Source organism: Paraburkholderia sp. BR10923, from assembly GCF_040948765.1.
Taxonomy (GTDB): Bacteria; Pseudomonadota; Gammaproteobacteria; order Burkholderiales; family Burkholderiaceae; genus Paraburkholderia; species Paraburkholderia youngii.
The window spans coordinates 1-55,661 of the sequence record NZ_JBFPKO010000031.1 but is presented as its reverse complement, the minus strand read 5'-3'; the positions used below and the strand labels follow the sequence as shown (position 1 = coordinate 55,661).

Genomic DNA, 55,661 nt, shown 5'->3' with positions numbered 1-55,661 from the left:
CAAAGCCGCCGTCTGACTACAGTTCACAATTGGCGACGTGAGAGTCAAGCCAGCACAGAGTATCTGCTGCGAACGATGATGGCAAATGCGGGAGCCGAGTGCGGAAATGATCGGTCGAACTAAGGCCGCGATGCGACGAACTGGCGTAGCGCGGCAGGGCCGCCTAACGGGTCGATGCGCAATCTTCGAGTATTCAGTGCCGGCGCTGAAATTCCCAATTGTCCGAACCGGACCGACAGAATCGCGGAGTGAGATGCATCGTTTGTCCTCTTGCACTGAGGTCGATTGCCGCGACCCGGCATGTTCGCGCCTCTTCCTTGACCGTGTGTGAGGGTGTGATGGTCGCGTGGACACGAGGCCTGTTGCGCGTAGCGTCGTTCGTCCAGTCGAGTGATTCGCCATCCTGCTTGGTATCGAGCGCCTGATTCACTGCGGACTGGATCGACGCGATGTCCGCTTGCCGCATCAGACTGATCGGCGTATCGCTCAGGAATCCAAGGTTGATGGCCGCGTGAGCGCCCATTGTTCCCAGCACGAGCAAGCTACCAATAACCACTTTGTACAGCCGCGACGGTACTGACATGGGTTGGTTCTCCTGAGAAGAGGTCATGCGCAGATCGATGGCCAGAAGGACAATGAAGGCAATGACAGCCGATAGTACCATTGGAAAAGTCTCGACGAGTACGCTCGTGCAGGGTTTCGTGGACGAAGAGAAGCCCGCCTGACCCGCACGGTTCGGGTCAGGCGGGCTCGTGCGATCACAGCTCGATATAGTCTGATCGTCGGGGATCAGCGTCATCCCGACGGATCGCTTCGTCAGGTCTTCTGCGCGAGCAGCGCCTGAATCCTGGCTTCGGTCTGCGCATAGTCGCCTTCTCCAAAGTGCGAGTAGACGATATGACCTTGCTTGTCGATCAAATAGAAGGCGGGCCAGTACTGGTTGTTATACGCATTCCAGGTCGCGTACTGGTTGTCCTGCGCAACCGGATAGGTGATGCCGAGCCGCTTGAGCGCGGTCTTCACATTGCCGGTGTCGCGTTCGAACGGATATTCGGGCGTATGCACGCCGATCACCGTGAGCCCCTGATCCTTGTACTTCTGGTTCCAGCTTTTCACGTAAGGCAGCGTGTTGGCGCAATTGATGCAGCTATAGGTCCAGAAGTCGACGAGTACTACTTTGCCGCGCAACTGCTGCAATTTGAGCGGCTCGCTATTGAGCCATTGCGTGATGCCTGTGAGCTCGGGTGCGGGCGGCCCGCTTTCCTGCGGCGCGGCGATCGCGGCCGTACTCGCCGTGATCAACGCGCAGGCGGCAAACGCGGTGGACAGTGCGAAGCTTTTCAATCGGGTAGTCATGTCAGAGTCCTTTGAGTGAGGGGAAAAGGCCGGCGAGCCGCGCGTACAGCAGCACGTCGTACTGCAAATAGATGGCGAGTGCGGTCAGCATCACCAGTACGCCGAATACCTGTTGCAGACGCTCTGCGTGACGCGAGACGACACGTACATGACGCGTCACGTAATGTCCGCCATAGATGATCGCGAGCATTGGAATCGCTGCGCCGATCGCATACAGCGTGAGCAGCAGGGCCGACCAACCGAGGTCCTGAGCCTTAACGACGAGCACGAGAATCGACGCGAGCACGGGGCCGGCGCAGGGCGTCCATACCGCGCCGAGGGACATGCCGAGCACGAATCCACCCGCGTTGCCGCTGCCCGGCTGAGTGCCCGGCGCAATGGCCGCGCCGATCCGGTCGAGCGGTCCTTGCAGTTGCGCGACGAGCCAGTCGTAGGGGCGCGGCCAGATACGCAGAAGTCCGGACAGTGCGAGCAACGCGATGCCGGTATTGCGCAGTACCTGTTGCGCGACGTGCACGGTGCTCGACACAGCGCCCAATAGCAGCGCGAAAGACGCGAAGGTCAGAATGAAGCCGGCAACGATGAAGAGTGGCCGCGTACGGCTCGGTTGTTCGACGGAAGTGCCGAGCAGGATCGGCATCACCGGCAGCACGCAGGGAGAGGCAATCGTCAGCAACCCGGCGAGCAGGGCGAGCGGAGTTTCGAGGGTACTGTGCATGATGGGCGTTCCGTTGGCTGGGATGACCGTATTGGAACGCCCACGCGTATCTGGTTTATGTCGGCGATCGGGCGCGGTTGCAATGTTGTGTGTCCGCGCACGGCGTAGATACATTGCGACACAAACCGGCTGACGAGTCGATGCGCGCTGCGGTGGCTGCAGCGCTGGTGGAATGCGTGATCAGCGCGTCCTGCATGTGATTAGTCGACTACGATTGATGCGTTGCCCGTAAAGCAACGATGCGTGAACTTAGTTGCTCTTGGTGACGGCGGCCTGCGCTGTCACCATTCATCTCAAGCGGGGGGCTGCGCGATATCGCACGCGAGCGGACCCGATCAATTCCGTATCCAAGCCTTGCTTGAAGGAGAACAACCATGTCGGATCAGATCAATAGCCGTCGCCGCCGCTTTCTCGGAACGGCGGTTGCGGGTATCAGCCTGCTCGAATTGGGGCTGAGCGGGCTCGCGCATGCGCAATCGGCCGACACGGCCGGCAATGCGAAAGCAGTTGCGCACGTGGCGTCGTTCGAGAACATTCGCTCGATCAATGCGGGCACGCTGAGCATCAGCTATGCGGAAGCGGGCCCGCAGAACGGACCGGTGGTCATTCTCCTGCATGGCTGGCCTTATGACATCTACAGCTTTGCCGAAGTAACGCCGTTGCTGACGGCGGCCGGTTATCGAGTGATCGTGCCTTACCTGCGCGGCTACGGCGGCACGCGTTTTCTGTCGGCGGATACGCCGCGCAACGGCCAACAGGCAGTGGTCGCGGTCGACATCATCAACCTGATGGACGCGCTGAAAATCGACAAGGCCGTGCTCGGCGGCTTCGACTGGGGCGCGCGCACGGTGAACATCGTCGCGGCGCTGTGGCCGCAACGCGTGAAGGCGATGGTGTCGGTGAGTGGATATCTGATCGGCAGCCAGGAGGCTAACCGCGCGCCGTTGCCGCCGAAGGCCGAGCTCGCGTGGTGGTATCAGTTCTATTTCGCCACCGAGCGTGGCCGCGCGGGTTATGAAGCGAACCGTCATGACTTTAACAAGCTGATCTGGCATACGGCCTCACCGAAATGGAATTTCGACGATCCCACGTTCGAGCGCTCCGCCGAATCGTTCAATAACCCGGACCATGTTGCCGTGGTGATTCACAACTACCGCTGGCGTCTTGGACTCGCGCAGGGCGAGCCGCAATACGACGAACTCGAAAAGCGCCTCGCCACCGGACCGACGATCGCGGTGCCGACCATCACGCTCGAAGGCGATGCGAATGGCGCCGCGCATCCCGAGCCCGCTGCATACGCGAAGAAGTTTACCGGCAGGTATCAGCACCGCAACGTCAGCGGCGGCATCGGCCACAACCTGCCGCAGGAAGCGCCGAAAGCTTTTGCGGATGCGATTCTCGACGTCACGCGCCTTTGATCGAGCCGGCGCTCGCCGGCTTCTCTCTTCTGAACGGAACCCCCAGCAGTCGAACGCACGGCTGCCGGGGTTTTTTCATGGGCGGGCCATTTGCAGCACGCGCGCAACTCGCAAGACGCATGCGACGCTGGCACTGCGCCGCATGTTCGGAAGCGGGGTTTTGTATCGCAATGTATCAACGGCGTACGCAGACAAACACGCTTGCAGAAATGGGGGGTGACGAAAACATTGCAGATACGTTGGAGCGTTCTAATGTCTTCACGCAAGGTTGATTCACAACGTTGCGTGTGAATCAGGCGGGGCATGACAGTGTATCTGCATTGATGGCTTTGTGTTCCGCTCAATCCTTATCCCTGATGGTTTGATACCCGGAGAAGACTCATGAAACTCGTTCAATCGCTGCTCGTCGCCGCACTCGTCGCCGCTCCTGCTGTTTCGTTCGCGCAATCGCAACCGCAACAGGCGCTCACTCGCGCTGAAGTTCGCGCGCAGGTGGTCCAGTTGCAGAAGGCCGGCTATAGCCCGGCTAGTGACAACGCGGAATACCCGCAGAACATCGAGGCAGCAGAAGCGCGGGTCAGCGCCAGCAAGGACGCTACCGCTTACGGCGGTGTCGAGAATGGAAGCTCGGCTTCCAGCTCGCATCTGCCGATGAAGCATGCGGCTGCGCATGGAGCCAACGACGGCTCGAACGTTGTCGGCCTTGGCTCGATCTACGCGCACTCCTGATTCGTTGATCGCTGAATGTTCTGATACCCCGGAGAAGACTCATGAAACTCGTCCAATCGCTGATCGTCGCTGCACTCGTCGCTGCTCCCGTTGTTTCGTTCGCGCAATCGCAATCGCAACCGCAACAGGCGCTCACTCGTGCTGAAGTTCGTGCGGAGCTGGTTCAATTGGAAAAGGCCGGCTACAACCCGGCTAGTGACAACGCGCAATACCCGCGGAACATCGAGGCAGCAGAAGCGCGTGTCAGCGCGGGCAAGGACGCTACCGCCTACGGCGGCGTCGCGAACGGCAGTTCGGCTTCGGGCTCGCACGTGCCGATGAAGCATGCGGCGGCGGATCGCGTATATGACGGCTCCAACGTCGTCGGCCTCGGTTCCATCTACGCGCATTCGTGATCGACACAAATGAGCAAGCCGTCCGCGCGCATCGATTCATGTCGACGCGCGGACGCCTTGTTTAACCCACCTGACGAGATAAAAACGATGACCACGTTGCTGAAAAAAATTCTCGGTTCCGTTCTGTTGCTGGGCGGACTGTTCGCATTGCAGGCCCCGGAGTTCGCGCAGGCTGCGCCGCCCGACGACCTGAATGGCAAGAACGTCGTGCTCGTTCATGGCGCCTTCGCTGACGGGTCGAGCTGGGACAAAGTGATCCCGTTGCTCGAAGCGCGCGGCCTGCATGTCGTGGCCGTGCAGAATCCACTGAGTTCGCTCGCCGACGACGTGGCGGCAACCCGGCGCGTGATCGCGCAGCAGAACGGACCTGTGATTCTGGTCGGCCATTCATGGGGCGGCGTGGTGGTTAGCGAAGCGGGCAACGACGACAAGGTGAAGAGCCTCGTATACATCGCGGCATTTGCGCCGGACAACCGCCAGTCCATCGCCGACATCACGAAAGACAAACCCGCTCCGGTCTGGGCTAGCGAGTTGCGCAAGGACTCGGCCGGCTATCTGACGCTATCGACCCACGCGGTGCTCGACGACTTCGCGCAGGATCTGCCGCTGCCGCAGAAACGCCTGATCGCGGCGACGCAGCAGCCGTGGGCCGCTGGCTGTATCGACGACAAGGTGACGAACGCCGCCTGGCATGACAAGCCGTCGTATTTCGTGGTGTCGGGCCGCGACCGCATGATCGATCCGGCCTTGCAACTGGAGATGGCGAAGCACATCGACGCGAAGATCACGCGCGTCGACACGAGCCATGTCGCGATGCTGAGTCAGCCGCAAGCGGTGGCCGACGCGATCATCGCCGCCTCGCGTGCCGCGCATTGAACCGCGCAGTCTGATCACCAATCAGATTGCGATCGATGGAATGCTCTTCATGCAGCGCAGCGCGAACATCGAGCGGCTATGGCGAATGCCTGCGATCTTGTAGAGCTTTTCGCGCAGGAAGCGTTCGTAGCCGGCGGTACCGTCTACCGCGACCTTGACCAGGTAGTCGTAATCGCCGGACACCAGGTACGCTTCCAGTACTTCGCTGAGCGTGGCGAGCTCGGCGCCGAAGCGCGCGAGTGCATCTTCGTCGTGGCGGTCCAGCGTGACCTCGAGCAGCACGACGTCCGCGAAACCGAGCTTCTGCTGATCGAGCAAGGCAACATAGCCGCGGATATACCCTTCGTTTTCGAGCTGCCGCGTGCGATTCCAGCACGCGGTGGTCGACATGCCGACCAGTTCGGCAAGATCCGCATTGCTGAGCCGGGCGTTCTTCTGAAGCTCGCGCATGATCTTGCGATCGAGGGCGTCGAGCGGGCGGTTTCGGGTGTTCATCAACGACGATGGAAGAATATTTTGCGAAACAGCATTGTAGGTGAAGATCGTTCCGAATAGGCGGCATCAGCGGATGCGTTTAAGAAGCCTATCCAGCCGGGCTCCCGGTATATTTTCAACGTGCATTCATGCCCGGGACATCCACCCGGACCGCAGGCCTCGCGCCGGCGATCCTCCGTGGCCAAAAGCCGCTTTTTCGGTGTCTCGCCGCCTTCACGGTAAGGCGGCACGCGGGCGAATTCCGGCGTTACCCACGCAGGAAGGCGCGCTCGCCGGGCATGGACGCATGTCGCCGCATGTGTCTATCGCAACTCTCTTTTGCCTGCTGATTCGCCAATGCCGATCCAGTTGTATGTTTCGTTTCTTCTCGCGTCCGCCGTACTCGTTTATTCGCCCGGTCCGGTCAATGTTCTTACGATGAGTCAGGCGCTAAGCGCTGGATGGCGCGCGGCATTGCCCTGTGTATGGGGTGGCACCTGCGCGGTATTGCTGCAACTCGCATTTACCGCGTTGTGTCTGAACTCGCTATTGCTGATCGATGAGCGCGCGCTAATCGTGTTGCGCTGGGCCGGCGCGATTTATCTGGTTTATCTTGGTTTCAAACAATGGCGAAGCGGCGCATGCGCGGCTTCGCCGCTTCTGGCCCAGAGAGCCGGACAACGCGGTTTGTTTTGGCGCGGCTCCGCGACGTCGGGCCTGAATCCGAAAACGCTATTGTTCTTTCCGTCTTTCTTTCCGCAGTTCATCAGTACTTCGTCGAATGAAGCGCATTGGTCGGCCAATCATCAGTACTTTTTGCTGGCCAGTACTTTTGCGCTGATGTTCGCGTTGGGCGTCGCATCGACGGCAATCTTCTCACACCGTCTGCGCACGGTTCTGCAGCGGCCCGCGCGGCTGCGCGTCGTGAACCGCCTGATGGGTAGCTTGCTGGTTGGAATGGGCGCGCTGATGGCGGCGGTACGCTGACTGCGAAACGAGCCGCATACCGCCGCCGCGGGGACAACGTCACCCTTATCGTCTGTACCGCGCGATATCAATGGAAAATGAGGTACAGGATGATCAGAACGATCAACGGAACGCCGAGTAGCCAGCCAATCAGGTAAGGCATGATGTCATCTCCTTTCGTATTTAAGTTCGGATACGCAGGAGTGTCAGCAGGCCGCGTGCCTGAGTCGAAACGGCACCAGGCTGCGATGCATAGGGGTGTCGTATGTCGTGCCCGTATCGTTCTTTAGCCGTTATTCGAGAAGCCCGGATACAGCGTCATCCCGCCATCGACGAACAGCGTCGTGCCGACGACGTAATCGCTTTCATCGGAAGCAAGCCACACCGCCGCCTTGCCGATATCTTCCACGGTGCCGACGCGTCCATAGGGAATCAACTGCAATAGTTTGTCGAGTGCCGCTTGCGAATCCCACGCGTCCTGATTGATCCGCGTACGGATCGCGCCCGGCGCAATCGAATTGACGCGAATGCGCTCGGGAGCCACTTCCTGCGCCAACGATTTCATGAACATCTGAACGCCGCCTTTCGACGCGGCGTAATTGACGCGCCCCGCCCACGGAATGACCTCGTGAACGGAACTCATGCAAATGATCTTGCCGAGCGCTTTCGATACGGTCGTCGGGCCGCGGCGGCGGAATTCTTTTACTGCGGCCTGGCAGGTCAGAAACTGGCCGGTCAGATTCGTCGACAGCACGAGTTGCCAATCGTCGAGCGTCATGTCGGCGAATGGGCTGTCCTTCTGCAGTCCGGCATTCGCGACCACGATATCGATGCCGCCAAAGCGCGCGCGACTCGCCTCGAAGAGGTTCGCTACCTGAGCGGGATTGGATACGTCTGCCTGGATCGCGATTGCCGATCCACCGGATTCTTCTATTTCGTCGGCGAGCTTTTCATCAGGTTGCGCGTGCGAATGATAATTGAGCACGACCGCCGCGCCAGCATCCGCGAGTGCTTTGGCGACGCCATAGCCGATTCCCGAACTCGCGCCGGTAATCAGCGCGACCTGATTGGCCAGTAACTTTTCCATTTGAGTGCTCCGGCAACGACGAAAGGCGAAGCCGCCACCTACCGGCGCGCGACATCGCGCGGATAGACGGCGGCCCGCCTGGTGTTGCAGTCCACGACGCGTGGCCTATATCACGCCGGCAACCAGCAGAACGATCACCACGATCAATACGATGCCGAGTCCGCCGGTCGGACCATAGCCCCACGCCCGGCTGTGCGGCCACGCCGGAAAAGCGCCGATCAGCAGCAGAATCAGCACGATGAGAAGAATGGTTCCTAGCATGTTATGACCTCCGCCTGGTTGAAGGGGACCTGCTGTACCCAGGTTGCCCACAGGGCCGCAGGGTCATCCCTAGAGAGCAAACCGCGTACCCAGGGCCGATCCTTTAAGAGGATCACAGTGGCAGCGCACGCCGGTGCGGAGATTCGCGAGTCAATTAAAACGGCACCCATTGCGCTCAGAACATGAGCCGGGTGCCGTTTTTCCAATTGTGGACACGTCGCGCGTCCTATAGAAGGTAGGGTCCGTTGATGCGGCCTTCGAAGATCGCGGTGTTGATGTCCCAATCGTCGACGGTGCCCGTGCCGCCACCGTCCACCTTGACGACTACCGATCGGCCGCCGCGCAACGTCTTCATCTTTTCGGCGCTCAGCGTTTTGTCGTCGGATGGCTCGCGCGCGCCGGGTGGCAGGTCTTTGATGATCACAGTGGCTTTCATGGCATTTCTCCTTGACGTGAAAAGGCGAGCACAGTGCGGCGCCCGCCTCGATTTCTGCAAGAGCTATGCCAATGTAGGGGAAGTGAGCCGCAAAATGGAGCGGGGGCCGCGATGCGAAACCTGGCAAGGATCCGCGCGATAGCCGCATTGAATCACGCCGGATACGACCGCGATCTCGAGTCGAAGTGTTTGCGCGCGTCGCACGGGTCGCGTGCGAAAGGTTGGGGCGCAGCGCAGCGTCGCGCGTGGCGAACCGACGCGTGCAACGCTCTATCGCAAGCCCAAACGGAAACGGCACGCGCCCTGTGCGCGTGCCGTGATGCTGAAACGCCCCCGCGAGCAATGCTAGCGGCGTCGCCCTTTGCGCGGCGCAGCGGCTTCCGCGATACGCAGATGCGCGTCCGGAAAGCCCGGCGGGTATTCGACGACGCGCGTCGCGGCCGGCACCAGCGGCGCGGCGAGACTCGACCGCGCGCCGACACGAGCGCCGCCGACGATCGCGGCCATCGCCTCGCGGTCGAGTTCGACGCTTTCGGTCAGATCCTTGATGCTCAGCTTGGCCATGACGGCTCCAGAAAAACGCGCCGGCGGCCAGACCCGTTCGGGTTCCGGCCGCCGGGCTCGGAATGTGTTCAGTGTGCTATTCGTTTTACTGCGGTCTCAACGCACTATCAGTATAGGAAATCCGTTCGCGGCGTGCGCGGTCGTGGTGCTGTCGCGGCAGTGAAGGAACCCCCGGTCCCCCGCTGGTGCCTCGGCTTACACGGCGGAGAGGTTCGCGCCCGCCAGGATCGGATCGACTTTCAGCTTCGGCAGCACGACGTCCGAGCCGATAAAGCCGATGTCATTGAGCGCTGCGACATTGACGATTTGCTGTTGAGCCAGATTCTGAGTGACGTTGACATTGACGTTGACGTTGGCGATGCCGGCAAGGCTGCCGAGACCACCAGGGCCCGAGGGCATGGGCACGTTGCTGCCGGTGCCGCCGGCGATCCCGGACATGGTCCGGCGATCGAGTTCGCGCGCGCCGGGCAGATCGCGAATCATGAGGGATGACATGGCGTTTCTCCTAAAACGTATGGAAGGCGGACATGCATGGCTTGCGGCGAAGCGGCCCGCGACAGCGGACGCCTCGCCGCGCCATGCATTAGTGGCCGTTAGAGTTGCTCGACACGACATACGGGCTGAGCGTCGAGTCGATGCCTTCGGAGAACGCAACGTTGTTGCCGTTGGCGTTCTGGAAGTTCAGTTCGTTGCCGATGAATTGCGAGGTGGTGCTGTTCTTGATGCTCGTCGGCGCATAGACCGGGGCGAAGCTGTAGTACTTGCTGGGGCCATAGCCACCGCGGACGGCTTTCATGGCCTTGCTGTCGAGTTGTTCGGTAACGGACAGGTCTTTGATCATCAGCGTTTTCATGGTGAGTCTCCTGAAGGAAGTTTTCGCAGTGTCGCGAGTGGTTTCGAGCAATTCGTTTGCTCGGGCATCACTAATGCACAGGCTGTGCCAGTGGTGGCCACGTATCCTGAGGAAATCGACGAAGCCTTGTCGTATAAGGGTTTTGCGCGAGGTTCGGCCGCCGTTCCGGTCCGCTCGAACCGCGTTGACGCGCTCCGGGCGGTGGCGGCAGTCCGACATCGTGGCGGACCCTGTTGGCTCGCACACGACATTGCGCGCGACACCATGCGGCGCGGCGCGCGGCTCATGCCTGGTTTGCCTGGTTTGCGAAAGCGCGGACCGGGAGCTAGTATCGAAACGGCACATGTAACTGGATACGACAGCTTCTCTATCGACCCGCGTGGCGTCGGTCGCATGCGACACGGTCCAGCGGCAACGGCGGTGCTTCGCAAAAATGGCTAGCCTTGCGCGTGTGATTCTCGACTTCCAGAGCGGCGAGCTGTCGCGCGACGAGTTCGTCGCGCAGCTCGACAGCGCGTTGGCGACCGAGCAACTCGGTCCGACGCGGCTGCTGGAGACGCTGTACGCCGCGCATCACAAGTCACCGTTGCCCGACGATCTCTATCTGGAAGTGCGGCGGCGCATCGAGCTGCTGCGCGTGTCGAACGTCGCGGCGGGTGGCGAGGAAACCGGCATACAGACCACGGTCGATCTACCGCCGCTGCGTTCGTCGAGCGCGGGCGGCGCTGGCAGCGCTGGCAGCGCTGGCAGCGCGAGTACCACTGGAAGCACCGCGCACGAAACCATCAAAGGCATCGGCGATACCCTGAACAACCGCTTCGTGCTCGAAGAGTGCCTCGGCGTGGGCGGCATGGGCACCGTGTACAAGGCGCTCGATCTGCGCAAGCTCGAAGCGTCGGACCGCAAGCCCTATCTCGCGATCAAGGTTCTGAACGTCCAGTTTCGCGGCAATCCGAATTCGCTGGTCGCGTTGCAGCGCGAAGCACGCAAGGCGCAGGTGCTCGCGCATCGCAACATCATCACCGTGTACGACTTCGACCGCGACGGGCCGATCGTCTATCTGACGATGGAGTATCTGAGCGGTAAGCCGCTCAGCCAGCTGCTGCGCACGCCTGGATATCAGGGGATGCCGGTGCGGGCCGCGCTGCCGATCGTGCGCGGCATGTGCGCGGCGCTCGCGTACGCGCACGAGCGCGGCTTCGTCCATTGCGATTTCAAACCCGCGAACGTGTTTCTGACCACCAATGCCGAAGTGAAAGTGATCGACTTCGGCATCGCGCGCGTATTCCAACGGCCGGAAGAGGAGAGCGACGCGACCGTGTTCGATCCCGGCAGTCTCGGCGCGTTGACGCCGGCCTATGCGAGCCCGGAGATGATCGAGCATCGCGAGCCTGACCCGCGCGACGACATCTACGCGCTTGGCTGCATCACCTACGAGCTGCTGACCGGACATCATCCGTTCGATCGCCTGTCGGCTACCCAGGCGCGCAATGCCGAGTTCAAGCCCCAGCGTCCGCCGAATCTCGATGCGCGCCAATGGCGCGCGTTGCGTGCCGCGTTGTCGTTCGACCGCAATACGCGGATGCCGAGCGTCGTGCGCTTTATCGCCGAGTTCGACAATGAAGCGCGCGCGGAGAAGTCCGGGTCGCTCGCATGGGCCGGGCTCGCTACGCTGGCCGTCGTGTGCGCGGTTACGGTGGGCGTGTTCGCTGTTCGCTCGGGGTCCAACCGGCAGCAGGCCGCGCGTTCCGAGGCGGCGGGACCGCTGGGCGATCAGGTCGATCGGGCGGCTGCGGCGTCCGCTGTCGCGCCTGCAACGAATGCCGCACAGACAGCGCCTTCGGCTGGCGCGAATGAAGGCAGCACTACAACGGGTGGTGCGGCCGCAACCGCGACGCCGGCGCCCGCGCCCAAGCCCGCGTTGACGCTTGCGGCGATCACGCCCACGCTTGCCCGGGTACCGTGTTCGGCTTTATCGGGCGCAGTGCAGGACCACGCACTGACGGTGCGCGGTTTCCTGTCGCAGCGGTACGGCGCCGCGCGTCTCAAGGAGACCTTGGCGGCGCTGCCTGGCGTCGAGACGGTTTCGCTCGACGTGCGGCCGCTCGCCGACGACAAATGCGACTTCGTCAAAACGCTTGCGCCGTTTCTGGTGCGCAACTGGCAGGCGGGACGGGCAGCGTCGCTGCATATGCGACCGCCAAGCGGTTTGCTGACCGAGAACGACTCGCTGGTGGTCGACCTGAAAGCGCCTCCGTTCGATTCCTTCGCGACCGTCGACTACTACCAGTTAGACGGCCACGTCGTGCACATGGTGCCGAGCCGTCTGTGGCCGGACAACCAGATGCAGGCCAACGGCGGTCCGTACACGATCGGCAGCAATGCGGGCGATTGGACCGTATCGAAGCCGTTCGGCTCGGAGATGGTGGTGCTGGTGGTGACCCCGGTGCCGCTGTTCGACAAACTGCGCCCGGAAAGCGAAGCGCGCGCCGATTATCTGCGCGCGCTCGAGACGCGGTTGAAGCAGATCGGCGGCCAATACGGGCAGGATCGTCTATTGGCGGACTTCGCGCCGATTACGACCAAACCCGCCAAGCCATGATCCGTCAGAGAGCCAATCGAAACGGCCCTCAGCGCAAATCCTTGACGACGCGAAAACCGTTCTGCGATTGACGCACGCCCGCGCTGTATTTGAAGCGCGTCGCGCTGAGCATGTAGTCGCCGCCTTCGCGCCATGAGCCGCCGCGAATCGCGCGCATCTCGCAGCCGGGCGTGTCCCATGCGTGGCCGTCGGCGGGTGCGCCCTGATAGGAGTTGTGCCAGCAGTCGGCGGTCCACTCCCAGACGCCGCCGTTCATGTCGTACAGACCCAGCGGATTCGCGGCGAACGTGCCGACGTTTTCCGGTCCTTCCTTGTGCCACGGGTCGCCGCAGTCCTTGCAATTGGCGTTGCCCTTGCGCATCTGATCGCCCCACCAGTACGCGGTCGTGGTGCCGGCGCGATCCGCGTATTCCCATTCGGCTTCGGTCGGCAGACGGTACGGTTTGCCGGTCGTTTTGGCGAGCCATTTGACGTACTGCTGCGCGTCGTCCCAACTCAGATCGCGCGCGGGTGCGGTCTTGATGCTATTGCTCTCCGGGGTCAGTTTCTGGCATGCGCCGGCGGCGACGCACGCATTCCATTGCTCGACCGTCACCGGAAATTTGCCGATCGCGAAGGGTGCGCCGATGCTCACGCGATGCACGGGCTTTTCCGAAGGGTCGTCGGTATTGCTGCCCATTGCGAACGAGCCGGCGGGTACGGCGACCATGATCGGACAGGCGGCGCAGTCGCGGATTTCACCGGCGGTCGGCGGATGGGCGACGGTCTTTTCGGCGAAGGGCGCAGCGGCGGCCGTGGCGGGCGGCGTCGGCGCTGGCGCGGCAGCGGGGCGCGGTGGTGGCGGCGCGGCCGCGCTCGCTTGCGCCGCGGGATGCGCGACCTGGGCAGGCGGTGCGGGTGGCGCGACATGCCCGCTCTGCGCCGCGGGCGCGGCCGGTTGCGCACCACTCACCGCCGGAGTCGATGCCGCCGCGCGCAATCGATCGATACGCGCATGCGCGAGTGTGGCGAAGCGCCCATTCGGATAGGCCTTCAGATAAGCCTCGTAATCGGCTGGGTAGTTGCTGTCCTTGATCGACTCCCAGAACGTGATTTCGTATTGTTCGCCGCTTTCCTTCGGCATGATGCCGCGACTGCGCGCTATTACGGCGCGATCGTCCGACGTTATCGACGACGCAATAGTGCGTTCGCCACTGGTGGGAATGGAAGTACGCGCTACGGAGAGCCACGGCTGCTGCGCTCCGCGAGTGGCGGCGCGCACCTCGGTGGCGACTTGGCGGAACAGCGCGGCGAGCGATTGGGACGATGCGTCGGCATCATCGAGCGCTTGCAGCAACGCACCGGTGTAGACGCCATGCCGCGGACCGTCCGCCGCGAAACCACCCGGCGCGGTTGCGTAGGCAATCACGGTGTTGGCAGCGAGCTTCGGTTGGTCGATCGCAATCTCGGCGGGCCTAAATGGATCGTCGAGGCAGGTATCGAGAATCAGCAGATTGAGCCGGCCGGCGCGAGCGGATTGCATCGCATGCAAGACGGTATTCAGTTCGACGCCGTTATTCAGCAGCGACACCGGTGCTCGGTTATCGGCTCGAGCATCGAGTCCCGCCGGCAACAGCAGCGTTTGTCCGGCTACCTGCATGCCGTGTCCGGCGAAATAGAACAGCCCGATATCGCCTGTCTTCAAACGTCGTTGAAATTCGTCGATCGCCGCGCGCATTTGCGGCGGCGTCGCATTCGTGCGCGTGATGACTTCGAAGCCACGTGCCCGGAGTGCAGAGCCGATCGATTCGGCGTCGCGCGGCGCGTTGGCGCGGATCGGGTTAGTGGCGTCGCCGTATTCGCCATTTCCTATCACGAGCGCGATACGCCGCGAATGGGTGTCCTCGCGTGACGAAGCAAAGGGTGAAAGGAGCAGAGCGGTATCCGCCGGCCGCCCCGGTTCACTCGTCACCGAAGCCGCACTCGGCTCGATGAATTCGCGTTGCGTCGCGGCACCGGCGCTATCCCACTGCGCCTGGATTGCCCCAACCACGCACACCAGCAGGAATCGTCGCCACATCGTTTTATCCTGTTTGTACCGGACAGAATTCAGGCATTCGCGCACCACGATCGCGCTGTCCGCGCTCATTATTAACGATAGCACGCGCTTCGCGTCATAACTGTCCGGGAGTCCTGAACGCGTCATACGGTTAACGAGCATTGCGTATCTTTTTAGCAAGTTAAGTTCTAAGCTGATTCACAAAGTCACCTCACACGGCCGTTTTAACTAGGTGGCTGTCTACCGGTTTCAATCCGCGACAAGCCGCTCGAACACCCGGATGCCCATCGATAGCCGGGCCCAGCCATGACTCCTGTTCGGGAGAGTGCGCTATGCGAAGAACCCGTGTTTCCTCTCTTTTCGGCAGACGTGATCCGGCACAAGCGCATTGCGGCGGATTGCGCGCGGCGGTGTGCGCGACGCTCGTCGCGGTGTGCATCGGCATAGGAACGGGCGGCGTCGCGCGCGCCGAGCAGACGGCGTCACCACCGGGGGCCGAGGAGTACATCATCTGGCCGTCGGATGGCGCGGTGATTCACGGCGGCAAGCTGTGGGTGCGCATGGGGCTGCGCAATATGGGCGTGTGTCCGAAGGGCATCGCGTTTCCGAATACCGGCCACCATCATCTGCTGATCGACACGGATTTGCCCGCGCTCGACCAGGAGATTCCATCGGACCGCCAGCACCTGCATTTCGGCGCGGGCGAAACCGACGCGCGCATCGAGTTGCCTCCCGGCAAGCACACGCTTCAGCTGATTCTTGGCGACCATCATCACGTGCCGCACAACCCGCCGGTGTATTCGAAGAAGATCACCATCACTGTGCTAAAAGACTAACGCGATCCGTTGGTTCGAACTGGTCAAGCCGGAACGGAGAGTCCTGATGAACAAGATCATTGCGGCCGCGGCATTCGTCGCGGCGGCGCTGACGGCATCGACAGCGCCGCAGGGTGGGTGGGCAGCAACGCCGTCGCCGCCCAGCGCCTACGCGTATATCGGCTATCCGAACGATGGCCAGGTGGTGCCCGCCAATAAGCCGTTTCGCGTGTGGTTCGGCCTGCGCTTCATGGGCGTCGCACCGAAAGGCGTGAAGTACCCGAACACCGGCCACCACCATCTTCTGATCGATAGCGAGCTGCCGCCGCTGGATCAGGAGATACCCTCGGATCGCCACCATCTGCATTTCGGCGCGGGCGAAACGGAAACGATGATTTCATTGCCGCCGGGCAGGCATACGTTGCAGCTGTTGATGGGCGACGACATGCATATGCCGCATAACCCGCCGGTGTATTCGAAGAAGATCACGGTGATCGCGCGCTGACTGTCATCATGCAACCAACAATGCCGCGTGCGCTGTTGGCTGCGATCCACCATTCGCGAGCCCCGCTCCGCCGGTTGGTAGCGACGCCACGGCGGGTGCGTTCTTCCAGGCCTTTACTGCAAGGCCGTCATCACCCGGATAACGAAAGCGCAGCACTCCTGGCATAGCCCATGCATCAGTAGCGCCCGAGCAGACAAGTTGCTCGAACCCGACGCACCACGATGCGCTTTCCCTTTCCCAGGAGTTTTGCCATGAACACGCTGATGATCAAGGACCTGTCCAACACCGAACAACTCGACAGCAAGGCGATGAGCGCCGTGCGCGGCGGCAACAGCTACTACTGCCCGATGCCGTCATACCTCAGCTATGCGCCCGTCTATGCGCCGACCAGCATCAAGAACATCTGCACGACGCAGTCGATCAACACGGAAATGAACATCCAGAGCGCGAATGGCAACAACTCGGCGCTGGTCAGCGGTACGACGACCTACATCGAACCGACCGTGTACTCGAGCAACGTCAACAACGTGAAGTGAGCGGCGCTCGCACGCGCGGCCCGAGCGGCCGCGTGGGCGCGCCCGCGTAGCCGCGTCGCTCAAAAAGACCATTCATTCAATCGTCCTTTCCACGCATCCTTCGCGTATCCGCCGCTCCCCGCATCGAGATTTCCGCCGCTTCATCGCTGAAGCCGCGCGGACGCGGCTCGGCCTCCAAAAACCGGCCGTCTCGCGCGAAACAGGCGGGTGCAACTGGAGACAACCGTGTCAGCATCGCCGAATTCATCGTTCGGTTCGTCGTGTGATTCGCCGGACCTTCAGCGGGTTTGCGCCGCAGCCACGGCGCCGCGCCGCATCGGCCGCGTGCTGCGCGGCCTCGGCGCCGCGACGATGTGCGCATTGGCGTTGAGTGCCTGCGTCGACGTCAGGATGCCGGCTTATCAACGCCCGGACACGCCGGCCAAGACATCATGGTCGGATCGCCAGGGCGCGCCGGTATCGGCCGCGGAGACGATCGAGCGCGACTGGTGGAAGGGCTTCCAGGACCCGTATCTGGATACGCTGATCGACAAGGCTATCGACGGCAACTTCGATATCCGGGTGCTAGCCGCGCGTATCGAAGTCGCGCACACGCAGATCAGCGAGACGGGCGCGGCCGCATTACCGACGGCGGACCTCGGTGCGGGCGCCGACTATTCGAAGACGACCGGCCAGCCTTTGACGAGGACCTACAACCTCGCGCTGCAGGTGAACTGGGACATCGACATCTGGGGCAAGGTCGAAAAAGGCGTGCAGGCGCAAAAGGCCGAATTCCACGCGACCGAAGCGGATTGGCGCGCGGGGTATCTCGAACTCGTCGCGAACGTGGCCAGTACCTATTTCCAGATCCTGCAATTCGACGACCAGATCGCCCAGCAGCAAAAGACCATCGCCACCAACAAGCAAATCCTGACGATCTACGAAGGCCAGGCGCGCAACGGGATCGTGCCGCAAACGCAGGTGTTGCGCCAGCAGGCGGAGATCAACCGCCTGACCAACGATCTTTACGATCTGCGCCGCTCGCGGGCAGTCTCGGACAACGCACTGTGCACGTTGCTCGGCGTGCCGGCCGGCGAATTCCATGTGCCGCAGGGCCATTTGCAGGAGCGCGTGAAATTGCCGGGCGTGCCCGATGGTTTGCCCGCGCAATTGCTGTCGCGCCGCCCCGACGTGGTGGCAGCCGAATTCAGGGTGCTCGAAGCCTATGACCTCGTCGGTCAGTCGAAGCTCGCGCAATTGCCGAGCATCGGCCTGACCGCTCAGGGCGGCACGGCAAGCTATGCGCTCAACCAGCTGCTGAAGTCGTTCACGTTCGGCCTGATGCCGAGCATCAACTTTCCGCTGTTCGATCCGGGCGTGCGCGCTCATGTGAAGGTGACCGAGGCGCAATCGAAAGTCGCCGAACAGCAATATCGGGTGGCCGTGATGGGAGCGTTCGAGGAAGTGGAGAACGCGCTCGTCAATCTGAGTGCGCATAAGGCGCAGCATGAGGAATTGCAGCAGCAGGTGGCGCGCTTGCAGATCGTGGCGGATCAGATCCAGTCGCAACTGCACCTTGGCGTCGTGTCGCAACTCGAGGTGTTCGAAGACGAGCGGACCCTGCTGCAGGCGCAACAGGCGTTGCTGGAAAACCACCAATTGATTCTGTCCGATACGGTAACGCTTTATAAGGCGCTCGGCGGTGGATGGCCCGGTGTCGACGTGCAGGCGCAGGCCAAAGAAAAGTAACGAAGCATTGAGCTAATCCACGAGTTGGCGTACCACGCGGGTATTTCGTCGGTTGACGACTGATCCGCTGTCTTCTCATCCGGCGAGATCCAAATTGACACTCTCGATGCGTGACTTAAAATCCTTTAGGGGTCAGCGTTTGCGTGGCTCTTCGCGACAATATCGTTGGGCCGTCGTTCTTTGTCCAGTTCGCCCCGCGTTCCTGCCGCGGCAGGTAAACGCTTAAGCGATCCAGAGAAAATGGCCACCGGCGAAGCTCCGATTGCTGAAATGCGCACGACAGCGGACGCTGCTTTCGACGTGGTGTTGTCGCCGGTTGCGTGCGCGCAGCGCCCCGCGCTCGACGCCATTCGCATCGTCGACAACCTGTTCGCGGTCGGCCGCAGCGAAGCGCCGTTCAACGACTATCCCGCGCAATGGACCGCCGGTCTGTCGCGCCGGCATGCGCGTCTTTTCATCGAGCATGGCGCGATTTACGTCGCCGATCTCGGCAGCAAGAACGGCACGACGGTCAACGGCATCGCGGTGCGGCAAACTCCCGCGCGCGTGCGCGGCGGCGATGAACTCTGCTTTGGCGGTGAACTGTGCTATCGCGTCGGCATCGAGCCGCGCGCGCGCGTCGTCACGGGCGCAAGCGCTTCTCCCCTCACTCATCTATTGCTGGTGCCGCAGCGCGACGATCTGGGTCTGCAACCGGTCGACGTGCTGGCTTTTCCGTTCCTGGTCAGCAAAACGGATGAGATCTTCTCGCGCTACAAAGACCGTTATCCGCACCAGGTCAATTACATTTCGCGGCGCCATGCGCACCTGTTTCTGAAGGGCGGCCAGCTCTATGTCGAGGACCTCGGCAGCACCAACGGCACGTTCGTGAATGGCCAGCGGATCGGCGAATCGGCGCTTGCGCTGGTGGACGGAGATGTCGTTGCATTTGGCGGCGACCACTTCGTCTACAGGGTGTCGCTACAGAACTCCGCCGACACCGAACCCACCGTGACCCAGTTCTCTCTTCGCCCCGCTGCCGACAGTGCCGCCGATGCCGACAAGACGACCTTCGTCGCCGCGGCGCATTCGTTTCTCGACATCTTTTGCGTCGATCCGGCACTGCAACGCGAAGACGAAGTGAACGAGGCGGCGCAATCGGGCTCCGCGCGCGCGAAGCGCGATGGAGCGGGGGCGGCAAGCGGCGCGCAAGCCGCAAAGGGTGCGCAGGCAGTACACCCTGCCGACACGAAAGACGGCGCGAATGAAAGAAGCGGCAAAGGCAAACCCGCGGGACGAAGTAAGCCGCGTCGCTGGAAGATGGTCGCCGGCGAACTCCACAAGGCGTTAGCCGACGGCGAGCGCACCAATGCGCGGCGCGCGGCGGCATGGGGCGGCGCGGGTGTTGCGCTCGTGGTCGCGCTTGGCGTGGGCCTCTATCTGCACGGTTCATCGGAACGCGAGTTGAAGAGCCTGCTCGCGAACGGTGATTACTCGAACGCCCTGACGATGGCGCGCGGCTATCTGGCCACGCACCCGGCGGATACCAGGATCAGCGCGCTCGCCAGCGAGGCGTTGCTGAAAGCGAACTTGCCGGGCTGGATCGAAGCCGTGCAAAAAGCGCAGTTCGACCAGGCCGACGCGCTGCTGAAGAACATGAGGAAGTTGAGCGCGACGGACTCCGATGCCGCGTCGCTGGTCGGCGAATTGCAGTGGGTCGGCGATCTCGAACGCTTCGTCGCGGCGCGCGGCGGCGTGGACGCGCCGATCCGCATGTATGCGGACGAAGCGACGATCAACGGTCTGCTGCACCGCTGGGACGACGACGCGACGAGTCATCAGCGCGCGCTCGACCGGATTGCGAGCTACGTGCCGGCCTTCGCGGAGCCCTACGCGCACACGCTGAGCCATCTGCGCAAGCTCGAAAGCGACGATTCCGTGTACGTCGCCGCGATAGATCGGCTCAATGGCGTGATCCAAACCGAACTCTCGCGCGACAAACCCGACGCGCTGCCGCCGGTATTCGACGATTACGCACAGCGCTACCCACGGCTCGCGGGGCTCGACAGAGTGCGCGACGATTTGCGCCAATACACCGCGTTGCTGAATGCCGCATTGAGCCGCCAATTGACGTCATTGCTCGCGATGATGAAAACGGCGCGCTTCAGCACGCCGCCTTTCCAGGCGCAATTCCAGCAGCTTGCGGCGACGCGTTTGCCGTCGGCGGACATCGTTCAACGTCAGGACGCGGTTGATGCCGCGTGGCAGCGCGGCGACGCGCAGCAGGCGCTCAGCGAATTGCAGTCGATGCCGGCGAGCCCATGGTCCGACGTGCTCGCTGCCGAAGCGGCGCACAAGAAGGCGCTAGCCGATCAATACAACGATCTGCAGAAAACGCGTGGCGGCAAAGACTACGACCAGCGTCTGCTGTCGTTCTACGCGAGCCTCGATCCGCGAACCGACGCGTGGTTCGTGCAGGCGATCCAGAAAGACGTCGCCGCGTTGCATGACAATGCCCTCGCGCGTGCGCAGGATCTGTTGCTGCGCGCGCAAAGCCTGTGGAAAGAGTATCGCGCGAACGGCCCGATCGGCGGCACGCAGCGGCTCGAAGCCGGCATATCGCCGGGCTTTCGCAGCGAGGCGCGCCTGCTTAGCGATGCGCAGACGGCGGCACGGCAGGGCATGCGCATCTATACGCAGCTGAAGGCCGATCATCCCGCCGACTTCGATCGCCTGCTCGCGGATATCGACGCCGAAGCGAGTTTGCAGCGCCGCTCGTTGACCGAGTTGCGCATGGTGCTGGACCCTGGGCTCCTGAAAGCGAAGCTCGCGTTGATTGGAGGCGATCAGAGTGAAACGCGATCCTCACCCTAGACCGTTGTCGGAGGCGCTCGAAGATCATAGTGTCGAAGGCATCGCGATCCTGACGTCCGAGCCGGTGCGGATTGCGCGCGCGCTGATCTGGGCGATGGTTGCGCTCGTCGTGTCGGGCCTGCTGTGGTCGTTCGTCGGCCGCGCGGATGTGATCGTCAGTGCGCCCGGCACGTTGTCGCCGGAATCGGAGGTGCGACGCATCTATACGCCGATCGACGGCGAGCTCGCGGATCTGTATATCGCCGAGGGGCAGCCGGTGTCGAAAGGCGACGTGCTCGCGCGGCTCAATGCGCGCGGCGCGATCGAAGCTGCGAGCAACGCGTTACAGGCGCAGCTGAAACTCGAAGACGCCGAACGCGAATGGAAGCAGTTTCCGGAGAAAAAGGCGTTGATGGAACGCAAGGCTGCGTCGTTGAAGGCGCAACTCGAAGTCGAGGAGCGTCTGCACGAGAATCGCGTTTCGGAAGGCACGACCAAACTTGCCGAAGGGCAGAAGGCCGAACTCGACGAAGCGCGCAGCTCGCTCGATAATGCGCGCCGCGCGCGCGAAGCGGCGAACCAGGAACTCGATCGCTATTCGCGGCTGTTTGCGCAGCCGGGCGGCGGCGGCATCGCCGAATTGCAGGTCGAGCAGAAACGCACGGCCGCGCTCGAAGCGGATAACGCCTTCCGTGTCGCGCAGTCGAAGCTGGCCGAGCTGGACTTTCGCTTGAGCCATGAATACGCGCAGGCGAATGCGCAACTCGCGACGAGCGGGCAGCAAAGCACCGATCTGCAGCTGCAATACGATCAGGCGGTGCGCGACGTCACCGATGCGGAAGACAAACTGCGCGTGCAATTGCAAAGCGCGCGTCTGGAAGCCGAAGCCGCCGCGCGCGTGCGCTTCGAGAACATCGATAAAGACAATTTTCTGCTGATTCTGGCGCCGGTTTCCGGCGTGATTACCGACGTCACGTCGACGCAGCGCGGCGATAAGATTCAGGCGAATGCACCGCTCGGCGGTATTGCGCCAAAAGACGCGCGGCCCGTGCTGAAGATCGAAATCTCCGAACACGACCGCGCCTTTCTGCACGTGGGCCTGCCGGTCAAATTGAAGTTCAACGCGTTTCCTTACCAGCGCTACGGATTGATCAGCGGCACGCTCGCGTATATCTCGCCGGCCACGAAGCCGTCCGCGCAGGACAAGCAACCGGTCTACGAGGGCCGCGTCACGCTCGACAAGGATTACTACCAGGTGGCCGGCACGCGTTACCCACTGCGTTACGGCATGACCGCCAATGCGGAAATCGTCGTGCGGGAGCGGCGCCTGATCGACCTCGGTCTCGATCCGTTCAGAGAGGTGGCGGGTTGAGCGCGCGAATCAAACATCCCAGCAAGGAGCAGAACAAATGACCGCGATAGTGCGTATCGATGATGAAGTCGTGAACGTTGACGAGTTCATTCGTCTTCTGAAACTGACCGGCCAGTTCGAGAGCCTGATCGAGCAGATCGTGCGCGACAAGCTTACCGTCCATGCTGCGAAAAAGCAGGGCATCACTGTCAGTGCCGATGAGATCCAGCAGCGCGCGGACCAGTTTCGCCGCGTGCGCGGGCTGCATCGCGCGGCTGACATGAATCATTATCTCGACGCGCTGCACGTGAGCCTCGACGAATTCGAGGCGTTCATTACCGACGGGCTCTATCAGGAGAAGATGCTCGACGACATCGGTAACGACGCGGCGATCCGTGATTACTTCGCGTTGAATTCACCGAAGTTCGACGCGATCGAAGTCAGCCATATCGTGCTCGATAGCGAAGGCAAGGCGAAGGAAATGATCTCGTACCTGCACGACGACCCCGACGCCTTCGCCGAGATGGCGCGCGAGCATTCGATTGCGGATACGCGCGAGTCCGGCGGCGTGATCGGCAAGGTACTGCGCGGTTCGCTGAAGCCCGATATCGAGGCGAAGATCTTCAATGCGGCGGTCGGCGATCTGCTTGGTCCGTTTCCGTCGGCCGACCGTTCATGTTTCGAGATCTTCGCGGTGACGGCCAAATATCCGGCCACGCTCGATGCCGACGTGGCGACCGAAATCCGCCGTTTGCTGCGCGAAAGCTGGCTGATCGCCCGCGCCCAGGAACACGTGATCGAAGCGCGCTAGTACCCGACTAGCGCCCGATAAAGCGAGGCTCACCGATACATGGACGCTCCTCAGACCGCGCCATCCGCGCCCTCCACCGCCGAATTTCTCGCTTCGGTGGAGATCCTGTCGCCATTCTCGCGCGACGAATTGGAGCGGCTTGCCGAATACGCGCAGGCAAAGTTCTATTCGTTCGGCGAAACGGTGTGCTCGGCTGGCGAAGTGGCCGATGGTCTCTTTGTGATCCGCTCGGGCACGGTGCGTATCTTTACCGAGGAGCACGGCAAGGAAACCAGCATGGGCGTGCGCAAGTCGGGGGAGATCTTTGCCGACATTGCGATGTTGCGCTCGTACGTTCACGAAGCGTCGGTACGTTCGTCCGGCAAGACCGAAGTGCTGTTCATTCCGCGCAGCGCGATCGAACCGGTGATGGCGGCCAACGCCGCCGCGCTGGCGTTCGTCGCCAGCTATGTCGCGATCAATTCGGCCGGCGGCTTCGTCGCGCAACTGTTCGACCTGCGCGGCAAGCTGAACAAGGCGGAACTCGAAGAGTACGTGCGCAGCGTCGGCGCAAAAAGGGTGGCTGCCGGCAAGGAGATTCTGAAACAGGACGGCCGCGAGGACAGGCGGCTCTATGTGGTGCGGCAAGGCCAGGTGCGCATCGTGCGGCACGAGGAGGGTCACGACTACACGCTCGCGACGCTCGGCGAAGGCGAAATCTTCGGCGAGAAGGCGTGCCTGATGCGCCAGGAACAGATGGCATCGGTGGTTGCGACCACCGACACGCGGCTGCTGGTGATCCCCGAGCGTACCGTCCATTTCATTCTCGAACGCAATCCGAAACTGCGCGAAGTACTCGACGAGCGCATCCGCTACGGCGACCGCGAATTGCAGCGCCAAAAGCGGCTCGAACAGCGGCGCAAGCTGCCGTTGATGCTCGACCTGCAGAGCAGGCCGGAACTCGGCGAGAAGATCATCCGGCGTTTCGCGCTCGTCGAGCAGGCCGAGGAAATGGATTGCGGCGCCGCGTGTCTCGCGATGATCTGCCGCCATTACGGCATTCCGATGACGCTCGGCAAACTGCGCGAACTCGCGAACGTGACGACGCAGGGTGCGACGCTCGACAGCCTCGCGCGCGCGGGCGAGTCGCTCGGCTTCACGACGCGCGGGGTGCAATGCACGTTCGATTCGCTGCGCGGCTTCGATCTGCCGTTCATCGTGCATTGGGAGGGCTACCACTATGTGATCGTGTACGGGCTGTCGAAAGAGTATGTCTGGGTGGCGGACCCGGCACTCGGTTTCAGAAAGCTGAGCGTCGAAGATTTCGAACGCGGCTGGAGCGGCACCTGCCTATTGTTTACCGGCGGATCGCAACTGTTGCAGATGTCGGCCGAGCGCTCGCCGTGGATTCGTTTTATCGGATACCTGAAGCCGTACCGCAAGATACTCGGCTATCTGTTCCTGGCGACCTTCGTGATCCAGGTGCTCGGCGTGATTCCACCGCTGATCATTCAGAACATTCTCGACGGCGTGATCGTGCATCAGAACGTCAGTCTGCTGCATATGCTGATCGGCGGGCTCATCATCTCCAACCTCTTTACACAGCTGATGTCGACGATACGCGCGTATCTTGCGAACTTCATGGTCCGCAACATGGATTTCGCGATGATGTCGCAGTTCTTCAAGCATACGTTGTCGCTGCCGTTCTCATTCTTCGCAAAGCGCAAGACCGGCGATATCTTCGCGCGCTTTCAGGAGAACCAGACGATCCGCGCGTTCCTGACCGAATCCACCGTGACGACCGCGCTGAATCTGCTGATGATCTTCATCTACTTCACGATCATGTTCGTGTACAACGTGAAGATGACACTGGTGTTGATCGCTTTCGTGATTCCGATCATGGGACTCACGGTGATCGCGACACCGAAGATCAAGGGCTACGCGCGCGAGGTGTTTACGGCATCGACCGAGGCGAAGTCGTTCCTGATGGAGGCGCTCTCCGGCGTCGAGACGGTCAAGGGCATGGGCATCGAGCGGCCGGTGCGCTTGCGCTGGGAAAAGAAATACGCGAAGGCGCTCGAATTGCAGTATCGCGCGCACGCATTCAATATTCTGGTCAGCTTTGGCAGCCAATTGCTGAATGCGGCCACGACGATTGCGATTCTTTGGGTCGGCGCGAATCTGGTACTCGCACGCGAATTGACGATCGGCCAGTTGATCGCGTTCAATGCATTCATGGGCAGCGTATTGAGTCCGCTGATGGGTCTCGTCGGCTTGTGGAGCATGCTCAACGATGCGGGTGTCGCAATGGAACGGCTCGGCGATGTGCTCGATATCGAGCCCGAACAGAAGCCGCAGGATCTGCCTTCCCGCGTCATGCTGCCGGAACTGCAGGGCGAAATCAGTCTGCAAGACGTCTATTTCCGCTATGGCGAAGAGGATTCCGCTTATGTGCTCGAGAACATCAGCTTCGATATCAAGCCCGGTGAACTGGTCGCGATCGTCGGGCGCAGCGGCTCGGGAAAAACCACGCTCGCGAAGCTGCTGGTCGGGTTCTATCAGCCGAGCGAAGGGAAAATGACGATCGACGGTTACGACTCCGGCGTGATCGACAAGGCTTATTTCCGCGCGCAAATCGGCTACGTGATGCAGAGCAACCTGCTGTTCTCGGGCACGATAGCCGAGAACATCGCGAGCGGCGACGACGCGCCGGACCGCCGGCGCATCGAGGAGGTCGCGAAAATGGCCGACGCGCATGGCTTCATCAGCAAGATGCCGCTCGGTTATGAGCAGGTCGTCGGCGAGCGCGGCATCGGCTTGTCGGGTGGTCAGATCCAGCGGCTGTGCATTGCGCGCGCGTTGTATCACGATCCGCGTCTGCTCGTATTCGACGAGGCGACATCGGCGCTCGACTCGCAATCGGAAAGCAATATTCTCGGCAATATGCACGACATCCTGAAGGGCCGCACGGCGGTGATCATCGCGCATCGGCTCAGCACGATCATGCGCGCGGACAAGATTCTCGTGCTGTATGAAGGCGCGATCGTCGAACAGGGCCGTCACGAGGAGCTGATCCAGCGCGGCGGCATGTACTATCAGCTCGTGCAGAAACAGTTGAGTGCATCATGATGAAGATACTCGACCAGATTGAAGAGGCGAGTCCCGCGATATCGTACGCGGGACTGATCGAGCGGATCGAGATCCTGCGCTCCACGTTGCGCTGGTCGTCGCGGCTCGAACGCGCCGATATCGACAAGCTGCTCAGGCAGGCCACGTCGTTGCGCGACGAAGTGATGCAGCTTTCGCACAAGGAGCGCTTCGTGCAGGCGGCCACCGCGGGCGAGCCGCAGACGAGCGCGGAGCAATCGCGTGGAGCGCGCCGCAAGGCGCTGCTCGAACGGAGCTTTATTTTCGAGGGCACGTTCGGCGACAATCCGCGGCTGCTCGAATCGCTCGAAATCGCGGAAAAAGCCGCGCCGACCGATTTGCCGGTGTTGATCGATGGAGAGAGCGGCACCGGCAAAGAGCTGATGGCGAAAGTGATTCACGCGAATGGCGCGCGTGCGGACAAGCCGTTCATTTCGGTGAACTGCGGCGCGATTCCGGACAATCTGCTGGAATCGGAGCTTTTCGGGCATCGCAAGGGCGCATTTACCGGCGCGTCGAACGACCGCAAGGGCAAATTCGAAAGCGCGCACACGGGCACGATCTTTCTCGACGAAATCGGCGAGTTGCCGCTCGCGGGCCAGGTCAAGCTGCTGCGCGTGCTCGAAGCGCACGAGATTCAACGCGTCGGTTCCGACGAAACGATCGCGGTCGATACGCGCATCGTCGCGGCGACCAATCGCAATCTGCGCAAGCTCAGCGAGGAAGGACGTTTTCGCGAGGATCTGTTCTACCGGCTCAGCGTCATTCATGTGACGCTGCCGCCGCTGCGCGAACGGCGCGACGAAATTCCGTTGCTGATTGCGTGGTTCGGCGACGAAGCGGCGGGCACGCTGAAACGCAGGCCGGTCAGATTGACGCCGCGTTTGCGCGACTTTCTGTTGAGCTACGCGTATCCGGGCAATATCCGCGAATTGCGCAACGTGATGTATCGCATCTCATGTCTGGCTGCTGATATGGCCGACGTCGAGCACTTGCCGCTCGATATGCGACCGGCCGCACCCGGTTCAGCGGCGGCGCAGGCGGAAGGCGGGCAGGCGAGCGGCGAGCAGCCGATCAGCGTCGCGAATCTGATGTCGTTGAGCGACGCGAAGCGGGCGGCCAGCGACGACGCCGAGAAAGCGTTTCTCGAACGCGGACTGCGTGAAGTCGGCGGAACGGTCGCCGAGCTGGCGCGGCGCATCGATATGAATCGCTCGCACTTGCAGATGCTGCTGAAAAAGCATGGCCTGCACTCGAAGGATTTCCGCAATCGCAATGCGCCGCCCACGAAAAACGGCACGAACGAGCGCGATGAGGAAGACGACGAAGGCTGATGGAAGGACCACTGAAGGGACCACTGAAGGAACCACAGAAGGCGCGCTCAAACGCGTGCCTGAAGACCGTCAAGGCGCCGGATTCAGCAAGGTCTTGTCCGCCGCATTCGGGTCTTGCGCTTCGACGACCACGGCCGTGATGTTGTCGCGTCCGCCGCGCGCGAGCGCGAGGTCGACCAGTTCGCAGCATGCGTTTTCACGCTCCGCCGAGGTCAGCACGCCGGCGATTTCGTCGTCGCTCAGTTCGTTGCTCAGACCGTCGCTGCACAACAGGAACACATCGCCGTCGGCGACTTCGATCGCGTCGTCGTCGAGTTCGAGCAGATCCGTTGCGCCGACCGCGCGCGTGATCATGTGTTGCGCCGGATGATTGCGTGCCTCTTCGTCGGTGATGACGCCGAGCGAGCGCAGTTCCTCGACCTGGCTATGATCGCGCGTCAGTTGCCGCAACTGTCCGTCGCGGTATAGGTAGATGCGGCTGTCGCCGGCCCATACGTAGCCGCAGAAGCGATCGCAGGCAAGCAGCACGACCACGGTGCTGCCGATGCGCTGCACCTGGCGGCGCGCGGCTTCATCGCGCAACTGACGGTTCGCGTATTGCAGACGCGCGCGCACATCGGCGATCAGCATTCTGAGGCCGTGCGGCGCTGCCAGTTGAGTCAACGCGTCGATCACGGTGCGGCTCGCAACGTCGCCGACCGCGTGACCGCCCATCCCATCGGCGACAGCCCAGCGTCCCGCCTCGGGCTCGTTGAGGCAGGCATCTTCGTTGATTTCGCGGACCCGTCCCGTGTCGGAACGCGCGGACGACGTCCAGCGAAATTGGCTCTCGCAGGTCACAACGGCTACACCATCTGGTTTCGGTTGCGTGCGTCCGGAGACACGGTGAGGGTCGCGTTCGCGCCGGTGTTGCGTACGTCGACCGACTGGAACTGGTTGATCATCTGGTTAGCATAGAAGTTGTTGGAGACCTCGTACAGATTGACCACCGGCCCAATGCTAGGCGTTTGCGGCACGTACGGCTGAATCCAGCCATAGATCCATGGCGCGCCGCCGCCACCGCGAATCGCCGCCATCGCTTTGCGATCGAGCGCCAGGTTCAGCGAGAGGTCGTTCAATTTGATGCAGGACATATCGTTCTCCGGTTGGCCGCGTGTGCAATGTGCGCGGCTGAATGGACCCTGCGCCCGATGGTGCAAAGGCCATGCCAATCGGGGGCGGATTCGGCGCGAAACCCGCAGCGCTTTGACTGGCGTGCGTTTCGCGGCTTTTACCACGAATCCGGTCGACGCAATCGGTCGGTTCCCTGCCAACAAGCCCGCCCTCCAACAGGTGTAGGACCCAACACATTCAGGCGGGTCCTCTTACGTTTTCCATTCACCTGAAGCAGCGCGCGACACGGCTCGCAAATGAGCGTCGCGCGCCAACAGATCAGCGCGATTTCTGTTGGTCTCGTACTGACATCTACCTCTTCAGAAAACCGCTCGATCGGCCGTCAAGCCTGTAAACACGGGCTTTCCGGCAACTGGCCCGGATGATGCAAAAGCTGTCGCAACAGTGTTGGAAATGCGAACGAGGCCAGCCATGAACACTCAAACGCTCGATACCCGCGACGACGAACCGCAATCCGCAGCCGCTTGCGACACCACATCATCGACGATCGATCTCCCGATCGGCGCGCATCTGGTTACGCAACGCAATGGCTACGAACATCACGGCATCTATGTCGGCAACGGCCGCGTCGTGCACTACTCGGGCTTTGCGGGTTCCGCGCATCGCGGCCCGGTCGAGGAAGTCGAACTGGCGCGCTTCGCCGCTGGCCATTCGATGTCGGTTCGGGCGACGCCGAGCGCGATCTACGTCGGTGCCGAAGCAGTGAGCCGCGCGCGCTCCCGCCTCGGCGAAAACCGCTATCGCCTGCTGACCAACAACTGCGAACACTTCTGCGCGTGGTGCCTGCTCGGCGAAAGCCGCAGCGATCAGGTGGATTGCTGCCTGCGCCATCCGAGCACGGGCGTGCGCGCACTGCTGTGCCTCGTGAAGGCGTTTGTCGAGAGCGGGGCGAGGAACGATCACCGCGCGGCGCAACTCGCGCAATTCGCGTGAACGCGGCGCGCTGGGAACGGGGCGATTCGAGGAGAACATCATGGTTGCCGCGGAAAAGAGCTTGCACTGGGCCGTCGACAAATGGCTCGCGCCCACGCCGTCGATGCCCGCGCGCGTCGTGCGGTTCTGCCATCGCGCGTCACAACAGCAACGCTATGTATGCGTGCAGGCGCTGAAGCCGGAAGGATTGCTGTCGATCTTCTTCTTCCGCCACGGCGACGGTTCGTGGAACGTGTTCCCGCCGCAAGCCGAGCGGCCCGCGATGAACGGGTACGGCCGTACGGCCGCGTAGCAACTCAGGCGTGACCCGCGGTGGCCGCTTCCTTGGCGAGCCACTGACTGAACAGCAACATCGCCGGCGTCATGGGCTTGCCCTTCAGGCAGGTCAGCCAGTAGCTGCCCGCCTTCACCTCGACGTCGAACGGGCGCACCAGACGCCCGGTATTGATCTCCCGTTCGAACATCAACGCAGGCGCGAGCGCGATGCCCGCGCCCTGTATCGCCGCCTCCACCATCAGCCGCGACGAATCGAACACCGGCCCGCGCACCGCCCGCGGCGCGATGCCCGCGGCCGCGAACCAGTTCATCCAGTCGTCCATGCGGTACGAGCGCAGCAGCGTTTCGTTGGCGAGATCGTCGGGCCGCGTGAGGCGCGCGGCGATCTCGGGCGTGCAGAGCAGCGCGAGCGGCGCGTCGAGCAGCTTGGTGGCGAGCGAGCCGGGCCAGGTGCCGTCGCCGAAACGGATCGCGAAATCGAGGCCTTCGGTCGCGAGATCGACGAGGTTGTTATTGGTCAGGAGCCGCAGTTCGACGAACGGATGCGCGTCGCGAAACGACTTCAGGCGCGGCATCAGCCAGCCGACCGCGAACGTGCCGACCACACCGACCGTCAGCACCTCGTGGAAATGCCCGCCGTCGAACTGCTTGAGCACCGCCTCGATACGATCGAACGCGTCGGACAGCACCGGCCGCAGCGCGAGCCCTTCGTCGGTCATCGCGAGGCCGCGCGGCAAACGCTTGAATAGCGCGGTGCCGAGCCGCTCCTCCAGCGAGCGGACCTGCTGGCTGACCGCGGCCTGGGTCACGTTCAGCTCTTGCGCGGCGCGCGTGAAGCTCAGATGCCGCGCGGACGATTCGAACGCGCGCAGTGCGTTCAGCGGGAGATACGGTCTCATGGTGCAGATACAAGATTTTCTTGTGAGTGGGCTAACTTATCACCATCGGCCCGCTTCGCCGACTCCCTGGCTGTTATTCGCCAGTCGAATTGTGCGACACTAGGGCCATATCGACGGGGGCAATCGCAGGCCCGGCGCCGCGCGAGCGCGCGGCGGCGAGTCGGCAATCAAGGGCCGGCAATTGTGAGCAACGGTGAATGGCCGCCGCGGATTGCCTCGATGTAGGTAGTGAGAAGTTGACTGTCCAGATGGAATGCTCGACATGTTCTGCCGACGTTCGTCCAGGTAAACCGTCGGCTCGTGCAACCTTGCATCAGTGCCCTCGATCGGAGTCCGCTATGTCCGTGTATGTTCTGGCCTTGCTCATCGGCGTCGTCGCCGGCCTTCGCGCGATGATCGCCCCCACCGCCGTCAGCTGGGCAACGCGCCTGGGATGGCTGCCGCTGCAAGGCACGTCGCTCGCGTTCCTCGGCGCCGCGGCCACGCCGTATATCTTCACCGTGCTGGCGGTCATCGAACTGATCACGGATCAATTGCCCGAAACGCCGAGCCGCAAGGTGCCGCTGCAGTTCGGCGCGCGCGTCGTGCTCGGTGCGCTGAGCGGCGCTGCGATCAGCGGCGTGCATGGGGGCCTCGCGGGCGGCGCGATTGTCGGGGTGCTGGGCGCGGTGATCGGTGCGGTAGGCGCGGTTATCGGCACGCTCGGCGGCGCGAAAGTGCGCAGTTCGCTCGCGAGCATGTTCGGGCGCGATGCGCCTGCGGCGCTGATCGAGGACGTGGTGGCGATCGTCGCGGCCGCGTTGATCGTCGTGTCGATGCACGGCTTCTGATACGAACGCAAACACAAACGCGAACGCGGCGGCACGCTTTGCGCGTCGCCGCCGCGTTCGGTCGCTGCCTGCCGCTTATTGAACCCGGGCGATTCGCGCGGCCGTCGCGGCTTGCTTGACCGGCGCGGTCGCCGCCGTCGAACCCGCCGCCACCGGCGGGATCAGCTTGCCTTGCACGAGCAGCTGAAGCGTCTTCACCACCAGAATCGCGATGATCGCGTTCGCCACCACGAATAGAACCGGCGCCGCGAATTCGATCGGACCCGTTGCGCCGCGTTCGACGAGACGCAGCGCCATCGTCGGCAATGCCGCTACGCCGAAGCTGAACGCCCAGTAGCCGGGCACGAACGCCTGTTGGCGAATCCATGGCAGCAAACGCAGCAGCATCAGCGCTTGAAACAGGCCGTAGCCGAGCAGCGCGAAGGCGAACAGATCGGGCGTGCCGCTCGTGAGGCTCAGATACGCGACACCCCCGACGACCGGCGGCGCGAGCTGCACGCCGAGGGTCGGGCGCAGCGCTTCGGGCAGCGGTTCATGCACGGCGGCGCGATGCAGGATCATCGATTCGAGCGCGAGCCATGCCAGCACGCCGCCGCCGAAAAACAGCTCGCCCAGTTGATGGAAGCCGAAGGCGGCCGAGCTCGTCGCGGCGACGAAACCCGCTCCGACCGTCGGCAGATAGATCGCCGGCGTGGTCAGTTCGGGCTTGCGGCCGCCTTGCCACAGCCGGCCATGTAGATAGACCCCGAGCCCAAGTTGCGCGAGCGCCGCGATGCCGTATAGCGTCAGCGCGATGGTGTGCGCGTACGGCTGCAGCAGTTGCGCGGCGAGCAGCGTCGAGATCGGCGCGAGCGCGACGAACGACGACTGCACCGGGTGGTCCAGTTCGGCGCGCGCGTCGGCGGTCTGCGCGAACCACTTGTGCGCGTACGCGAACAGAATCACGACCCAGACAGCGAGCGCCGCGACCGTCACTACGCTGCCGGCGACGGCCGGCAAATGCCACAGGCGGATTGCCACGCGCCACAGGTTGGCCAGCGCCAACGAGCCCACCGCGATACTGAAGAAGCCAGCGGGAACCGCACCACGATTGCTGTTCATGACGACCTCCGAAAGTTGCGTCGCGCTGCGGGTTGCTGTCGATGCGCGATCGATGGCGTACTGTAAAAGGCCGCGGAGAATCGCAGAACGCTGCAAACGCTCGACAAATCGCGCGAGCGTCTCAAGCTGTGTTTTTAGCGGGAAAAGAGGCAGAGAAGGCAGGGAGGGAGCCCAGCGTCAACCGCCCATGCGCACCAGCATCGCCAGCAACTGGTCGAACGACAGCGGCTTGCGCGCGTACGCGATGTGCGGATTGGGCTGCACCGGAATGTCCGATGCGGCACTGCACAGGATGATCGGAATATCGCGCAGCTCCGGGTCCTCGTACAGCGCCGCGCACAGCTGGAGGCCCGACATGACCGGCATCATGCAATCGGACACGATGATGCCGGGCCGGCTCGAGCGGACCAGTTCGAGCGCGACGGCGCCGTTCGACGCGGTCCGCACCGCATAGCCGTGTCGTTCCAGCAGCAGCCGCCACACCGTGAGGATGTCGAACTCGTCGTCCACCACCAGAATGGTTTTCATGGCGGCTAGGTTTTTCGCCGCGATTGCAGCGTGGCCGACAGGCCCGGCGTCGGTTGGATGCCGGCGGCGCCGGGCGAGCCCTCGATCACGTCGAGTCCTTGCGACGAAATCGACAGTTCGCGCAGTGACGTGTCGTGCGCGCTTTCGCGTTGCTTGACCACCGAAATCATGCGCCGCAGTCCTCCTTCGGTCTCGGCGTAGCGCAGCAGCACGAGGTTCTCGGTCAGCGCCGACACGCGCACGGCCTTTGCGTGGCCCGGCTCGCTGTACAGCGGCAGCTCTTCGGTGACGAGCGTCGTGACGGCCGCTTCGCGCAACTGATGCAGCAGTGCATTGAGGAACAGGCCGAAGCGCTCGGTGCGCAACGCCGAATCGCGAAAGCCCTCGACGCCGTCGATCACGATGCGCGTCGCGCCGGTCTGCTTGACGGTGGCGAGCGCGTTCGCCGCGATTTCGTCGATGGCGAGTTCGATCGCCGGCTGCCAAAGCACGATCAGACGGCCGTCCCGCCACGCATCGGCAAGCGGAATCGACACCGCTTCGGCTTTGCCGATCAGGCGCTGCGGCCCCTCGTAGAAGCCGAGATACACGCAGCGTTCGCTGCGTGCGAGGCCGGCCGCGAGGAACTGCAGGCACAGCAGCGTCTTGCCGACGCCCGACGGGCCGATCAGCGTGGTCGTCGAGCCTTGCGCGAAGCCGCCGCCGAGCAGATTGTCCAGATGCGGCAAGCCGAAGCCGAGCCGTGCTTTCAGATCGACGGGGCCCGGTTGCGGCGCGCACTGCGCTTCGAGTCGCGGGAACATCAGCAGCCCGCTGCCGGCGATGCGGAAGAAGTGCTTGCCCATCCGATGATCGCGCGCACGCATCTTGTGCACTTCGATCTCGCGCGCGCGGCGCATGCCGTCGTGATAGCGGTTCAGCTCGATCAGACCATCCACCAGCGTGTGCTCGGGATGCGGCTCGTTGCCCGACAGCGGCGCGAGCAGCAGCGTCGTGCAGTCCATCGCGGCGACCAGCGCGTTCAGCTCGTGGATGAACTTCGACAGCGACAGCTCGGTTTCGCTGAATTCGCGCGCGCTGCGAAAGCCGTCGACGATCATCAGGCTCGGCCGGTAGTCGTAGATGCTCGACGCGATCAGCTTGAGGAAACCGTCGAGGCCGTCCTGCATCAGCTCGTGATAGCCGGACACGAACAGCATCTGCTGCGCGACCGCGGTTTCGTCGAAGAAGCTCAGGCCTTTCAGGTGACCGAGCAGCTTGTCGTGCGATTCGGCGATCAGCGTCATATACAGCACTTTCTCGCCTTGCCGGACCCGGTGAAAGCCGATCTGGCTGGACAGGATCGTCTTGCCGGCGCCGGCCATGCCCTCCAGCAGATAGACGCCGCCGCTCACCAGACCGCCACCGAGGATTTCGTCGAAACCAGGCACGCCGGTTTCGATATTGCGTCGCGCCGCGTCAGGCCGAGCCGCGTCAGAAAGACGAGAGGGGTTCGATGCTTCGGTAGTCATTGTCGATGTGTCTTTCAAAGTGCAAGCGACGGCCTGGTCGTGACCGTCCCCTGGTTAACCCCGTCGTGGCAGCAATCCCCGTTCCCGCTCGCGATTAGCGATGTCGCACGGCGCGGGAGCCCGTTGCAGGCGACATGACGGAGAGCGCGTATACAATTCGGCAGCGCCTGATCCCCGCGGGCTTTCACCCGCCTATTTGCCAACCAGTCCAACTCATGCCGAATCCGACCCGGGCCTTTCTTCTCGGTCCGCTCCTGAAAGGCGTTTCACGCTCCTTCTATCTGACGCTGCGCGTGCTGCCCATCGGCATGCGCGATCCGATCGGCCTTGCATATTTGCTCGCGCGCGCCGCCGATACCATTGCCGACACCTCGCTGATCGCGCCGGGCCAACGCCTCGAATTGCTGCTTGCGTTGCGCGATCAGGTCAATGGCGTGGCCGTCGCTAGTGCGCCGTTCCAGCGCATCGCCGCCGAAGTCGCGGGTCAGCAGACGCAGTCGGATGAAAAGCTGCTGCTCGAATCGTTGAACCCCGCGCTCGACGTGCTGGCGCAACTGAGCGAGTCCGACCGCCACGCGGTGCGCGCGATCGTCACGACGCTGACCGAAGGCATGGAATTCGATTTGCGCACGTTTCCCGACGAACGCTCCGGCCAGATCGCGGCGCTGCGCGAATACGGCGAACTCGATCGCTATACGTATCTGGTCGCGGGCTGCGTCGGCGAGTTCTGGACCACGATGACTTATGCGCACATGCCGGGCACGCTGAAGCAGCAGCCCGACACGATGAAGCAGCGCGGCGTGCGTTTCGGCAAGGCATTGCAGATGACCAACGTGCTGCGCGATTGCGGAAAGGACTTGCGCATCGGCCGCTGCTATCTGCCGCAGAGCATGCTCGAGCGCCACGCTCTAAGCGCGCGCGATCTGCTGCAACCGGCCAATTCGATGCACGCGCGGCCGCTGCTCGTCGAACTACTGCGCAAGACGCTCGATCATTTCCGCGCGGCGCTCGACTATACGCTTGCGATTCCGGCGAGCGCGGTGCGCTTGCGGCTCGCCTGCCTGTGGCCGATCCTGATCGGCCTCGACACTTTGCTGCTGCTCGCGGATAACGACGCGTGGCTCGATCCGGCGAAAGTGTCGAAGGTGACGCGCGGTGACGTCTATCGGATCATCGCGTCGTCGCTGCTGCTGGTGCCGTCGAATGCTTTGGTGCGCAATGCGATCAATAGCCGCATCGCGCGGATCGAGGCTCGGCTGTAGGCGCAAACGATTTATTCTGGATCATTGAAACGTCAACAATCGGGAAAGCCCTAGGCCACTGCATTCGCGCTTCGCGTTAGTCTTTTCGAAAAGGAGACGAACCCATGCGACAAGCGTTCAATATTGCGTTGGTGCTTTTGCTTGGCTATTTGATGGCGGATCGGGCGTTGATGCGTGCGCAGGCGGGCGAGGTCGGCACGATTACGTGTCACCAGGGCGCGGCGCTCGTTAAATCGGACGCGTTGAAAAAGGGCTTTGGTGACGCTGGCGCGAGCGCGCAGAGCGAGAGCTTCCTGTCGAGTTGCCTCGTGACCGGGCGTGGCCAGGTCGGCGATCTGATCGCGCGCGAGTGAGCGCCGGCAGTTGAGGATTCGTCACGGCGCACGCATAGCGCCGCGAAAAAGCGCCCAGACCGTGAAGGCCCGGGCGAAGTCATCGGGAACCCGATGACGGAGGTAACACATATGAACTGGCCCGCGCTCGGAGATACCCGAGCAGCGGGCCAGTTCATTTGAATCGGGGTGCGCGTCGCAAGGACGCGCCATCGCTTACTGACCGAAGTAGACCGACTTCGGGCCACTCATCGGAGCCGCACGGCTCGTTTGGGCCGTACCGCTCACCACACCACCGAAGCCGGTAGCGGCTTGGCCGCCGCCGTTTTGCGCGTCGACGCGGGCTTGCGCAGCCTGGATGTCAGCCGGGTAGTGCGGGTCGGCGTGACCAGGTTGATAGCCGGCCTTTTCCAGTTGGACCAGCTCGGCGCGCACTTGAGCGCGGGTCACGGGCTGGTTGGCTTGTGCGAAAGCAGCGGCCGGAGCGGCGACAGCGACGGCGATGACAACAGCTTGAATCAGCGATTTCATGATACTTACCTCCAGTTCAGGATTTTTGTCTTGCTGCGAACGTGCTTGTTCGTAGTCAGTGATTGCATTGTAATTTGGTGAACTTGGCAGAGTAAGTCGTGATGCGGCTAATGTTTGTTGCGAATCTTGATATAAAAGCGCGGAACTTTCAGGGTTAACGCGTAGACGTTCTTTGCGCGGCCGGCAATGCGGAGTGCTACTTCTCCGAGACCGGACTGACGGCCGAGGGTGTTGCCATTGCCGTTGCCGGTGCCGGCGCGTCGTTTCGCGCGATGCCCGGCGTCGCGGCACGCACCGATTGCCGCAAGCGTGTGAACGCCTGACTCGTGCGCGCATCACGCTGGTCGCGTGCGTCGTAGAAGTCCTTGCTGAGCCACTGGCCGAGACTCGTCATCAGCGAGCCCAATGCGCTCTTGAAGCGCACCCACGCATTGCCGGTGCGCGCCAGTTGTGCGGCCCCCTCGACCGCCTCGGCGGCGAGCCGGTCCAGTTCCGCGTGCAGAAAGTCGGCGAAGTGATGCAGGCCTTGCTGATTGCCATTCGACGATTTGCGCTCCAGCTCGACGTGCTCGGCAATCAGCGATTGATTGGGCACGCGAATAAACGCCGGCGTATCGGCGCGCGCGCCGCCGTCACGGCGAATCGCCACGCCGAGGTTCGCCGATGCCGCGGTGCGCTCGCCGAGCGGTGGCATTTGCCACTTGTCGCACAGGTATTTCAACAGGCTGCAATGATCGAATCGTTCGTTGCATACGCCGGCTTCGCACCACGGTGACACGAGGATCGCGGGAACGCGTACGCCGAGTCGTTTGAAATCGAAGCTCGTGGTGTGGCCGTCGGGTGCGACTGCGTCGGCCGGCGGCGATACGTGGTCGTAGAAGCCGCCGTGTTCATCGTAGAGGACCACCAATAAGGTGCGCTCCCACAGCGCCTGATTCGAGCGCAGCGCATTGTAGGTGTCCGCGATCAGCTTCTCCGCCTTCATGATGTTGTGCGGCGGATGATCGTCGTTCTGCGCTTCGCCGAAGTACTTCGGCTCGATCAGCACGAATTGCGGGAATTGGCTGGCGGGTCCCGCTGCGTCCTCGAAGAACTTGTCGAAAGAGCGGTAATTCGCGAGGTTTTCCGCGCGTCGCTGGTTCTTCAGCAGCAGTGACGCGGGGAAGTCATAGAAATAGACGCTCCATGTTTTGCGCGCGGCGTTCAAGCGATCGAAAATCGTGTCCTGATCCTGCTCGGTGTACCAGCGTGGATTGAGTCCGTCGAGCCCCGAAGGCATGTCGATCTCGCCTTTCGACGTACCCGTCAGTGCGAAAAAGCGATTCGGCCACGTCGGCCCCGGCAATGAAGAGAACCACCGGTCACACACGGTGAATTGCGAACCGAGCGTGTGCAGCGCGGGCAGAAAGCCGAGCGGGTAATAGCCCATCACGTCTTGCCGCGCGACGAGGCTGCTCTTCGGGTAGTCGTTGACGAACGAACGCACGAAGCCGCTGTTGTCGGCGGCGATCTGATCCATCACGGCCTTGTGCTCGTGATTCGGATCGTGCTTCATCTGCCGCTCGCGCGTCGCTCGCGGATAGAATGTATTGCCTTGACCGTCGGCGTTCGATTTGCCGGCCGCGTTGCGCACCCCGTCCAGTTTGTCGTGCACGGCGTCGAGGCAGCCGAGCATCTGGTCGAACGAGTGATTCTCCATCAGCAGCAGCACGACGTGTTCGATCGGATCGTTCTGCGCGTTCGGCTTGACCTCACTCATCTTGATCGCTCCACTCGGGACGGGATGGACTTAGCGCTTGCCAACTTAGCGCAAAACGCGTGCTGGCGAAAGAGCTCTGCTTTGAAACGGACCTGCACGCGACGCTCGGCGTATCTCGTCGCGTGCATGATTCGCTCAGCCTGGCATGGATTCAACTGCCGCCAGAGAAGATCGGGCCTTGCCCGCCCGGCGCGAACGACGGGAAGGGGTCGCCGGACGGCGCGACCGCCGCCGGTGCATGCGCTCCCGGCTGCGACGCCGGTTCGCGCAACGTCAACGCGCTATCGGCCGTGATCGGTACACTCGGCTTCGCGAGCAGCTCGGTCTTGCGCATCGAGCCGACCGACGTGCCGAAGTAATAGCCGATGATGCTGATCCACGCGGTTCCCAACGCGCCGACGATCACGTTGACGAGATCCTTGTTGGTGCCCGGCAGAGGCTGAAACGCCATCAGCAGCAGAATGCCGAAGAAGCCGGTGGTGACGGCCATCGCGAGCACCTTCGGGACCCAGTCGCGATTGGCGACACCCATCGCGCGTGCATTCGCGGTGTCGCTCGTGGCGATGCGGGCCATGTCGGCGTCGTGCGCGAGGCTCGACTGCGCGGCCGTCACCATCAACTGCTGCAGTTGCAGCGAGTTAGCGCTCTCGGCCTGGCGAAGTTTTTCGAGTGCGCCGGGGTCGTTCAACGCGGGTTCCACGAAGGCGGGGTCGCTCGGCGTGCCGAGCGCGTGCGAGATGATCGCGGCGGCGGCGGTCACGCCGAGGCCGACCGGACCACCCACGAGCCCGGCGAGAAGCGGGGCGGTGCTGCTGATGTTCGTCGCTACTTTAGACCAGTCCATCATGCTGCTCCCAGGAGAAGATTGGCTGCCATCCGTTCGGTCCAGCCGCGGCTGAAACTCGGCCACGAATGCAGATTGCGCAGGTACCGCAGACGATACGCGGCGAAGCGCATCACGAACTTCATCGGGTCGGCGTTCTTGACCGCATCGAGCGTGTCGGGGCCGAACTTGCCGTCTTCTTTCGCGCCGGACGCTTTCTGCATCCACAGCACGACGAGGCCGCCGTTGTAGTTCGCATCGAAAATCTGAAAGGCCACGCGCGGATCGAGTTCGTCGAGATGCAACGGGTCCCAGTACCTGCGCTTGGCGATCTGATGGGCGGTTTCGAGCGGCAGGTCTTTCATCGCGCCGTTGTAGCCCTCGCTGCGCGCGACGCGCGCCGTCACACCCCACATCGTTTCGCCGCCCGGATCGGCCGGATTGAAGCTGTACCCGCCTTCGTTTCCGATCAAGGCTTTGAATGCATCTTCGAAACTGTCCATCGAACTGTCTCCTGTTCGGCTGTGTTGCCAACTCAAATGGCGATGCGCGCGGCTCAGGCCGCTCGCATCGCCTGTCCTACGGCGTCGCGTAACGTGTCGAGCGAGGCCCGCAGCGGATACGACGTCATCGGATTCGAAACGGGCTTGACGCGCGGGTCAGGCCTCGATGTCTGGGTGTCGGCCTCGTCGGGCGATGCGTCCGTCGAGAGCGCCAGCTCGCGTTCGCGCGCCGACAGCGTGGCGGCGTCGACCTGCAATGCCTGTGCGTACTTGCGCGCGGCCTCGCGCAGAGCGCCTTTGTGTTCCAGCGCGCGGCCCCATTCCGCATAGGACGGCGCGAGATCGGGCCGCAACGCGACGGCGCGCGAGAGCTTTTCGATTGCTTCGTCGTAGTGGCCGGTCTTGACGAGCGCCTCGGCCCAGTCGTGCAGCGTGTCGACGGATTCCGGGTTCATCTCGGCGGCCCGTCTGAATGCGTCGAGCGCTTCGCGGTCGTGCCGGTTCGTATGCAACAGCACATCGCCGAGCAGCCGCAGGTTTTCAGCGGTGCGCGACGTTTCGTTCGCGCCGGTCCGCAGTTCCTCGAGCGCATCGTCGATGCGGTTCTGCTGTTCGAGCGCGATGCCCAGACTCGCGCGCAGCACGGCCGAGTCCTTGTACTGGATCAATGCTTCGCGGATCTGCTGCTCGGCTTCTTTCGAGCGCTGCTGACTGTCGAGCAACCACGCCTTGCCCGCGACCGCCCATTGGGCCTGTTCGGACGAGGGCAGCGCGAGGACTTCGTCGTAGATTCCGACGATCTCGCGATAGTCGCATTGCGCGAGCGAACATTTGGTCTTCTGCACCTGGGTGAACAGATGACTGGCGAGGATGTTGGGTTCGGCGAGGCGCATCGCCGTGGTGGCGATGTCGTGCACGAACTTTTCGAGGTCGCGCCCTTCGAACGGCACAGTGCTTTCGCGGCCGTTGAACGGGCCGTGTTCTATCTGCACATGCGCGACATACGAATCCGCGCTGTTGTTCGTCTTGGTGATGCCGACGTGCACGGCGACATCTTCGCGCTGGAGCAGGCCTTTGATGAAGCGCACCGTCGTCGCATACGACATCTCCTGACCCGGGATCTGGATGTCCTGCTGCGCGTCGTTGCTGGTCATCGTGTCGTGCGGAATCGATTCGGCGTCTCGCCCGATCTCCTTCATCGCCGACATGATCCGCTCGGCGACAAAGTTCGACGTGTAGCCGCGCTCGGTCAACGCTTGCGGCGTCTCCACCGGCGGCACCAGCAATTGACGCGTGAGCACGCCGCGCGCGACGAGGCAGATCGAACCGATCGTCAGCAAGATGACCAGCCACGGCAACACATATGGCCAGAGCCGCTTCGGCCCGCGGCCGATCACACTGGCGGTATGCAAGCCGAACAGCACGAATCCGCTGGAATGATGACGATGGCGGCGATTCACGGCGTTGGCGCGTATGACCGCACCGCTGAACCCGTTCATCGACCGACGTTGACCCTGTGCACTCGACATGACCCACCTCGCTTCGATCGGCGACCGATGTTGGCGACCGCCCGACTTGCGCGGTGAGGATGCATCGAACGTGCCATGCCGCAGGGAATGGGCTAGCGGGCCGCTGTTGGCTTGCGGTGAGGGGATTGAAAGAAAGAAGTGTTGCAGGCCGGCCAACGTATCGGGAAAAACAGTTTGCCGGCGGGAGACAGGATGCGGGTTGGCAAATAAAAATGCCGCTCAGTCCAGAAGACTGAGCGGCATCGGTGAAGCGAACTACTGTTTGAGGACTTGCGCTGCGGCGGCTTAAACCGAACTCGGCCGCCACTTCAACAATCGATGCTCCACCGCGGTCAACAGGTAGTCGGCGGCAAGCGCGACCACCGCCAGCACGATCATCGCCGCGAACACGCCGCTCGCATTGAACGCGCCCTGCGCGGTGGAGATCAGCAAACCGATACCCTGCTTCGAGCCGAGAAATTCGCCGACCACCGCGCCGACCAGCGCGAAGCCGAAGCTCACGTGCAGGCTCGCGAGAATCCAGCTCAGCGCCGACGGAATCACGACCGAGGTCGTCACCTGGCGGCGCGACGCGCCGAGGATCTGCGCATTCGCGATCATGTAGCGGTCCGCTTCGCGCACGCCCTGGAACGCGTTGGCGAACACCACGAAGAACACCATCACGACCGCGAGCGCGACTTTCGATGCCATGCCGAGCCCGAGCGCGATCACGAACACCGAGCCGAGCACGACGCGCGGAATCGAGTTGGCGATCTTGATGTAGAGGCTGAACACGTCGGAGAGCAGCTTGTTGCGGCCGAGCACGATGCCGCAGACGATGCCCGCGACCGAACCGATGATGAAGCCGAGGCCTGTCTCTTCGAGCGTGACCCACACCTGCGTGAGCAGCGGACCTTGCGACGTGCCGTTCACGAACCAGTCGACGATCTGTTCGAAGATCGCGCTCGGCATCGAGAAGAAGAACGGGTCGATCCACTTCAGGCGCGCGGACAGTTCCCAGCCGCCGAGCACGACCACGAGCACCAGAATGCGCAGCGAAATCACCAGAACCTGGCGCTGGCGGATCTTCTTCTGCGCGATACGCTCGACGTGAGCGAGCGACGCGGCGTCGATGCCCGAGGGCATCATCTGTTGAGAGGGTGTAGACATGTTTGCCGTTCCTTGATTAACCGATCTGCACTTCTTCGCGCAGGTCATGCCAGATATCGCGCGAAATTTCGATGAAACGTGAGTCGTAGCGGATCTCCGACGTGACACGCGGTCGCGGCAGATCGATTTCGTAGACCTTCTTCAGCGTGGCGGGGCGCGCGGTCAGCACGAACACGCGGTCGGCGAGCGCAATCGCTTCCTCGAGGTCGTGGGTGACGAACACGACCGAGCCGACGCCGCCCCACAATTGCAGCAGCTCGTCCTGCATCAACGTGCGCGTCTGCATGTCGAGCGCCGAGAACGGCTCGTCCATCAGCAGGATTTCCGGCTTGTTGATGAAGGTCTGCGCAAGCGCGACGCGCTTGCGCATGCCGCCGGACAGTTGATGCGGATAGTGCTTGCCGAACTTGTCGAGGCCCACGCGGCGCAGCCATTCGTTCGCTTCGTCGTAGGCGGCCGATTTCGAACGGCCGCGATAGAGCGGACCCGCCGCGACATTGTCGAGCACCGAGCGCCACGGAAACACCGCATCGGCCTGGAACACGAAGCCGATGCGCGGATCGATGCCGTCCACCGGCGCGCCCATCACGCGCACTTCGCCGGTGGTCGGCTTCAGCAAGCCGGTGATCATGCTGAGCGTGGTGGACTTGCCGCAGCCGGTCGGGCCGACCACCGCGACGAATTCGCCGCGTGCCACCGACATGCTGAAGTCGCGCAGCGCGATCGTGGCCTTGCCGTCCGGGGAAATGAAACGGCACGACACGTTGCGCATTTCGATCGCTGGCGTCTCGCGTGACATAGGTTGATTCATCGGCGGGTGCCTCGCAGTTCTGTGAATATGAAAGAAGCGTTACTTCGACGCGGTCTTGACCGGCGCCGACAGGAAGTCGTTGGTGTAGGTCTTGGCGAGGTCGATATGCTTGCCCTTCACCGACGGATTGAATGCGGACAGCACCTTCAGCACCGTGTCCGGGCCGTCGGCGGGCATCTTGCCGTCCTTCGTGAACATCGGCAGCGACGCCTTCAGTGCGCCCACGTACAGGTCCTTGTTGTTGCCGTAGTAGTCCTTCGGCATCTGCGCGGCGATGTCCTCGGCGCTATGCGTCGCGATGAAGTTCAGCGTCTTCGCGAACGCGTGCGACAGCTTCGCCGCGTCGTCCTTGTGCGATTCGGCCCACGCGCGCTGCACGTAGAAGCTCGACGCGGGGTAGGTGCCGCCGAGCGCGGCGCGCGTGCCTTCCACGGTGCGCATATCGACCAGCACCTTCGCGTCGCCGGTCTTCAGCAGTTGCGAGACGGTCGGCTCCGTGGTCATGCCGGCGTCGATGCGGCTTTGCTTGATGGCGGCGATGAAGCTGTTGTCCGCGCCGACCGGCAACATCGTGTATTGCGTCGACGCCACACCGGCGCGCTGCGCGAGGTACTGCGTGAGGAAGCTCGTCGACGAACCGAGGCCGGTCACGCCGAGCGTCTTGCCTTTGACGTCGGCCATGCTCTTCAGCGAATCGGCCGCCTTCGTCGAGACCATTTCGACTTCGCCCGGCACCTGGCCGAAGACGACGAGCGCCTGCACTTCCTTGCCCTTGCTCTGCAGGTCGATCGTGTGATCGTAGAAGCCGACCACCCCTTGCACCGCGCCCGCGAGCAGTTCGTTCTCCGCATCGACACCGGCCGGCTGCGACAGGATTTCGACGTCGAGGCCTTCGTCCTTGAAGTAGCCGAGCTGCTCGGTGAGCTTGGCCGGCAGATAGATGATCTTGGTGGCGCCGCCGACCATGATCGTGATCTTCTCGGCGTGAGCGGCGGCCGAAGCGGCGGCAAGGGCGAAAGCAACTCCTGACACAACGGCAATCTGGCGCAAGGTACGCATGAAGCAGTCTCCTTAGGTGGGTCGCCGCGATCGAGGCGCGGCGCTTTCTGGGTGAATGGCAGCGATTATAGAAACGCGAAACCTTCTGCCAGCTTTCGGGGTTTGGCGCAAAACATGGGTGTTAACCCGACGATGCGCCGACGATGCGCCGACGATGCGCCGACGACGCGCCGAAATTTCGCGGGAATCGCCGCTGCGCTCGCGGCAGCCACAGGACGTATGCTGTAAACCACACTGCACGCGCGCAGAGCCCTTGTTTTAAGGCACAATCGACGACCTGACTTTTGCCGTTCCCGCCATGAAGCTGCTGCTGATCGAAGACAACCCCACGCTTGCGCACTGGCTCGCGAAGATGCTGGAGCAGGAAGCCTTCGCGCTCGACGCCGTGCAGGACGGCGACGAAGCCGACCGCCTGCTGCGCACCAATCACTACGACGTGATCCTGCTCGACCTGAACCTGCCGAAGCTGTCGGGCAAGAACGTGCTGCGCCGGCTGCGTCAGCGCGGCGACGCGACGCCGGTGCTGATCCTGACCGCGAGCGGCTCGATCGACGAGAAGGTGGAACTGCTCGGCGCCGGCGCCGACGACTACCTGGTGAAGCCGTTCGAAGTGCGTGAGCTGATCGCGCGCATCAAGGTGGCGATCCGGCGGCAGTCGCCGTCCAAAGCGAGCGAGGTGGTGTGCGGCGACCTGTCGTTCGACATCGACACACGCCAGTTCACGCTGAAAGGCGCGCCGCTGAACGTGACGCCGCGCGAGCGTTCGGTGCTCGAAGCGCTGATCCTGCGCCTCGGCAAGACGGTGACGAAGCCCGCGCTGGTCGATGCGATCTTCACGCTCGCGGACGAGCCGAGCGAAGACGCGGTCGAGATCTACATCTCGCGTTTGCGCAAGAAGCTCGATGGCAGCTCGGCCGCGATCGTCACGCTGCGCGGGCTCGGCTATCTGCTGCGCAAGCGGGAAGACGACCAGTAACGATGTCCAATAGCCTGCGCATCCGTCTGCTGTGGTGGCTGCTCGTGCCGCTCGCGCTCTATGTGTTCGTGACCGGCAAGACCGAGTACGACAACGCGCGGCACACCGCGAATCTGGTGCAGGACAACCAGCTGGTCGCGTCGGCGCGGATGATCGCGGGCGAGGTCGAATGGAGCGACGGTTTTCTGCGTGTCGATGTGCCGCCCGCCGCCCTCGAGATTTTCGCGTCGCCATATCGCGACCAGGTGTTCTACAGCGTGCGTGTCGACGATGGGCGGCTGCTCGCGGGTACACCTGATTTCCCGCCGCGTCCGCTGCGCGCGCCCGACGTGCCGGACTCGTACTACACCGAGTTGCACGGCCAGCAGGTGCGCGCGGTCGACATCGTGCGGTTCATGTACGACAACGGCGCGACGCGCCCCGTGCGCGTGACGGTCGGCAAGACCGTGCGCTCGCGCGACGCGATGACTCAACAACTGTGGCGGCCGCAACTCGTGCGCCAGCTCGAAATGATCGCGCTGGCAGTCGCACTCGTTTGCATCGGGCTCACGTTCGAGTTGCGCCCGTTGATGAAGGTGAAAGACGAGGTAGCCGACCGCGATCCGATGCAGCTCGAACCGATCCGCGTCGAGCGTCTGCACTCGGAACTGCGGCCTATCGTCGATGCGATCAATCAGTGCATCGCGCGGCTCGGCGTGCAGGTCGCGGCGCAGCGGCGCTTCATCGCGGATGCCGCGCATCAGTTGCGCACGCCGCTCACGCTGCTCGGCACGCAACTGCAGTTCGCGCGGCAGCAGGAAGGCCTGAATCCCGCGCTCGACGAAGCGCTTGCCGCGATGCATCGAAGCAATCGTTCGATGGTCGGTCTCACCAACAAGCTGCTGCTGCTCGCGCAGGCCGAGGCCGCCGACAACTCGCAACTCGCGATGGAACGTGTCGATCTGGTACCCCTCGCAATGGAAGTCGTCGAAGATCTCGGGCTGCTCGCGCAGGCGCGTGAAATCGATCTGGGCGCGGAATTGCACGGCGCGGCGCCGGTGCTCGGACATCGCGGCATGTTGCAGGCGCTGATCGCGAATCTCGCCGAGAACGCGATTCGCTATACGGGCAGCGGTGGCCACGTGACGGTCGCCGTGAGCGCGGATACCGAGGCCAATACGGTGACGGTCAGCGTAACCGACAACGGCCCCGGCATTCCGGCCGAGGCGCGCAGCCGTGTGTTCGAGCCGTTCTTTCGCGCGTCGACGGATACGGAAGGCACGGGCCTCGGTCTGGCGATCGTGCGCGAAATCGCGGACGCGCATCACGGCGAGATCGTGCTGAAGGCGGGCGAGGGCGGCAAGGGCGTGGATATCGCCGTGACGTTTCCGCGCGCGATGCCGCGGTGATCGGGACAAACCCGAAGTTCGCGCAACAAATGCAGCGCTGAAAGCATAGGGAAGGGTTCGCCCCTTCAGAATCACGGGCACGCGACCCGCGCGGCGCCCAGAGCAAGATAACGGAGACACCCGCAAATGAAGCTTTCCCCGACGCGTTTTTCGCGCGCGGCCTATGCCGCCGTGGCGGCGTCGCTCGCATTGTGCGCGCTCGCGACGGTGGCGACACCTGCGCAAGCGGCCGAGCCGGAGAAACTCGCGATCATGGTGGGCGGCACCAACAAGCTCATCTATCTGCCGGCGCGTCTTGCCGAACAGCTCGGCTATTTCAAGGCGGAAGGGCTCGACGTCGAACTGCTGTCGCAGCCGACTGGAATAGAGGGCGAGAATGAAATGCTCGCCGGCGCGGTGCAGGGCGTGGTCGGCTTTTACGATCACACGATCGATCTGCAGACACGCGGCAAGGAAGTGAAGACGATCGTCGTGTTCAGCCAGGTGCCGGGCGAAGTGCAACTGGTCGCGGCGAAGTCGGCCGCTTCGATCCGCAGCATGGCCGACGTGCGCGGCAAGACGCTGGGCGTGACCGGGCTCGGTTCCTCGACGAGTTTTCTGACGCAATACCTCGCACAGCGCGCGGGCGTGCCGTCCACGCAATACACGCTGCTGCCGGTCGGCGCGGACAGCAGTTTCATCGCGGCGATGCGGGAAGGACGCATTCACGCGGGTATGACGACCGAGCCGACCGTCACTCAACTTTTGAAAGCAGGCGACGCCAAAGTACTCGTCGATATGCGCAACGTCGACGGCACGCGCGCCGCGCTCGGCGGCATGTATCCGGCGTCGAGCCTCTACGTGCAAAGCACGTGGCTCGACGCGCATCACGACGAAGCCGCGAAACTCGCGCGCGCATTCGTGAGGACACTGCGCTATATGCATACCCACAGCGCGGAACAGATCGCCGCGCGGATGCCAAAAGAAGACATCGGCAACGACAAGGCACTGTATGTCAGCGCGTTGCAGGCTTCGCTGCCGATGTACACCGTCGACGGCAAGATGCCCGCCGACGGTCCGCAGACGGTGCTGAAGGTACTGTCGAGTTTCAATCCGGCGGTGAAGGGGCGGTATATCGATCTGTCGCGCACCTTCACCAACCAGTTCGTCTCTGACGTGAAGCCTTGAAAGCGGGCTGACCGCGTGGGTCGCATCGAGCACAAGAGGATCGGCACATCGTGTTTTCAGGCAGTTTGCGCGGACGCTTGTTGTGGTGGCTGCTGTTGCCGCTGGCGGCATTCGTCTCCATTTCAGTCGTCATTTCATACCGGTTCGCGCAGAACACCGCGGACCTGGTGCAGGACAATGCGCTGCTGTCGTCGATGCGGATCATCGGCGAGGATATCGACTGGGACAACGGTTCGGTGTCGATCCAGATTCCGCCGGCCGCGCTGGAACTCTTCGAATCGCCGGAACAGGACACGGTTTTCTATCGCGTCGAGGCGGGCGGCCATCGTTTGCTCGCGGGCATCCCCGAGTTGCCGCTGCCGCCGCATGTGAGCGACAAGCCAACGCTTTATTCCACCCATTTCGCCGACGGCCGCGCGGCGCGCGCGGTCGCCTACGCGCGGCAGCTTTACGACTCGGGACACACCGAGGAAGTGATCGTCGCGGTCGCGAAGACGGAGGGCTCGCGCGACGCGATGGTGTGGCGTCTGCTGCGGCCGCAATTGTCCGGCGAAGTTCTGACGCTGGTGCTGGCGATGGTGTTCGTCTACCTCGGCCTGACCTTCGAACTGCTGCCGCTGATGAAGGTGAAGGACGACGTTGCCGATCGCAATGCGTCGCAACTCGAACCGATTCGCGTCGCGCGTCTGCACGTCGAGCTAAGGCCGATCGTCGAGGCGATCAACCAGTGCATCGCGCGAATGGGCCAGCAGGCCGCGACGCAGCGTCAATTCATCTCCGATGCAGCGCATCAGTTGCGCACGCCGCTCGCGCTGCTGGCCGCGCAGATCCAGTTCGCGCGGCAACGCGATAGCCGCGACGCCCCGCTCGACGAAGCGCTCGCGGGCATGCACAAGAGCAGCCGCAAGCTGACCACGCTGACCAACAAGCTGTTGCTGCTGGCGCAGGCCGAGTCGGCCGCGCCGCTGAACGTGCCGGAGCGGATCGATCTGAGCGCGTTGATCGCGGGCGTGCTCGAGGAGCTGATCGCGTTTGCGCAGTCGCGAGAGATCGATCTGGGCGCGGAGCTGGAAGACGGCCTGTACGTGACCGGTGACGAAGCATTGACCGCGGCCCTCGTGACCAATCTGGTCGACAACGCGCTGCGCTATACGCAGGCGGGCGGGCGCGTCACGGTGCAGACGCAGCGGCGCGAAGGCATGGCGATCGTGCGTGTAATCGACAACGGGCCCGGCATCAAGGCCGATGCGAGCGAGCGAGTGTTCGAGCGCTTCTATCGCGCGTCGAGTCATGCGGAAGGGACTGGTCTCGGCTTGCCGATCGTGCGCGAGATTGCGCATCGCCAGGGCGGCAGCGTGACGCTCGAATCGAACGCGGGCGGCGCGGGCCTCGTTGCGACGGTCGAGATGCGCTTATGGCTCGGCGCAACCTGACGTCGCGCGACTCACCAATGAGAGGACAACGATGAAACTGCTGCTCGTGGAAGACGACGCGGACCTCGCGCGCTGGGTGATGAACCTGATGCAAGTCGAGCAATTCGCGATCGACTGGGCGCAAAACGGCGAATGCGCGGAGACGCTGCTCGGTCTGCAATGCTATGACGCGGTGCTGCTCGATCTGCGCCTGCCCGGCATGAGCGGCAAGGAGGTGCTCGCGAGGTTGCGCCGCAAGCGCGACAACGTGCCGGTGCTGATGCTGACCGCGAATGGCTCGACCGACGACAAGGTGGCCTGCTTTTCGGCCGGTGCGGACGACTATGTGGTCAAGCCCTTCGATGCGCGCGAACTGGTGGCGCGCATCAAGGCGCTGATTCGCCGTCAGGCCGCGGGAGACAGAGGGCAGTCGACCGAATGCGGCAATCTGCGTTATCTGTTCGATTCCCGCGAATTCGTGCTGCGGGACGAACGCCTGCCGTTGCGCCGCCGCGAACACGCGATCCTCGAAGCGCTGATACTGAAGCAGGGCAAGACCGTCTCCAAAGCCACGCTGATGGACAAGATCTTCACGCTCGACGAGGAGCCGAGCGCCGACGCGATCGATATCTATATTCACCGGCTGCGCAAGCATCTCGCGGCATCGACCGCGAAGATCATGACCTTGCGCGGACTCGGCTATATCTTGCGCGAAGAAGAACCGCACGAGGCATTTGCGTCTGCCTGAGATGACCGCACGATGGGAGCGCGTTTGCACGCGGTTCCGAGGTGCCAGGCGGACGATTTTAATAAGGTTTCGAAAGCGGCCTCACGAGTTGCGCTCGCGCCCCGTACGCGTTTTACCCGCTCCGCTGTTCGCGCTGCTCTGCGCCGCGAGTTCCTCGACCATCTCACGCGCAGCCGTCTGCAACTCGGGCACATAACGCCGCTTCGCTTCCGCAAGCGACACCGCGCGCGACAGAAACACCACGTTCAAGCTCGCGAGCACTCGTTCCTCGAACACGATCGCGACGGCGACCGCGCCGATCTTCCCCTGGTCCGCCCAGTCGCCGTGATTCGAACCGAACCCATCCGCGCGCACGCGTCTCACGAGACTGTGGATCAACGCGTCGTTCGACGCGAGCGCCTTCTGCTCCTCGCCGCCCGCGCCCGCGCGCAGCAGATCGAGAATGTCCTCGCGCTCTTCATCGGGGCACATCGCGAAGTACGCGCGGCCCGCCGCGGTCAGCAGCATCGGCAAACGGCGGCCGACCATCGCGCGATGAAACGACAGCGTACTGAAGCGGTGCGTGGTCTCGCGGATGATCATCGCGTCGCCGTCGGGCGTGGTCAGATCGGACGGCCACGCAACACGTTGCAGCAGACGCCCCATGACCGGCGGCGCGATGGTCGCGATGCGTTCGTCATCCGTGAAGCCTTCGCTCAGCGCGCGCACTTTCAGCGTGAGCCGGAAGCTGTCGTCCGACGCGCTGCGCCGCACGAAGCCTTCTTCCATCAACGTCTCCAGAAGCCGCCGCGCGGTGGTGCGATGCAGGCCGGTCAGCTCGCTGATCTGCTGGCTCGTCGCGCGGCCGCTGTCCATCGAGTTGAGTGCTTGCAGCACCTGCAAGCCGCGCGACAGACCTCGCACATTCGTGTATTTGGTCACTTAAAAACCTCAATTAAATCAGCTATGTGCATTCTATGCACATTTTCCAGATTTTGTTGAGCGGGCAGGTGGCCGGTCCTAGACTGCCAACAAATCAACGATTTCATGGAGACGCGAGCGGTTGCCCGCAGGCGATTTTCGCCGTGGCTAGCGCTGGTTCCCGCCGCCGCGCTCCGTGAATAGCTCGACCCGGTCAATCCGGTCGATATACGGAGACAACATGCCCCAACCGCTCGACCCGGTGGCCGCGCAAGGCCACAGCGGAACCGTCACCACCGACGTCGCGATCATCGGCGCCGGCCCGGTCGGTTTGATGATCGCCAACTATCTCGGCCTGCAGGGCGTACGCGTCGTGCTGATCGAAAAGCTCGAGAAGATCATTGACTATCCGCGCGCGATTGGCCTCGATGACGAAGCACTGCGCGTGTTCCAGTCCGTCGGCCTCGCCGATGCGTTGCTGCCGCACACGACTCCCGATCACTGGATGCGCTTCGTCACCCGCAACGGTCACTGCTTCGCATCGATCGAACCGCGCACCGACGAATTCGGCTGGTCGCGCCGCAACGCGTTCATTCAGCCGCTGGCCGATCGCGTGCTGTACGACGGCCTGCAACGCTTTCCGCGCGTCGAGGTACTGTTCGGCCACACCGTCAACTCGTTCACGCAGGACGGCAGCGGCGTGACGATCGAAGCGGAACACGCGCAGAGCGGCCGCCGCACGATCCGCGCGTCGTACATGGTCGGCGCGGACGGCGGCAACAGCTTCGTGCGCCGCACGCTCGACGTGCCGTTCGAGGGCCGCACGAAACCGAATCAGTGGATCGTCGTCGATGTGCGCAACGACCCGATCGGCTCGCCGCACGTGTACATGCACTGCGATCCACGACGCCCGTATGTGTCGGCCGCGCTGCCGCACGGCATTCGTCGCTTCGAATTCATGGTGATGCCCGGTGAGACCGAGGAAGAGCTGTCGAAGCCGGAGAACATGGCCGCGCTGATCCGCAAGGTCGTCGCCGAGCCGGACAAGGTCGACTACATCCGCAAGCGCGTCTATACGCACAACGCGCGCCTTGCGAGCAGCTTTCGCGTGAACCGCGTGCTGCTCGCCGGCGACGCCGCGCACATCATGCCGGTATGGCAGGGCCAGGGCTACAACAGCGGCATTCGCGACGCTAGCAACCTCGGCTGGAAACTCGCGATGGTGGTCAAGGGAGTCGCCGGCGATGCGCTGCTCGATACCTATACCGCCGAGCGCCGTTCGCATGCGCGCTCGATGATCCACCTCTCCGAAGTGGCGGGCGACATTTTCGCGCCGACGAGCCGCTTCGGCATCAAGTTCCGCGACGCGTTCGTGCGTACGTTCAACTGGTTTCCGGCGGTCAAGCGCTACTTCGTCGAAATGCGTTTCAAGCCGATGCCGCGCTATGAAAGCGGCGTCGTGTTGCTCGCGCATACGCCGCGCAAGCGCGGCTGGCTCGCGCGCGTGCTCGAACGCTCGGGCCATTCGGCGCCAGGCCGCCTGCTCGGTCTGATGAGCGAGAAGCGCGAGTCGCGCCTCGGCCGTCTCGTGTATGGACGCGACCCGCATTGTCATTCGCCGGTCGGCCGCATGTTCATTCAGCCGCGCGTGCGTACGGCGAGCGGCGAGGTCGTGCGACTCGACGATGTGCTCGGCAACCGCTTCGCGATCGTCGGCTGGGGCGCGGAACCGACCTTCGGTTTGTCGGCGGAAGCGCGCGCGATCTGGCAGCGGCTCGGCGGCTGCTTCGTGGTCGCCAAGCCGGACACGCAACTGTCTTTTCATGACGACGTGCCAGAAGACGTGATCGCGATCGGCGATGTGAACACGCGGCTCAAGGACTGGTTCACGCGAGTGCCGGAGTCGGTCGTGCTGTTGCGTCCGGATCGTTTCGTCGCGGGCATGGGCTCGCCGCAGCAGGTGTCGCAACTGGTCGTCGAACTCGCGCGGAAGCTGCAACTCGACGCGGCAACGCGTGCGGATGTGGCGAATGCCGGCAACGAAGCAGCGTTCGCGCGCGACGCCGTTGCCACTCTCGCAACCGCTGCAAGCGCCGGAGCCTGATATGCCGATGCTGCTCGAATGCCTATCGCACACGCCGTTGCACGGCTATTACGATCCCGCGCCCGAAGTCGTCGCCGAAGTCGAGCGTGTGCATGCGGCGGCGCGTGCGCGCGTCGTCGAGTTCGATCCCCAACTGGTCGTCGTGTTCGCGCCCGATCATTACAACGGTTTCTTTTATGACGTGATGCCGCCGTTCTGCATCGGCGCATCGGCGAGCGCGATCGGCGACTTCAAGAGCCTCGCCGGTCCGCTGAACGTGCCCGCCGATACGGCGCTCGAACTGGCCGAAGCGGTGCTCGCGAGCGACGTCGACGTCGCGGTCTCCTACCGCATGCAGGTCGATCACGGTTGCGCGCAAGCGCTGGAGATTCTGACCGGCGGACTCGATCGATATCCGGTCGTGCCGGTGTTCATCAATTCGGTGGCCGCGCCGATGGCTTCATGCCGCCGCGCGCGTCTGCTCGGCGATGCGTTGGGACGCGCGCTCGCACGCTCGAATCAGCGCGTGCTCGTGATCGGCTCGGGCGGCATCTCGCATGAGCCGCCGGTGCCGGAACTCGCGGGCGCGAGCGAGGAAGTCGCCGAGCGTCTGATCGCGGGCCGCAATCCGTCGGCCGAGTCGCGCGCGGCGCGGCAGGCACGCACGATTGCGGCGGCGCGCGCGTTCACCGCGGGCGATAGCCATCTGCATCCGCTCAATCCCGAATGGGATCGCGCGTTCCTGAAGCTGCTCGAAGACGGCGAGCTCACCGCGCTCGACGGCCTGACCAACAACGCAATCACGCGCGATGGCGGCAAGTCCGCGCACGAAATCCGCACGTGGATCGCCGCGTTCGGCGCGCTGAACGCGAGCGGCCCGTATCGCGCGTCGCTCGATTACTACCGTCCGATCCCCGAATGGATCGCGGGCTTCGGCGCGATGCACGCGCGGCCCGTGACTGCCCACGTTTAACCGAATCTGGAATCCCGTATGAACACTCAAAGCAACATCGACGCGTCGGCCCTGCGCCTGCGCGAATCGGAACGTACGCGCGTGACCGTCGCGCCGCTGCGCGACGACGCGCGTTTCGTCGAACTGCCGAACCCGGCCGACGCCGAGCAGCTCGCGTACGCGGTGCAGCAGGCCAACGTGGCTGCGCGCGTCGCGGCGGGCGAGCGCATCGTCGGCCGCAAGATCGGACTCACGTCGCCGGCCGTGCAGCGTCAACTCGGTGTCGATCAACCTGACTTCGGCGCGCTGTTCGCATCGATGGCGTATGGCGACAGCCAGCCGATTCCGCTTGGCGAGCTGATCCAGCCGAAGGTCGAGGCGGAGATCGCGCTCGTGCTCGAGCACGATCTGCTGCACGAGCGCCACACGTATGCCGATCTGATGCGCGCAACCGCGTATGCGGTCGCGGCGATCGAAGTGGTGGACAGTCGCATCGAAGGCTGGAACATCCGCTTCGTCGATACGGTCGCGGACAACGCGTCGAGCGCGCGCTTCGTGCTCGGCAGCCGCCCGGTGCTGCTGCGCGATGTCGATCTCGCGGCCTGCGCGATGACGCTGTCGAACGATGCCGAAGTCCTGTCGCGCGGCAATGGCGCTGCGTGTCTCGGCAATCCGCTGAATGCCGCTGCCTGGCTCGCGGATCGGATGGTCCGGCTCGGCACGCCGCTGCGTGCCGGCGACGTGCTGATGACGGGCGCATTGGGCCCGATGGTCGCGGTCAGGCAGCCGGGCACCTTCAGCGCGCAGATCGACGGTCTCGGCAGCGTCCGCGCGACCTTTTCCGCATAAAGCAAGCACTCGCAAGCACTCGATTGGGAACTCATATGGCAAGTGAAAAACTCAAGGCCGCGATCATCGGCTCGGGCAATATCGGCACGGATCTGATGATCAAGATCATGCGCAACAGCCGGCATCTGGAGATGGCGGCAATGGTCGGCATCGATCCGAACTCGGACGGCCTCGCGCGCGCCGCGCGGCTTGGCGTCGCGACCACGCATGAAGGCGTCGAAGGTCTGACGCGTCTGCCCGTGTTCAATGACATCGACTTCGTGTTCGACGCGACCTCGGCCGGCGCGCACGTGAAGAACGATGCGCTGTTGCGAAAGCTGAAGCCTTCGATTCGCGTGATCGATCTGACGCCGGCCGCGATCGGGC

The 55,661-nt window shown here is 63.1% G+C and carries 54 protein-coding genes and 1 pseudogene; 29 read left to right on the top strand and 26 right to left on the bottom strand.

Annotated features, from left to right (window positions below; translation table 11 throughout):
- Positions 1–193: 193 nt before the first annotated feature.
- From AB3X94_RS35665 to AB3X94_RS35655, 3 genes are read right to left on the bottom strand one after another with little or no spacing between them, the layout of a single operon-like run.
- Positions 194–799, bottom strand: a complete 606-nt coding sequence (locus AB3X94_RS35665; RefSeq protein ID WP_368613959.1) for a hypothetical protein — start codon at positions 797–799, stop codon at positions 194–196.
- Between the two features lie 17 nt (positions 800–816).
- A complete protein-coding gene (locus AB3X94_RS35660; protein ID WP_176106821.1) occupies positions 817–1,356 on the bottom strand; it encodes a thioredoxin family protein in 540 nt (179 codons plus the stop codon).
- A 1-nt stretch (position 1,357) separates the two neighbouring features.
- Entirely contained in the window at positions 1,358–2,074 is a 717-nt protein-coding gene (locus tag AB3X94_RS35655; RefSeq protein ID WP_176125871.1) for a cytochrome c biogenesis CcdA family protein, read from the bottom strand.
- A 374-nt stretch (positions 2,075–2,448) separates the two neighbouring features.
- Here AB3X94_RS35655 and AB3X94_RS35650 point away from each other — a divergent pair, with 374 nt between their 5' ends.
- The 4 genes from AB3X94_RS35650 (at position 2,449) to AB3X94_RS35635 (ending at position 5,492) form a co-directional block, all read left to right on the top strand.
- Positions 2,449–3,492, top strand: a complete 1,044-nt coding sequence (locus AB3X94_RS35650; RefSeq protein ID WP_368613958.1) for an alpha/beta fold hydrolase — start codon at positions 2,449–2,451, stop codon at positions 3,490–3,492.
- Between the two features lie 381 nt (positions 3,493–3,873).
- Positions 3,874–4,221: a DUF4148 domain-containing protein gene (locus AB3X94_RS35645; protein ID WP_368613957.1), complete on the top strand. Its 348-nt coding sequence runs from the start codon at positions 3,874–3,876 to the stop codon at positions 4,219–4,221.
- A 41-nt stretch (positions 4,222–4,262) separates the two neighbouring features.
- Positions 4,263–4,616: a DUF4148 domain-containing protein gene (locus tag AB3X94_RS35640; protein WP_176106817.1), complete on the top strand. Its 354-nt coding sequence runs from the start codon at positions 4,263–4,265 to the stop codon at positions 4,614–4,616.
- 87 nt (positions 4,617–4,703) lie between these two features.
- Positions 4,704–5,492 (top strand): alpha/beta fold hydrolase, encoded by a 789-nt coding sequence (locus AB3X94_RS35635; RefSeq protein ID WP_176106816.1) that lies wholly within the window; start codon positions 4,704–4,706, stop codon positions 5,490–5,492.
- Positions 5,493–5,513: 21 nt separating this feature from the next.
- On the opposite strand, the gene AB3X94_RS35630 is transcribed toward AB3X94_RS35635, so the two are convergent.
- Positions 5,514–5,987 carry an Lrp/AsnC family transcriptional regulator gene (locus AB3X94_RS35630; protein WP_013092527.1) on the bottom strand — a complete coding sequence of 158 codons (474 nt, stop codon included), beginning with the start codon at positions 5,985–5,987 and terminating at the stop codon, positions 5,514–5,516.
- A gap of 336 nt (positions 5,988–6,323) precedes the next feature.
- On the opposite strand from AB3X94_RS35630, the gene AB3X94_RS35625 reads away from it, so the two are divergent.
- Complete coding sequence (locus tag AB3X94_RS35625) at positions 6,324–6,953, top strand: LysE family translocator (RefSeq protein WP_368613956.1); 630 nt, start codon at positions 6,324–6,326, stop codon at positions 6,951–6,953.
- Positions 6,954–7,218: 265 nt separating this feature from the next.
- Here the strand turns inward: AB3X94_RS35625 and AB3X94_RS35620 are convergent, their stop codons facing one another.
- From AB3X94_RS35620 to AB3X94_RS35595, 6 genes are all read right to left on the bottom strand, one after another.
- The gene (locus AB3X94_RS35620; protein WP_176106814.1) at positions 7,219–8,019 is read right to left on the bottom strand and encodes an SDR family oxidoreductase; all 801 of its coding nucleotides are present in this window, start codon (positions 8,017–8,019) and stop codon (positions 7,219–7,221) included.
- A 105-nt stretch (positions 8,020–8,124) separates the two neighbouring features.
- A complete protein-coding gene (locus AB3X94_RS35615; RefSeq protein WP_013092523.1) occupies positions 8,125–8,280 on the bottom strand; it encodes a DUF3309 family protein in 156 nt (51 codons plus the stop codon).
- A 226-nt stretch (positions 8,281–8,506) separates the two neighbouring features.
- Positions 8,507–8,716, bottom strand: coding sequence for a hypothetical protein (locus tag AB3X94_RS35610; protein ID WP_176106813.1), 210 nt, complete (start codon positions 8,714–8,716; stop codon positions 8,507–8,509).
- A gap of 345 nt (positions 8,717–9,061) precedes the next feature.
- Positions 9,062–9,280 (bottom strand): hypothetical protein, encoded by a 219-nt coding sequence (locus AB3X94_RS35605; RefSeq protein WP_176106812.1) that lies wholly within the window; start codon positions 9,278–9,280, stop codon positions 9,062–9,064.
- A 195-nt stretch (positions 9,281–9,475) separates the two neighbouring features.
- On the bottom strand, positions 9,476–9,775 hold the full coding sequence (locus AB3X94_RS35600) for a hypothetical protein (RefSeq protein WP_176106811.1): 300 nt from the start codon (positions 9,773–9,775) through the stop codon (positions 9,476–9,478).
- An 88-nt stretch (positions 9,776–9,863) separates the two neighbouring features.
- Positions 9,864–10,133, bottom strand: coding sequence for a hypothetical protein (locus AB3X94_RS35595; protein ID WP_176125864.1), 270 nt, complete (start codon positions 10,131–10,133; stop codon positions 9,864–9,866).
- Between the two features lie 433 nt (positions 10,134–10,566).
- Between AB3X94_RS35595 and AB3X94_RS35590 the strand changes: the two genes are divergently transcribed.
- Entirely contained in the window at positions 10,567–12,735 is a 2,169-nt protein-coding gene (locus AB3X94_RS35590; protein WP_368613955.1) for a protein kinase, read from the top strand.
- A gap of 28 nt (positions 12,736–12,763) precedes the next feature.
- Here AB3X94_RS35590 and AB3X94_RS35585 read toward each other — a convergent pair whose 3' ends face one another.
- The gene (locus AB3X94_RS35585) at positions 12,764–14,794 is read right to left on the bottom strand and encodes an SUMF1/EgtB/PvdO family nonheme iron enzyme (protein WP_368613954.1); all 2,031 of its coding nucleotides are present in this window, start codon (positions 14,792–14,794) and stop codon (positions 12,764–12,766) included.
- 311 nt (positions 14,795–15,105) lie between these two features.
- Here AB3X94_RS35585 and AB3X94_RS35580 point away from each other — a divergent pair, with 311 nt between their 5' ends.
- The 9 genes from AB3X94_RS35580 (at position 15,106) to AB3X94_RS35540 (ending at position 27,811) form a co-directional block, all read left to right on the top strand.
- Complete coding sequence (locus AB3X94_RS35580; RefSeq protein WP_246391943.1) at positions 15,106–15,609, top strand: DUF4399 domain-containing protein; 504 nt, start codon at positions 15,106–15,108, stop codon at positions 15,607–15,609.
- 46 nt (positions 15,610–15,655) lie between these two features.
- The gene (locus AB3X94_RS35575) at positions 15,656–16,093 is read left to right on the top strand and encodes a DUF4399 domain-containing protein (protein ID WP_176106807.1); all 438 of its coding nucleotides are present in this window, start codon (positions 15,656–15,658) and stop codon (positions 16,091–16,093) included.
- A 251-nt stretch (positions 16,094–16,344) separates the two neighbouring features.
- On the top strand, positions 16,345–16,629 hold the full coding sequence (locus AB3X94_RS35570) for a hypothetical protein (protein ID WP_176106806.1): 285 nt from the start codon (positions 16,345–16,347) through the stop codon (positions 16,627–16,629).
- Positions 16,630–16,980: 351 nt separating this feature from the next.
- Positions 16,981–18,357 (top strand): efflux transporter outer membrane subunit, encoded by a 1,377-nt coding sequence (locus tag AB3X94_RS35565; RefSeq protein WP_217710050.1) that lies wholly within the window; start codon positions 16,981–16,983, stop codon positions 18,355–18,357.
- Positions 18,358–18,597: 240 nt separating this feature from the next.
- The gene (locus AB3X94_RS35560) at positions 18,598–21,210 is read left to right on the top strand and encodes an FHA domain-containing protein (protein ID WP_368613953.1); all 2,613 of its coding nucleotides are present in this window, start codon (positions 18,598–18,600) and stop codon (positions 21,208–21,210) included.
- A complete protein-coding gene (locus tag AB3X94_RS35555) occupies positions 21,188–22,561 on the top strand; it encodes an HlyD family efflux transporter periplasmic adaptor subunit (RefSeq protein WP_176106804.1) in 1,374 nt (457 codons plus the stop codon). Before AB3X94_RS35560 ends, AB3X94_RS35555 begins: the two co-directional genes overlap by 23 nt.
- A 37-nt stretch (positions 22,562–22,598) precedes the next feature.
- On the top strand, positions 22,599–23,351 hold the full coding sequence (locus AB3X94_RS35550; protein WP_176106803.1) for a peptidylprolyl isomerase: 753 nt from the start codon (positions 22,599–22,601) through the stop codon (positions 23,349–23,351).
- 39 nt (positions 23,352–23,390) lie between these two features.
- The gene (locus AB3X94_RS35545) at positions 23,391–26,459 is read left to right on the top strand and encodes a peptidase domain-containing ABC transporter (protein WP_368613952.1); all 3,069 of its coding nucleotides are present in this window, start codon (positions 23,391–23,393) and stop codon (positions 26,457–26,459) included.
- Positions 26,456–27,811: a sigma-54-dependent Fis family transcriptional regulator gene (locus AB3X94_RS35540; RefSeq protein ID WP_176106801.1), complete on the top strand. Its 1,356-nt coding sequence runs from the start codon at positions 26,456–26,458 to the stop codon at positions 27,809–27,811. The genes AB3X94_RS35545 and AB3X94_RS35540 overlap by 4 nt, the downstream gene beginning before the upstream one ends.
- A 69-nt stretch (positions 27,812–27,880) precedes the next feature.
- On the opposite strand, the gene AB3X94_RS35535 is transcribed toward AB3X94_RS35540, so the two are convergent.
- Together AB3X94_RS35535 and AB3X94_RS35530 are read right to left on the bottom strand one after the other, a co-directional pair.
- Complete coding sequence (locus AB3X94_RS35535) at positions 27,881–28,651, bottom strand: protein phosphatase 2C domain-containing protein (RefSeq protein ID WP_176125856.1); 771 nt, start codon at positions 28,649–28,651, stop codon at positions 27,881–27,883.
- 5 nt (positions 28,652–28,656) lie between these two features.
- The gene (locus tag AB3X94_RS35530; RefSeq protein ID WP_176106799.1) at positions 28,657–28,944 is read right to left on the bottom strand and encodes a hypothetical protein; all 288 of its coding nucleotides are present in this window, start codon (positions 28,942–28,944) and stop codon (positions 28,657–28,659) included.
- Between the two features lie 451 nt (positions 28,945–29,395).
- Here AB3X94_RS35530 and AB3X94_RS35525 point away from each other — a divergent pair, with 451 nt between their 5' ends.
- Positions 29,396–29,917 (top strand): lecithin retinol acyltransferase family protein, encoded by a 522-nt coding sequence (locus AB3X94_RS35525; protein ID WP_368613951.1) that lies wholly within the window; start codon positions 29,396–29,398, stop codon positions 29,915–29,917.
- Between the two features lie 40 nt (positions 29,918–29,957).
- Positions 29,958–30,209 carry a hypothetical protein gene (locus AB3X94_RS35520; RefSeq protein ID WP_018435181.1) on the top strand — a complete coding sequence of 84 codons (252 nt, stop codon included), beginning with the start codon at positions 29,958–29,960 and terminating at the stop codon, positions 30,207–30,209.
- Between the two features lie 4 nt (positions 30,210–30,213).
- Here the strand turns inward: AB3X94_RS35520 and AB3X94_RS35515 are convergent, their stop codons facing one another.
- A complete protein-coding gene (locus AB3X94_RS35515) occupies positions 30,214–31,092 on the bottom strand; it encodes a LysR family transcriptional regulator (protein WP_368613950.1) in 879 nt (292 codons plus the stop codon).
- Positions 31,093–31,430: 338 nt separating this feature from the next.
- On the opposite strand from AB3X94_RS35515, the gene AB3X94_RS35510 reads away from it, so the two are divergent.
- Complete coding sequence (locus tag AB3X94_RS35510) at positions 31,431–31,922, top strand: DUF4126 domain-containing protein (RefSeq protein WP_368613949.1); 492 nt, start codon at positions 31,431–31,433, stop codon at positions 31,920–31,922.
- A 75-nt stretch (positions 31,923–31,997) separates the two neighbouring features.
- On the opposite strand, the gene tehA is transcribed toward AB3X94_RS35510, so the two are convergent.
- The 3 genes from tehA to AB3X94_RS35495 all read right to left on the bottom strand — a co-directional run bounded on the left by tehA (position 31,998) and on the right by AB3X94_RS35495 (position 35,062).
- Complete coding sequence (gene tehA / locus AB3X94_RS35505; protein WP_368613948.1) at positions 31,998–33,023, bottom strand: dicarboxylate transporter/tellurite-resistance protein TehA; 1,026 nt, start codon at positions 33,021–33,023, stop codon at positions 31,998–32,000.
- Between the two features lie 177 nt (positions 33,024–33,200).
- Complete coding sequence (locus tag AB3X94_RS35500) at positions 33,201–33,551, bottom strand: response regulator (RefSeq protein ID WP_176106793.1); 351 nt, start codon at positions 33,549–33,551, stop codon at positions 33,201–33,203.
- Positions 33,552–33,556: 5 nt separating this feature from the next.
- On the bottom strand, positions 33,557–35,062 hold the full coding sequence (locus AB3X94_RS35495; RefSeq protein ID WP_176106792.1) for an ATPase domain-containing protein: 1,506 nt from the start codon (positions 35,060–35,062) through the stop codon (positions 33,557–33,559).
- Positions 35,063–35,277: 215 nt separating this feature from the next.
- Here AB3X94_RS35495 and AB3X94_RS35490 point away from each other — a divergent pair, with 215 nt between their 5' ends.
- Positions 35,278–36,324, top strand: coding sequence for a phytoene/squalene synthase family protein (locus AB3X94_RS35490; protein WP_176106791.1), 1,047 nt, complete (start codon positions 35,278–35,280; stop codon positions 36,322–36,324).
- A gap of 104 nt (positions 36,325–36,428) precedes the next feature.
- Entirely contained in the window at positions 36,429–36,677 is a 249-nt protein-coding gene (locus AB3X94_RS35485) for a hypothetical protein (RefSeq protein ID WP_176106790.1), read from the top strand.
- Positions 36,678–36,872: 195 nt separating this feature from the next.
- On the opposite strand, the gene AB3X94_RS35480 is transcribed toward AB3X94_RS35485, so the two are convergent.
- The 8 genes from AB3X94_RS35480 to AB3X94_RS35445 all read right to left on the bottom strand — a co-directional run bounded on the left by AB3X94_RS35480 (position 36,873) and on the right by AB3X94_RS35445 (position 44,820).
- Complete coding sequence (locus tag AB3X94_RS35480; RefSeq protein ID WP_368613947.1) at positions 36,873–37,187, bottom strand: DUF4148 domain-containing protein; 315 nt, start codon at positions 37,185–37,187, stop codon at positions 36,873–36,875.
- A gap of 196 nt (positions 37,188–37,383) precedes the next feature.
- Positions 37,384–38,946 carry an alkaline phosphatase family protein gene (locus AB3X94_RS35475; protein WP_368613946.1) on the bottom strand — a complete coding sequence of 521 codons (1,563 nt, stop codon included), beginning with the start codon at positions 38,944–38,946 and terminating at the stop codon, positions 37,384–37,386.
- 151 nt (positions 38,947–39,097) lie between these two features.
- A complete protein-coding gene (locus AB3X94_RS35470) occupies positions 39,098–39,790 on the bottom strand; it encodes a hypothetical protein (protein ID WP_176106787.1) in 693 nt (230 codons plus the stop codon).
- Positions 39,790–40,272, bottom strand: a complete 483-nt coding sequence (locus AB3X94_RS35465; RefSeq protein WP_013092495.1) for a glycoside hydrolase family 108 protein — start codon at positions 40,270–40,272, stop codon at positions 39,790–39,792. The genes AB3X94_RS35470 and AB3X94_RS35465 overlap by 1 nt, the downstream gene beginning before the upstream one ends.
- A 53-nt stretch (positions 40,273–40,325) precedes the next feature.
- Positions 40,326–41,801: a tetratricopeptide repeat protein gene (locus AB3X94_RS35460; protein WP_368613945.1), complete on the bottom strand. Its 1,476-nt coding sequence runs from the start codon at positions 41,799–41,801 to the stop codon at positions 40,326–40,328.
- 285 nt (positions 41,802–42,086) lie between these two features.
- Positions 42,087–42,950, bottom strand: a complete 864-nt coding sequence (locus AB3X94_RS35455) for an ABC transporter permease (protein ID WP_176106784.1) — start codon at positions 42,948–42,950, stop codon at positions 42,087–42,089.
- Between the two features lie 16 nt (positions 42,951–42,966).
- A complete protein-coding gene (locus tag AB3X94_RS35450; protein ID WP_026228638.1) occupies positions 42,967–43,761 on the bottom strand; it encodes an ABC transporter ATP-binding protein in 795 nt (264 codons plus the stop codon).
- A 39-nt stretch (positions 43,762–43,800) separates the two neighbouring features.
- The gene (locus AB3X94_RS35445; RefSeq protein WP_176106783.1) at positions 43,801–44,820 is read right to left on the bottom strand and encodes an ABC transporter substrate-binding protein; all 1,020 of its coding nucleotides are present in this window, start codon (positions 44,818–44,820) and stop codon (positions 43,801–43,803) included.
- Between the two features lie 298 nt (positions 44,821–45,118).
- Between AB3X94_RS35445 and AB3X94_RS35440 the strand changes: the two genes are divergently transcribed.
- The 5 genes from AB3X94_RS35440 to AB3X94_RS35420 all read left to right on the top strand — a co-directional run bounded on the left by AB3X94_RS35440 (position 45,119) and on the right by AB3X94_RS35420 (position 50,511).
- Positions 45,119–45,796: a response regulator gene (locus tag AB3X94_RS35440; RefSeq protein WP_013092490.1), complete on the top strand. Its 678-nt coding sequence runs from the start codon at positions 45,119–45,121 to the stop codon at positions 45,794–45,796.
- A gap of 2 nt (positions 45,797–45,798) precedes the next feature.
- A complete protein-coding gene (locus tag AB3X94_RS35435) occupies positions 45,799–47,184 on the top strand; it encodes a sensor histidine kinase (RefSeq protein ID WP_368613944.1) in 1,386 nt (461 codons plus the stop codon).
- A gap of 126 nt (positions 47,185–47,310) precedes the next feature.
- Positions 47,311–48,351 (top strand): ABC transporter substrate-binding protein, encoded by a 1,041-nt coding sequence (locus tag AB3X94_RS35430; RefSeq protein WP_368613943.1) that lies wholly within the window; start codon positions 47,311–47,313, stop codon positions 48,349–48,351.
- A 50-nt stretch (positions 48,352–48,401) separates the two neighbouring features.
- Entirely contained in the window at positions 48,402–49,784 is a 1,383-nt protein-coding gene (locus AB3X94_RS35425) for a sensor histidine kinase (RefSeq protein WP_368613942.1), read from the top strand.
- A 31-nt stretch (positions 49,785–49,815) separates the two neighbouring features.
- Positions 49,816–50,511 (top strand): response regulator transcription factor, encoded by a 696-nt coding sequence (locus AB3X94_RS35420; protein ID WP_176106779.1) that lies wholly within the window; start codon positions 49,816–49,818, stop codon positions 50,509–50,511.
- An 81-nt stretch (positions 50,512–50,592) separates the two neighbouring features.
- On the opposite strand, the gene AB3X94_RS35415 is transcribed toward AB3X94_RS35420, so the two are convergent.
- The gene (locus AB3X94_RS35415) at positions 50,593–51,432 is read right to left on the bottom strand and encodes a DNA-binding transcriptional regulator (protein WP_176106778.1); all 840 of its coding nucleotides are present in this window, start codon (positions 51,430–51,432) and stop codon (positions 50,593–50,595) included.
- Between the two features lie 220 nt (positions 51,433–51,652).
- On the opposite strand from AB3X94_RS35415, the gene AB3X94_RS35410 reads away from it, so the two are divergent.
- From AB3X94_RS35410 to AB3X94_RS35395, 4 genes and pseudogenes are all read left to right on the top strand, one after another.
- The gene (locus AB3X94_RS35410) at positions 51,653–53,515 is read left to right on the top strand and encodes a bifunctional 3-(3-hydroxy-phenyl)propionate/3-hydroxycinnamic acid hydroxylase (protein WP_368613941.1); all 1,863 of its coding nucleotides are present in this window, start codon (positions 51,653–51,655) and stop codon (positions 53,513–53,515) included.
- Between the two features lies 1 nt (position 53,516).
- Positions 53,517–54,467, top strand: coding sequence for a 3-carboxyethylcatechol 2,3-dioxygenase (locus AB3X94_RS35405; RefSeq protein WP_176106776.1), 951 nt, complete (start codon positions 53,517–53,519; stop codon positions 54,465–54,467).
- An 18-nt stretch (positions 54,468–54,485) separates the two neighbouring features.
- Entirely contained in the window at positions 54,486–55,295 is an 810-nt protein-coding gene (locus AB3X94_RS35400) for a 2-keto-4-pentenoate hydratase (protein WP_368613940.1), read from the top strand.
- A 35-nt stretch (positions 55,296–55,330) separates the two neighbouring features.
- Positions 55,331–55,661: pseudogene (locus tag AB3X94_RS35395) on the top strand (acetaldehyde dehydrogenase); the annotation flags it as partial.

Excerpts from the sequence above, each read along its gene's own strand:
- AB3X94_RS35665 (WP_368613959.1), bottom strand. The coding sequence starts at position 799 with ATGACGCTGATCCCCGACGATCAGACTATATCGAGCTGTGATCGCACG.
- AB3X94_RS35660 (WP_176106821.1), bottom strand. The coding sequence starts at position 1,356 with ATGACTACCCGATTGAAAAGCTTCGCACTGTCCACCGCGTTTGCCGCC.
- AB3X94_RS35655 (WP_176125871.1), bottom strand. The coding sequence starts at position 2,074 with ATGCACAGTACCCTCGAAACTCCGCTCGCCCTGCTCGCCGGGTTGCTG.
- AB3X94_RS35650 (WP_368613958.1), top strand. The coding sequence starts at position 2,449 with ATGTCGGATCAGATCAATAGCCGTCGCCGCCGCTTTCTCGGAACGGCG.
- AB3X94_RS35645 (WP_368613957.1), top strand. The coding sequence starts at position 3,874 with ATGAAACTCGTTCAATCGCTGCTCGTCGCCGCACTCGTCGCCGCTCCT.
- AB3X94_RS35640 (WP_176106817.1), top strand. The coding sequence starts at position 4,263 with ATGAAACTCGTCCAATCGCTGATCGTCGCTGCACTCGTCGCTGCTCCC.
- AB3X94_RS35635 (WP_176106816.1), top strand. The coding sequence starts at position 4,704 with ATGACCACGTTGCTGAAAAAAATTCTCGGTTCCGTTCTGTTGCTGGGC.
- AB3X94_RS35630 (WP_013092527.1), bottom strand. The coding sequence starts at position 5,987 with ATGAACACCCGAAACCGCCCGCTCGACGCCCTCGATCGCAAGATCATG.
- AB3X94_RS35625 (WP_368613956.1), top strand. The coding sequence starts at position 6,324 with ATGCCGATCCAGTTGTATGTTTCGTTTCTTCTCGCGTCCGCCGTACTC.
- AB3X94_RS35620 (WP_176106814.1), bottom strand. The coding sequence starts at position 8,019 with ATGGAAAAGTTACTGGCCAATCAGGTCGCGCTGATTACCGGCGCGAGT.
- AB3X94_RS35615 (WP_013092523.1), bottom strand. The coding sequence starts at position 8,280 with ATGCTAGGAACCATTCTTCTCATCGTGCTGATTCTGCTGCTGATCGGC.
- AB3X94_RS35610 (WP_176106813.1), bottom strand. The coding sequence starts at position 8,716 with ATGAAAGCCACTGTGATCATCAAAGACCTGCCACCCGGCGCGCGCGAG.
- AB3X94_RS35605 (WP_176106812.1), bottom strand. The coding sequence starts at position 9,280 with ATGGCCAAGCTGAGCATCAAGGATCTGACCGAAAGCGTCGAACTCGAC.
- AB3X94_RS35600 (WP_176106811.1), bottom strand. The coding sequence starts at position 9,775 with ATGTCATCCCTCATGATTCGCGATCTGCCCGGCGCGCGCGAACTCGAT.
- AB3X94_RS35595 (WP_176125864.1), bottom strand. The coding sequence starts at position 10,133 with ATGAAAACGCTGATGATCAAAGACCTGTCCGTTACCGAACAACTCGAC.
- AB3X94_RS35590 (WP_368613955.1), top strand. The coding sequence starts at position 10,567 with ATGGCTAGCCTTGCGCGTGTGATTCTCGACTTCCAGAGCGGCGAGCTG.
- AB3X94_RS35585 (WP_368613954.1), bottom strand. The coding sequence starts at position 14,794 with ATGTGGCGACGATTCCTGCTGGTGTGCGTGGTTGGGGCAATCCAGGCG.
- AB3X94_RS35580 (WP_246391943.1), top strand. The coding sequence starts at position 15,106 with ATGCGAAGAACCCGTGTTTCCTCTCTTTTCGGCAGACGTGATCCGGCA.
- AB3X94_RS35575 (WP_176106807.1), top strand. The coding sequence starts at position 15,656 with ATGAACAAGATCATTGCGGCCGCGGCATTCGTCGCGGCGGCGCTGACG.
- AB3X94_RS35570 (WP_176106806.1), top strand. The coding sequence starts at position 16,345 with ATGAACACGCTGATGATCAAGGACCTGTCCAACACCGAACAACTCGAC.
- AB3X94_RS35565 (WP_217710050.1), top strand. The coding sequence starts at position 16,981 with ATGTGCGCATTGGCGTTGAGTGCCTGCGTCGACGTCAGGATGCCGGCT.
- AB3X94_RS35560 (WP_368613953.1), top strand. The coding sequence starts at position 18,598 with ATGGCCACCGGCGAAGCTCCGATTGCTGAAATGCGCACGACAGCGGAC.
- AB3X94_RS35550 (WP_176106803.1), top strand. The coding sequence starts at position 22,599 with ATGACCGCGATAGTGCGTATCGATGATGAAGTCGTGAACGTTGACGAG.
- AB3X94_RS35545 (WP_368613952.1), top strand. The coding sequence starts at position 23,391 with ATGGACGCTCCTCAGACCGCGCCATCCGCGCCCTCCACCGCCGAATTT.
- AB3X94_RS35540 (WP_176106801.1), top strand. The coding sequence starts at position 26,456 with ATGATGAAGATACTCGACCAGATTGAAGAGGCGAGTCCCGCGATATCG.
- AB3X94_RS35530 (WP_176106799.1), bottom strand. The coding sequence starts at position 28,944 with ATGTCCTGCATCAAATTGAACGACCTCTCGCTGAACCTGGCGCTCGAT.
- AB3X94_RS35525 (WP_368613951.1), top strand. The coding sequence starts at position 29,396 with ATGAACACTCAAACGCTCGATACCCGCGACGACGAACCGCAATCCGCA.
- AB3X94_RS35520 (WP_018435181.1), top strand. The coding sequence starts at position 29,958 with ATGGTTGCCGCGGAAAAGAGCTTGCACTGGGCCGTCGACAAATGGCTC.
- AB3X94_RS35515 (WP_368613950.1), bottom strand. The coding sequence starts at position 31,092 with ATGAGACCGTATCTCCCGCTGAACGCACTGCGCGCGTTCGAATCGTCC.
- AB3X94_RS35510 (WP_368613949.1), top strand. The coding sequence starts at position 31,431 with ATGTCCGTGTATGTTCTGGCCTTGCTCATCGGCGTCGTCGCCGGCCTT.
- tehA (WP_368613948.1), bottom strand. The coding sequence starts at position 33,023 with ATGAACAGCAATCGTGGTGCGGTTCCCGCTGGCTTCTTCAGTATCGCG.
- AB3X94_RS35500 (WP_176106793.1), bottom strand. The coding sequence starts at position 33,551 with ATGAAAACCATTCTGGTGGTGGACGACGAGTTCGACATCCTCACGGTG.
- AB3X94_RS35495 (WP_176106792.1), bottom strand. The coding sequence starts at position 35,062 with ATGACTACCGAAGCATCGAACCCCTCTCGTCTTTCTGACGCGGCTCGG.
- AB3X94_RS35490 (WP_176106791.1), top strand. The coding sequence starts at position 35,278 with ATGCCGAATCCGACCCGGGCCTTTCTTCTCGGTCCGCTCCTGAAAGGC.
- AB3X94_RS35485 (WP_176106790.1), top strand. The coding sequence starts at position 36,429 with ATGCGACAAGCGTTCAATATTGCGTTGGTGCTTTTGCTTGGCTATTTG.
- AB3X94_RS35480 (WP_368613947.1), bottom strand. The coding sequence starts at position 37,187 with ATGAAATCGCTGATTCAAGCTGTTGTCATCGCCGTCGCTGTCGCCGCT.
- AB3X94_RS35475 (WP_368613946.1), bottom strand. The coding sequence starts at position 38,946 with ATGAGTGAGGTCAAGCCGAACGCGCAGAACGATCCGATCGAACACGTC.
- AB3X94_RS35470 (WP_176106787.1), bottom strand. The coding sequence starts at position 39,790 with ATGGACTGGTCTAAAGTAGCGACGAACATCAGCAGCACCGCCCCGCTT.
- AB3X94_RS35465 (WP_013092495.1), bottom strand. The coding sequence starts at position 40,272 with ATGGACAGTTTCGAAGATGCATTCAAAGCCTTGATCGGAAACGAAGGC.
- AB3X94_RS35460 (WP_368613945.1), bottom strand. The coding sequence starts at position 41,801 with ATGTCGAGTGCACAGGGTCAACGTCGGTCGATGAACGGGTTCAGCGGT.
- AB3X94_RS35455 (WP_176106784.1), bottom strand. The coding sequence starts at position 42,950 with ATGTCTACACCCTCTCAACAGATGATGCCCTCGGGCATCGACGCCGCG.
- AB3X94_RS35450 (WP_026228638.1), bottom strand. The coding sequence starts at position 43,761 with ATGAATCAACCTATGTCACGCGAGACGCCAGCGATCGAAATGCGCAAC.
- AB3X94_RS35445 (WP_176106783.1), bottom strand. The coding sequence starts at position 44,820 with ATGCGTACCTTGCGCCAGATTGCCGTTGTGTCAGGAGTTGCTTTCGCC.
- AB3X94_RS35440 (WP_013092490.1), top strand. The coding sequence starts at position 45,119 with ATGAAGCTGCTGCTGATCGAAGACAACCCCACGCTTGCGCACTGGCTC.
- AB3X94_RS35435 (WP_368613944.1), top strand. The coding sequence starts at position 45,799 with ATGTCCAATAGCCTGCGCATCCGTCTGCTGTGGTGGCTGCTCGTGCCG.
- AB3X94_RS35430 (WP_368613943.1), top strand. The coding sequence starts at position 47,311 with ATGAAGCTTTCCCCGACGCGTTTTTCGCGCGCGGCCTATGCCGCCGTG.
- AB3X94_RS35420 (WP_176106779.1), top strand. The coding sequence starts at position 49,816 with ATGAAACTGCTGCTCGTGGAAGACGACGCGGACCTCGCGCGCTGGGTG.
- AB3X94_RS35410 (WP_368613941.1), top strand. The coding sequence starts at position 51,653 with ATGCCCCAACCGCTCGACCCGGTGGCCGCGCAAGGCCACAGCGGAACC.
- AB3X94_RS35405 (WP_176106776.1), top strand. The coding sequence starts at position 53,517 with ATGCCGATGCTGCTCGAATGCCTATCGCACACGCCGTTGCACGGCTAT.
- AB3X94_RS35400 (WP_368613940.1), top strand. The coding sequence starts at position 54,486 with ATGAACACTCAAAGCAACATCGACGCGTCGGCCCTGCGCCTGCGCGAA.